The organism is Paenibacillus woosongensis, from assembly GCF_030122845.1.
Taxonomy (GTDB): Bacteria; Bacillota; Bacilli; order Paenibacillales; family Paenibacillaceae; genus Fontibacillus; species Fontibacillus woosongensis_A.
Genome location: NZ_CP126084.1, coordinates 3,975,566 through 4,033,236, shown reverse-complemented (window position 1 = coordinate 4,033,236; position 57,671 = coordinate 3,975,566). Strand labels below are relative to the sequence as shown.

50 protein-coding genes, 11 tRNA genes, 3 rRNA genes and 1 other annotated feature (1 of these 65 cut by a window edge) are annotated in these 57,671 nt (G+C 51.3%); of the genes, 60 read left to right on the top strand and 4 right to left on the bottom strand.

What is annotated here, in order from left to right; translation table 11 throughout:
* The 45 genes from QNH46_RS18475 to yajC form a co-directional block, all read left to right on the top strand.
* Positions 1 to 277, top strand: the 3' end of a protein-coding gene (locus QNH46_RS18475; protein WP_283925542.1) for a Maf family protein. It extends 341 nt beyond the left edge of the window; 277 of the gene's 618 nt are visible here — the last part of the coding sequence; its start codon lies off the left edge, out of view; it ends in the stop codon at positions 275 to 277.
* A gap of 150 nt (positions 278 to 427) precedes the next feature.
* Positions 428 to 1,117, top strand: a complete 690-nt coding sequence (gene radC, locus QNH46_RS18470; RefSeq protein ID WP_283925541.1) for a RadC family protein — start codon at positions 428 to 430, stop codon at positions 1,115 to 1,117.
* Between the two features lie 39 nt (positions 1,118 to 1,156).
* Positions 1,157 to 2,188, top strand: a complete 1,032-nt coding sequence (locus QNH46_RS18465) for a rod shape-determining protein (protein ID WP_155611520.1) — start codon at positions 1,157 to 1,159, stop codon at positions 2,186 to 2,188.
* 125 nt (positions 2,189 to 2,313) lie between these two features.
* On the top strand, positions 2,314 to 3,189 hold the full coding sequence (gene mreC, locus QNH46_RS18460) for a rod shape-determining protein MreC (protein WP_283925540.1): 876 nt from the start codon (positions 2,314 to 2,316) through the stop codon (positions 3,187 to 3,189).
* Positions 3,189 to 3,719, top strand: a complete 531-nt coding sequence (gene mreD / locus QNH46_RS18455; RefSeq protein ID WP_283925539.1) for a rod shape-determining protein MreD — start codon at positions 3,189 to 3,191, stop codon at positions 3,717 to 3,719. Before mreC ends, mreD begins: the two co-directional genes overlap by 1 nt.
* A 75-nt stretch (positions 3,720 to 3,794) precedes the next feature.
* Positions 3,795 to 4,457: a septum site-determining protein MinC gene (locus tag QNH46_RS18450; protein ID WP_283925538.1), complete on the top strand. Its 663-nt coding sequence runs from the start codon at positions 3,795 to 3,797 to the stop codon at positions 4,455 to 4,457.
* A gap of 3 nt (positions 4,458 to 4,460) precedes the next feature.
* Entirely contained in the window at positions 4,461 to 5,255 is a 795-nt protein-coding gene (gene minD / locus QNH46_RS18445; RefSeq protein ID WP_155611524.1) for a septum site-determining protein MinD, read from the top strand.
* Positions 5,256 to 5,261: 6 nt separating this feature from the next.
* Complete coding sequence (locus tag QNH46_RS18440) at positions 5,262 to 6,410, top strand: FtsW/RodA/SpoVE family cell cycle protein (protein ID WP_213594526.1); 1,149 nt, start codon at positions 5,262 to 5,264, stop codon at positions 6,408 to 6,410.
* Positions 6,411 to 6,606: 196 nt separating this feature from the next.
* Positions 6,607 to 7,545, top strand: coding sequence for a M23 family metallopeptidase (locus QNH46_RS18435; protein WP_283925537.1), 939 nt, complete (start codon positions 6,607 to 6,609; stop codon positions 7,543 to 7,545).
* Positions 7,538 to 8,395, top strand: coding sequence for a site-2 protease family protein (locus QNH46_RS18430; RefSeq protein WP_283925536.1), 858 nt, complete (start codon positions 7,538 to 7,540; stop codon positions 8,393 to 8,395). Before QNH46_RS18435 ends, QNH46_RS18430 begins: the two co-directional genes overlap by 8 nt.
* A 63-nt stretch (positions 8,396 to 8,458) precedes the next feature.
* The gene (locus QNH46_RS18425) at positions 8,459 to 9,652 is read left to right on the top strand and encodes an Rne/Rng family ribonuclease (protein WP_283928490.1); all 1,194 of its coding nucleotides are present in this window, start codon (positions 8,459 to 8,461) and stop codon (positions 9,650 to 9,652) included.
* 74 nt (positions 9,653 to 9,726) lie between these two features.
* Positions 9,727 to 9,809 (top strand) — a sequence feature (ribosomal protein L21 leader region).
* Between the two features lie 13 nt (positions 9,810 to 9,822).
* Entirely contained in the window at positions 9,823 to 10,134 is a 312-nt protein-coding gene (gene rplU / locus QNH46_RS18420) for a 50S ribosomal protein L21 (protein WP_055105540.1), read from the top strand.
* A gap of 14 nt (positions 10,135 to 10,148) precedes the next feature.
* Positions 10,149 to 10,481: a ribosomal-processing cysteine protease Prp gene (locus tag QNH46_RS18415; RefSeq protein ID WP_283925535.1), complete on the top strand. Its 333-nt coding sequence runs from the start codon at positions 10,149 to 10,151 to the stop codon at positions 10,479 to 10,481.
* Between the two features lie 18 nt (positions 10,482 to 10,499).
* Positions 10,500 to 10,811 (top strand): 50S ribosomal protein L27, encoded by a 312-nt coding sequence (gene rpmA / locus QNH46_RS18410; protein ID WP_019638294.1) that lies wholly within the window; start codon positions 10,500 to 10,502, stop codon positions 10,809 to 10,811.
* Positions 10,812 to 10,976: 165 nt separating this feature from the next.
* Entirely contained in the window at positions 10,977 to 11,741 is a 765-nt protein-coding gene (locus QNH46_RS18405; protein WP_283925534.1) for a Spo0B domain-containing protein, read from the top strand.
* A complete protein-coding gene (gene obgE, locus QNH46_RS18400) occupies positions 11,732 to 13,042 on the top strand; it encodes a GTPase ObgE (protein WP_283925533.1) in 1,311 nt (436 codons plus the stop codon). Before QNH46_RS18405 ends, obgE begins: the two co-directional genes overlap by 10 nt.
* Before the next feature lie 168 nt (positions 13,043 to 13,210).
* Positions 13,211 to 13,648 carry an ACT domain-containing protein gene (locus tag QNH46_RS18395; protein ID WP_213594539.1) on the top strand — a complete coding sequence of 146 codons (438 nt, stop codon included), beginning with the start codon at positions 13,211 to 13,213 and terminating at the stop codon, positions 13,646 to 13,648.
* 64 nt (positions 13,649 to 13,712) lie between these two features.
* On the top strand, positions 13,713 to 14,999 hold the full coding sequence (locus QNH46_RS18390; RefSeq protein ID WP_283925532.1) for a homoserine dehydrogenase: 1,287 nt from the start codon (positions 13,713 to 13,715) through the stop codon (positions 14,997 to 14,999).
* A 44-nt stretch (positions 15,000 to 15,043) separates the two neighbouring features.
* Positions 15,044 to 16,114, top strand: a complete 1,071-nt coding sequence (gene thrC / locus QNH46_RS18385; protein WP_155611532.1) for a threonine synthase — start codon at positions 15,044 to 15,046, stop codon at positions 16,112 to 16,114.
* Positions 16,111 to 17,079: a homoserine kinase gene (thrB, locus tag QNH46_RS18380; protein ID WP_283925531.1), complete on the top strand. Its 969-nt coding sequence runs from the start codon at positions 16,111 to 16,113 to the stop codon at positions 17,077 to 17,079. The genes thrC and thrB overlap by 4 nt, the downstream gene beginning before the upstream one ends.
* Complete coding sequence (gene pheA, locus QNH46_RS18375) at positions 17,076 to 17,975, top strand: prephenate dehydratase (protein ID WP_283925530.1); 900 nt, start codon at positions 17,076 to 17,078, stop codon at positions 17,973 to 17,975. Before thrB ends, pheA begins: the two co-directional genes overlap by 4 nt.
* Complete coding sequence (ilvE, locus tag QNH46_RS18370; protein WP_155611535.1) at positions 17,975 to 18,853, top strand: branched-chain-amino-acid transaminase; 879 nt, start codon at positions 17,975 to 17,977, stop codon at positions 18,851 to 18,853. The genes pheA and ilvE overlap by 1 nt, the downstream gene beginning before the upstream one ends.
* A 157-nt stretch (positions 18,854 to 19,010) precedes the next feature.
* Positions 19,011 to 20,720, top strand: a complete 1,710-nt coding sequence (locus tag QNH46_RS18365) for a LysM peptidoglycan-binding domain-containing protein (protein WP_283925529.1) — start codon at positions 19,011 to 19,013, stop codon at positions 20,718 to 20,720.
* 367 nt (positions 20,721 to 21,087) lie between these two features.
* Positions 21,088 to 22,643: ribosomal RNA gene (locus QNH46_RS18360) — 16S ribosomal RNA — on the top strand.
* 397 nt (positions 22,644 to 23,040) lie between these two features.
* Positions 23,041 to 25,968: ribosomal RNA gene (locus QNH46_RS18355) — 23S ribosomal RNA — on the top strand.
* A gap of 138 nt (positions 25,969 to 26,106) precedes the next feature.
* A 5S ribosomal RNA gene (gene rrf / locus QNH46_RS18350) occupies positions 26,107 to 26,223 on the top strand.
* Together the 16S, 23S and 5S rRNA genes with 11 tRNA genes alongside form the textbook arrangement of a ribosomal RNA operon.
* Before the next feature lie 6 nt (positions 26,224 to 26,229).
* Positions 26,230 to 26,305: transfer RNA gene (locus QNH46_RS18345), tRNA-Asn, on the top strand.
* 3 nt (positions 26,306 to 26,308) lie between these two features.
* Positions 26,309 to 26,383, top strand: a tRNA-Glu gene (locus QNH46_RS18340).
* A 137-nt stretch (positions 26,384 to 26,520) separates the two neighbouring features.
* Positions 26,521 to 26,596 (top strand) — tRNA-Val (locus tag QNH46_RS18335).
* A gap of 20 nt (positions 26,597 to 26,616) precedes the next feature.
* Positions 26,617 to 26,690: transfer RNA gene (locus QNH46_RS18330), tRNA-Met, on the top strand.
* A gap of 16 nt (positions 26,691 to 26,706) precedes the next feature.
* Positions 26,707 to 26,783, top strand: a tRNA-Asp gene (locus QNH46_RS18325).
* Positions 26,784 to 26,845: 62 nt separating this feature from the next.
* Positions 26,846 to 26,918: transfer RNA gene (locus QNH46_RS18320), tRNA-Lys, on the top strand.
* 14 nt (positions 26,919 to 26,932) lie between these two features.
* Positions 26,933 to 27,017: transfer RNA gene (locus QNH46_RS18315), tRNA-Leu, on the top strand.
* Between the two features lie 7 nt (positions 27,018 to 27,024).
* Positions 27,025 to 27,099: transfer RNA gene (locus QNH46_RS18310), tRNA-Gly, on the top strand.
* Positions 27,100 to 27,109: 10 nt separating this feature from the next.
* A tRNA-Arg gene (locus tag QNH46_RS18305) sits at positions 27,110 to 27,186 on the top strand.
* A gap of 26 nt (positions 27,187 to 27,212) precedes the next feature.
* Positions 27,213 to 27,296: transfer RNA gene (locus QNH46_RS18300), tRNA-Leu, on the top strand.
* A 433-nt stretch (positions 27,297 to 27,729) separates the two neighbouring features.
* A tRNA-Pro gene (locus tag QNH46_RS18295) sits at positions 27,730 to 27,803 on the top strand.
* 112 nt (positions 27,804 to 27,915) lie between these two features.
* On the top strand, positions 27,916 to 28,617 hold the full coding sequence (locus QNH46_RS18290; RefSeq protein WP_283925528.1) for a BofC C-terminal domain-containing protein: 702 nt from the start codon (positions 27,916 to 27,918) through the stop codon (positions 28,615 to 28,617).
* A gap of 212 nt (positions 28,618 to 28,829) precedes the next feature.
* Entirely contained in the window at positions 28,830 to 29,333 is a 504-nt protein-coding gene (ruvC, locus tag QNH46_RS18285; protein WP_283925527.1) for a crossover junction endodeoxyribonuclease RuvC, read from the top strand.
* Entirely contained in the window at positions 29,330 to 29,944 is a 615-nt protein-coding gene (gene ruvA / locus QNH46_RS18280; protein WP_283925526.1) for a Holliday junction branch migration protein RuvA, read from the top strand. Before ruvC ends, ruvA begins: the two co-directional genes overlap by 4 nt.
* Positions 29,945 to 29,976: 32 nt before the next feature.
* Positions 29,977 to 30,981, top strand: a complete 1,005-nt coding sequence (ruvB, locus tag QNH46_RS18275) for a Holliday junction branch migration DNA helicase RuvB (protein WP_155610781.1) — start codon at positions 29,977 to 29,979, stop codon at positions 30,979 to 30,981.
* Between the two features lie 50 nt (positions 30,982 to 31,031).
* On the top strand, positions 31,032 to 33,146 hold the full coding sequence (locus tag QNH46_RS18270; protein WP_347342922.1) for a SpoIID/LytB domain-containing protein: 2,115 nt from the start codon (positions 31,032 to 31,034) through the stop codon (positions 33,144 to 33,146).
* 9 nt (positions 33,147 to 33,155) lie between these two features.
* Positions 33,156 to 34,184: a tRNA preQ1(34) S-adenosylmethionine ribosyltransferase-isomerase QueA gene (gene queA / locus QNH46_RS18265; RefSeq protein ID WP_283925525.1), complete on the top strand. Its 1,029-nt coding sequence runs from the start codon at positions 33,156 to 33,158 to the stop codon at positions 34,182 to 34,184.
* A 23-nt stretch (positions 34,185 to 34,207) separates the two neighbouring features.
* Positions 34,208 to 35,347, top strand: coding sequence for a tRNA guanosine(34) transglycosylase Tgt (gene tgt / locus QNH46_RS18260; RefSeq protein ID WP_213590665.1), 1,140 nt, complete (start codon positions 34,208 to 34,210; stop codon positions 35,345 to 35,347).
* Between the two features lie 33 nt (positions 35,348 to 35,380).
* A complete protein-coding gene (yajC, locus tag QNH46_RS18255; protein ID WP_155610777.1) occupies positions 35,381 to 35,701 on the top strand; it encodes a preprotein translocase subunit YajC in 321 nt (106 codons plus the stop codon).
* A 71-nt stretch (positions 35,702 to 35,772) separates the two neighbouring features.
* Here yajC and QNH46_RS18250 read toward each other — a convergent pair whose 3' ends face one another.
* Positions 35,773 to 36,168, bottom strand: coding sequence for a TIGR04086 family membrane protein (locus tag QNH46_RS18250; RefSeq protein ID WP_283925524.1), 396 nt, complete (start codon positions 36,166 to 36,168; stop codon positions 35,773 to 35,775).
* 220 nt (positions 36,169 to 36,388) lie between these two features.
* Here QNH46_RS18250 and QNH46_RS18245 point away from each other — a divergent pair, with 220 nt between their 5' ends.
* On the top strand, positions 36,389 to 37,114 hold the full coding sequence (locus QNH46_RS18245) for a DUF421 domain-containing protein (protein WP_283925523.1): 726 nt from the start codon (positions 36,389 to 36,391) through the stop codon (positions 37,112 to 37,114).
* Here QNH46_RS18245 and spoVB read toward each other — a convergent pair whose 3' ends face one another.
* Positions 37,115 to 38,722 carry a stage V sporulation protein B gene (gene spoVB / locus QNH46_RS18240; RefSeq protein ID WP_283925522.1) on the bottom strand — a complete coding sequence of 536 codons (1,608 nt, stop codon included), beginning with the start codon at positions 38,720 to 38,722 and terminating at the stop codon, positions 37,115 to 37,117.
* Positions 38,723 to 38,934: 212 nt separating this feature from the next.
* Between spoVB and QNH46_RS18235 the strand changes: the two genes are divergently transcribed.
* The 7 genes from QNH46_RS18235 to QNH46_RS18205 all read left to right on the top strand — a co-directional run bounded on the left by QNH46_RS18235 (position 38,935) and on the right by QNH46_RS18205 (position 48,424).
* Positions 38,935 to 39,189 carry a post-transcriptional regulator gene (locus QNH46_RS18235; RefSeq protein ID WP_283925521.1) on the top strand — a complete coding sequence of 85 codons (255 nt, stop codon included), beginning with the start codon at positions 38,935 to 38,937 and terminating at the stop codon, positions 39,187 to 39,189.
* Positions 39,190 to 39,320: 131 nt separating this feature from the next.
* Complete coding sequence (gene secD / locus QNH46_RS18230; protein ID WP_283925520.1) at positions 39,321 to 40,574, top strand: protein translocase subunit SecD; 1,254 nt, start codon at positions 39,321 to 39,323, stop codon at positions 40,572 to 40,574.
* On the top strand, positions 40,564 to 41,466 hold the full coding sequence (gene secF / locus QNH46_RS18225) for a protein translocase subunit SecF (RefSeq protein WP_283925519.1): 903 nt from the start codon (positions 40,564 to 40,566) through the stop codon (positions 41,464 to 41,466). The genes secD and secF overlap by 11 nt, the downstream gene beginning before the upstream one ends.
* A 100-nt stretch (positions 41,467 to 41,566) precedes the next feature.
* Positions 41,567 to 42,520, top strand: a complete 954-nt coding sequence (locus QNH46_RS18220) for a cation diffusion facilitator family transporter (RefSeq protein WP_283925518.1) — start codon at positions 41,567 to 41,569, stop codon at positions 42,518 to 42,520.
* Between the two features lie 47 nt (positions 42,521 to 42,567).
* Positions 42,568 to 44,991, top strand: coding sequence for a single-stranded-DNA-specific exonuclease RecJ (gene recJ, locus QNH46_RS18215; RefSeq protein ID WP_283925517.1), 2,424 nt, complete (start codon positions 42,568 to 42,570; stop codon positions 44,989 to 44,991).
* Positions 44,992 to 45,054: 63 nt separating this feature from the next.
* A complete protein-coding gene (locus QNH46_RS18210; protein ID WP_283925516.1) occupies positions 45,055 to 45,567 on the top strand; it encodes an adenine phosphoribosyltransferase in 513 nt (170 codons plus the stop codon).
* 274 nt (positions 45,568 to 45,841) lie between these two features.
* Positions 45,842 to 48,424: a glycosyl hydrolase gene (locus QNH46_RS18205; RefSeq protein WP_430691846.1), complete on the top strand. Its 2,583-nt coding sequence runs from the start codon at positions 45,842 to 45,844 to the stop codon at positions 48,422 to 48,424.
* A gap of 112 nt (positions 48,425 to 48,536) precedes the next feature.
* On the opposite strand, the gene uraA is transcribed toward QNH46_RS18205, so the two are convergent.
* Positions 48,537 to 49,823: a uracil permease gene (gene uraA, locus QNH46_RS18200; RefSeq protein WP_283925515.1), complete on the bottom strand. Its 1,287-nt coding sequence runs from the start codon at positions 49,821 to 49,823 to the stop codon at positions 48,537 to 48,539.
* A gap of 210 nt (positions 49,824 to 50,033) precedes the next feature.
* Positions 50,034 to 50,384 (bottom strand): DUF4870 domain-containing protein, encoded by a 351-nt coding sequence (locus QNH46_RS18195; protein ID WP_213589565.1) that lies wholly within the window; start codon positions 50,382 to 50,384, stop codon positions 50,034 to 50,036.
* 823 nt (positions 50,385 to 51,207) lie between these two features.
* Here QNH46_RS18195 and QNH46_RS18190 point away from each other — a divergent pair.
* From QNH46_RS18190 to QNH46_RS18160, 7 genes are all read left to right on the top strand, one after another.
* Entirely contained in the window at positions 51,208 to 53,382 is a 2,175-nt protein-coding gene (locus QNH46_RS18190; RefSeq protein ID WP_283925514.1) for a RelA/SpoT family protein, read from the top strand.
* A gap of 38 nt (positions 53,383 to 53,420) precedes the next feature.
* Positions 53,421 to 53,885 carry a D-aminoacyl-tRNA deacylase gene (gene dtd / locus QNH46_RS18185; protein WP_283925513.1) on the top strand — a complete coding sequence of 155 codons (465 nt, stop codon included), beginning with the start codon at positions 53,421 to 53,423 and terminating at the stop codon, positions 53,883 to 53,885.
* Between the two features lie 108 nt (positions 53,886 to 53,993).
* Positions 53,994 to 54,161: a hypothetical protein gene (locus tag QNH46_RS18180; protein WP_283925512.1), complete on the top strand. Its 168-nt coding sequence runs from the start codon at positions 53,994 to 53,996 to the stop codon at positions 54,159 to 54,161.
* A 92-nt stretch (positions 54,162 to 54,253) separates the two neighbouring features.
* Positions 54,254 to 54,763, top strand: a complete 510-nt coding sequence (locus QNH46_RS18175; RefSeq protein ID WP_283925511.1) for a type 1 glutamine amidotransferase domain-containing protein — start codon at positions 54,254 to 54,256, stop codon at positions 54,761 to 54,763.
* A 56-nt stretch (positions 54,764 to 54,819) separates the two neighbouring features.
* Positions 54,820 to 55,281 (top strand): hypothetical protein, encoded by a 462-nt coding sequence (locus QNH46_RS18170; protein ID WP_283925510.1) that lies wholly within the window; start codon positions 54,820 to 54,822, stop codon positions 55,279 to 55,281.
* Positions 55,282 to 55,916: 635 nt separating this feature from the next.
* A complete protein-coding gene (gene hisS / locus QNH46_RS18165) occupies positions 55,917 to 57,161 on the top strand; it encodes a histidine--tRNA ligase (protein ID WP_283925509.1) in 1,245 nt (414 codons plus the stop codon).
* Positions 57,162 to 57,248: 87 nt separating this feature from the next.
* Positions 57,249 to 57,533 carry a hypothetical protein gene (locus QNH46_RS18160; protein ID WP_283925508.1) on the top strand — a complete coding sequence of 95 codons (285 nt, stop codon included), beginning with the start codon at positions 57,249 to 57,251 and terminating at the stop codon, positions 57,531 to 57,533.
* Positions 57,534 to 57,671 lie beyond the last annotated feature (138 nt).

Here is a 57,671-nt window from a genome sequence, read left to right as displayed (position 1 = left end):
TGTGTATACTGCCGTGGCCTGCATCGATGTGATTACTGGAAGAACGGAAGTCGAATATCGCCGTACGACCGTTACGATGAGAACCGCAGCCGAGGAAGAGATCGCCGCATATGCCAGGACCGGAGAAGGCTTGGACAAAGCGGGCGCTTATGCGATACAAGGACTCGGGTCGATTTTTGTCACGGGAATCGAAGGCTGTTATTTTAACGTGGTTGGACTGCCGCTATCCTTGCTGAGCGAGATGCTGGGCCATTTTGGAATCCATGTGTTGCGGTAATTAAATCCAGTCAAAAATGATGTAACAAATAACTTCATACGTACGTTGTTGTAAGAAAAGGAAGAGATAAAGCATATCCTTCCGCTATGAATTTTGCTGGCGGCCGGTGATCCGGACCCATGCCTAATCATTCGGAAGCGAGGGATATGAATGGATATGCCGCAATATTTGCTGCGGGACATGCCTCTTGAGGAGAGACCCAGAGAACGCATGATGCAATACGGAGCCGGATCACTCAGCAACGCTGAGCTGCTGGCGATATTGTTTCGCACGGGAACCCGGGATGAATCGGCCATACATCTGGCTCAGCGCGTGCTGAGCGGAATTGGCGGACTCCGCCAGCTGGTGGATCTCAGCCTGGATGAGCTGATGAAGCTCAAAGGCATCGGCCCTGCCAAAGCGGTGCAGCTTAAGGCGGGAATCGAACTGGGGCAGAGGCTTGCCAAGACGCGGCTCCCGGAGGCCCAGATCATTCGCAGTCCGCGGGATGCAGCGGATTTATTGATGGAGCAGCTGCGTTATTTGCAGAAGGAACATTTTGTCTGTTTATTTTTGAATACGAAAAATCATATCATTGCTCAGGAGACGCTTTCCATGGGAAGCTTGAATTCCTCGATCGTCCATCCGCGCGAGGTGTTTCGCGCAGCGATTAAATGCAGCAGCGCGTCTGTCGTATGCGCCCATAATCATCCTAGCGGAGATCCGACGCCAAGCCCGGAGGATATCCGGATGACAAGGCGCCTATGCAAAGCCGGGGAAATCGTCGGCATCGATGTGCTGGACCACATCGTGATTGGAGACGGGGAATTCGTAAGTTTGAAGGAGCAAGGCTTGATGTAATATAATAGACCAGATACAGAAGGAAAGGAAGATTACAGCATGTTAGGTGGTTTCACGAAAGATTTAGGAATTGATTTGGGTACGGCGAATACGCTCGTTTATATTCGAGGCAAAGGAATTATAGTGAGAGAACCGTCGGTAGTAGCGATGAATACTGATAATAAGAGCATTGTAGCGGTCGGGGAATCGGCCAAGAAGATGATCGGAAGAACACCGGGCAACATCCGTGCCATCCGTCCGATGAAGGACGGCGTTATCGCCGACTTTGATACCACCGCAACGATGATTAAATATTTTATTCGCCAGGCTCAGAAGCAGCGTTCCTTGTTCCAACGCCATCCGAACGTGATGGTCTGCGTGCCTTCTGGCATTACGGCGGTGGAACAGCGTGCGGTTGAGGATGCCACGAAGCAGGCAGGAGCACGTGAAGCCTACACGATTGAAGAGCCGTTTGCGGCAGCCATTGGTGCAGATCTTCCCGTATGGGAGCCGACCGGGAGCATGGTTGTAGACATCGGCGGCGGAACGACAGAGGTGGCTGTTATTTCGCTCGGCGGCATTGTTACGAGCAAGTCGGCGCGCGTAGCCGGCGATGACATGGACGAGTCTATTATTCAATACATCAAGCGCCAATATAACCTGATGATCGGCGAGAGAACGTCGGAGCAGCTTAAAATGGATGTTGGCTCGGCGCTGCCGCTCGAGCAGGTGGAATCGATGGAAATCCGCGGCCGCGACCTCGTTACGGGGCTGCCAAAGACCATTTCTATCACTTCCGACGAAATTACCGAGGCGCTCGGCGATACAGTGAACGCCATCGTGGAAGCGGTGAAGGTCACCCTGGAGAAATGTCCGCCCGAGCTGGCGGCCGATATTATGGACCGCGGTATTGTGTTGACGGGGGGCGGCGCATTGCTGCGCAACCTTGACAAGCTACTGGCCAAAGAGACGGGCATGCCTGTCATCGTGGCCGAGCATCCGCTCGATTGTGTTGCCATCGGTACGGGGAGAGCTCTCGATAACATCCATTTGTTCAAATCAAGAAGCAGTTCGCCCCTTCGCAAGCGCTAATCTTTAGCGCTGAAGAACGGGAGAATGTGCACTATTTATGATAAAACGGCGCCGTCCTGACATGGACGGCTGTGCCGTTTTTCTATAGGTGGACTCGTGGAGAGGAGAAATTGCAAGGTTGGAGGGTGCTTAAACTGTTTAAGCTGCTTGGCAACAAAAGATTATTTATTTTGCTGATGGGACTTATTCTGTTTATCGCTATAATGGGATTTACGCTCGGTCCCCGGGCGAATTTGTCGTGGCCGGAGAAGTTTGTAAAAGATACGGTGGGCTTCGTGCAGTCGATTTTTTATAAGCCTACCTCGTATATCGCCGGCTTGATTGAGGATGTCTCTAACTTGCGCGCTCTGCAGGAGGAGAACGAGAGCCTGAAGATTGCACTGTCTCATTACACAAGAGATAAAGCCATCTATAATCGGATTGAGCAGGAGAACATCCGGCTTCAGGAATTGCTTAATTTTACAGAAGCCCAGAAGAATCAATACAATTACACCTACCGGATTGCCCAGGTGGTCAGCGTAAATAACGATCCGATCAATCGGACGATTAAAGTGAACCTGGGGAGCAATGACGGCGTCAAGGTGGGGTATGCGGTTATTTCTGCTGAAGGGCTTGTAGGTACGGTTAGCCGAGTCAGCAATTTTACGTCTACCATCAAGCTGCTTACGACCATGGACGCGAAGGATCCGAATTCGAACGGCATCTCCGCTACGGCTCAGGGAAAAGAGAATGAAGTGTTTGGCGTCGTCGAGTCCTACGATCCCGACAAGGACATGTTCCTGATGAATAAAATCGATGATACTTCTTCGCTCGCAGTCGGCGATACCATTGTGTCCTCCGGCGTCGGCGGAGCATTTCCGCGAGGGATGGTCATCGGTACAGTCAAGGATATTCAGGTTGGCGAATACGGGTTGACATATACGGCATTCATCGAGCCCGCAGCCAGCTTCACGGACTGGAAAGAGTTGATTGTGGTATATACACCGGAGGTCTTGGAGTAGTGAGGAATCGTAAATATATAATGATCCTGCTGGTGTTCGTATTGTTTATTATCGAGGGGACGGTCATTCCCTGGATAATCCCTGATGCGTGGCAGACGCGCATTGTTCCTCACCTGGCCTATATCGCCATTCTGTTTATTACCATTTACGACAACCGGCATAGCGGCTTGGTGCTGGGTCTTCTTTTTGGGCTGCTGCAGGATGTCGTATTCTACGGGGCGATCATTGGAGCTTATTCTTTCGCCATGGGGCTGTCCAGCTATTTGCTTGGCCTTGTGTTCCGCTCGCCGAGAGCTCCGCTGCCGCTGATGCTGATCGTCGTAATAATCGGCAGCCTGCTGCTGGACTCGATCCTATTCGGCACTTACTCGCTGTTTGAACTGACACATCAGCCTTATACCTGGGCTTTAATGACTTTTATTATCCCAAACGTATTCGTTCACGTCGTATTTGCTTTGATTATTTACGTCCCTCTCAGACGCCAGCTGGAGCTGATTACGAAGCGTCGTTCTTCCGAGAGCCAAGCCTGATATTTCGTGCTTTTCCATAAGAAGCAGGAACTTGGGTGCTCTTGCACGAAATGAATAGGGGGGAGGGACAGGCTTATGACAGTGAAATCGAAGCACGTTACGATCAAGGGCATCAAAGATGGCCTGGTATTCCTGCTTGACGATGAGTGTGATTTGCAACAGCTTCTGGATGAGCTGCGCTATAAATTGGAGCATAGCCACCAGAATATTCTGACAGGGCCGATTATTCATGTAGATGTCAAATTGGGCAAGCGAATCGTAACAGATGCAGAGAAGGAAATGATCCTTGATATATTGAAGCAAAAAGGCAATTTGCTAGTCCGGTCGGTAGATTCGCCATTAGCGGAAGAAGACCGTCCCAAGGAAGGGCAGCTCACGACGATAATCGGGATTGTGCGCTCCGGGCAGATTCTGCAGCATGACGGCAATCTGCTGTTTCTCGGAGACGTCAATCCGGGAGGGACAATCTCCTGCACCGGTGACGTGTATATTCTGGGGGCTTTGCGGGGAATGGTCCATGCCGGGGCAGAGGGCAAAGAAGATGCCATCATCGCAGCTTCGTTTTTATCACCGACGCAGCTGCGCATTGCCGAAGTCTATAGCCGGCCTCCAGACGAGTGGGATCATCGCGAGAGCAGCATGGAATTCGCTTTTTTGCGTGACGGGATGATGCAGATTGACAAAATTACGAACATAACCCGGGTGCGTCCGGACTTTAAGATGTTCAAAGGGGTGTAAACTATGGGAGAAGCTATCGTTGTCACTTCGGGCAAAGGCGGCGTAGGGAAGACGACTACGTCCGCGAATATCGGTACGGCTCTGGCGCTGCTTGGCAAGAAGGTATGTCTCGTCGATACGGACATCGGCCTGCGGAACCTGGATGTCGTGATGGGCCTGGAGAACCGGATCATCTATGATTTGATCGACGTGGCCGAAGGGCGCTGCCGCCTGAACCAGGCTTTGGTGAAGGATAAACGTTTTGATGAATTGTACATGCTGCCCGCCGCGCAAACGAAAGACAAGAATGCCGTGTCGGAAGAGCAGGTCAAGGATATCGTTCTTGAACTGAAGAAGGAATATGAATACGTTATTATCGATTGCCCTGCTGGAATAGAACAAGGCTTCAAAAATGCGATCGCCGGAGCAGATCAAGCGATTGTCGTCACGACACCGGAAAATGCCGCTGTCCGTGATGCGGATCGGATCATCGGCCTGCTCGAGAGCTCGCATATCGGTTCGCCGAAGCTGGTCGTAAACCGGATTAAGGTCGATATGGTGAAGTCGGGAAGCATGCTGGATATCGAAGGTATTTTGCAGGTGCTCAATATCGATCTCATCGGCATCGTGCCGGATGACGAGCTTGTCATCAAAGCGGCGAACAATGGGGAGCCTACCGTAATGAACCCCGATTCAAAGGCCGCGATTGCCTATCGTAACATTGCCCGGCGCATATTGGGAGACACCGTCCCTCTCATGCTGCTTGACCAGAAGAAAGGCATGTTTACACGCTTTAAGAAGTTTTTCGGAATGGGTTGATCCTTGTTGTTCTTCAAACTCAAAAAAATCGATTGGCTTATGGTGACAATCCTGGTCTTGTTTATGATTATGAGCACGATGCTTGTTCACAGTGCAATAGCTCCATATGCGCCCGATTTCAAGAACTACGATTTAAAGACTTTAATGTTCTATGGCCTCGGCTTTGCCGTGGTATTCGGCATGTCGATCGTCGATTACCGCACGTTGCTACGCTATAGCTGGTATGTATATGGAACGGGCAGCTTGCTGCTCGTTCTTGTCTTCTTGTTTGCGCCGGAAATTAATGGCGCACGGAGCTGGTTTGAGCTTCCGGGAGGCCTATTGTTTCAACCGGCAGAGCTCGTCAAAATCATTTTGATTATGACTACGGCCTATTTGCTCGGGAAGCGGGAAGGCCGGCTGCTCAGCTTCCGGCGCGACGTTGTTCCGATTACGGCGGTAACCTTGCTGCCTTTCCTGCTGGTGCTGATTCAACCGGATTTGGGGAATGCGATCATCTATCTGGTTGTACTCTGCGCCATGCTATGGATCGGCAACACGAAATACAGCCATGTGCTCGTTGGCCTGACGGCATTCGTGGCTTTCCTGATCGTGTTCGTTACATTATTTAATGCTTATAACACGCAAATTCACGATTATCTGGCCGATAAAGGGAAACTGCACTGGTATCAGCGGATCAATACGTTTATCAATCCGGATTTGGCCTCGAATGATGCCAAGCACCAGTCCAGCTATGCCCAAATTGCGATTGGTTCCGGCGGGCTGACGGGTGACGGTTTTTTACAGGGCGAGCTAAAAAATAAACGGTTTGTTCCTTACCCGTATTCGGACTCGATATTCGTCGTCGTAGGCGAGGAATTCGGCTTTGTAGGCTCATCCTTACTGATGCTGCTCTACTTTTTGTTTATTTACAGGATGATTCAAATCGCGCTCCGCTGTATAGATAAGCGGGGAGCTTATATCATCGTGGGCATTGCGGCGATGTTTCTGTTCCAAATTTTCGAGAATGTAGGCATGATGATTGGCCTGATGCCGATTACAGGCATTACGCTGCCGTTTATTAGCTACGGAGGAACGTCGCTGCTGTTGAATATGCTGTGCATTGGGCTGGTATTCAGCATTATGCTTCACCAGGAGAAATATAAGGTAGATTAGAGCTGGGGCCGGCGCTGTAAGCGCCGGTTTTTTGCGTTCAATAAATGCGTAATGGGCTTGCCTTCATCAGAGAAGCTTGTTCATATTCCGTTCAAACCGCTCATAAACTAAATACAACATGTTTGCCGGGTACAGCCTGCCATGTTGCACGTATCGGAAAGAAATCGCCTGATGCTATTCGGAGGGGATATGGACGATGGACGTAAAATCGAATGTGAAGCGGCGGCGGGAAGAACGAATCAAGCAGCTTGTCTCGGGCGGACATCCCTATATGAAAGAAGTTAATTATGGATTGCAGGAGATGACGCGGCCCTCTGCAGACAGATACCCTGTAATACGGGACATGGACCATGCAGGGGACGACCAGCGCCCGCAGGATATCCGCCAGAGTGCGAAAAATGCGTCGGACAAGGAGCAGGATCCGGAATGGATGTGGAAGCATGGACAAGGCCGCTGGAATGATACGGGTTTGTTCGGCCGGGAGGATTCAGTCATGCCGAAGGATGGAAAGGGATCTTCCTTCTGGGGGATGCTGTTCATTCGTCTCTGCATCAGCATGCTGATCTTTGCCGGACTATGGGCCGTTAACCGGTATGAGCCGCCTTGGGCGGGATCCATCCGCCTATTCGTGGCCCATTCTTTAACCTATGAAATGGACTTTGGGGCCGCCGAAGCATGGTATAAGCGCAATTTTGGCGGAGCTCCGACTTTCATACCGATCTTTCGGCAAAACGAAGATAAAGGGGTTAAAGTCAACAATGCGAGCAGCTTCTCTGCTCCGCTCGACGGCAGAATTGCCAGTGCGTTCGCACTCAGTTTAAGGGGAATTAACATCGTGCCCGCTAATGATTCGAGTGCGGGCTTACAGGTTAAAAGCGTAGAAACAGGTAGGGTGCTCAGCGTCGGCAACGATGCCTTCACAGGTGAGACGGTTGTCGTTCAGCATGCCGGAGGTTACGTGTCTATTTACGGCAACCTGCAGCAATCCTTTGTAGAAAAAGGGGACTGGCTAGAGTCCGGGGATTTGGTCGGGAAGCTGGCAGTATCATCCGAACAGAACGTGCCGACCCTTTATTTCGCATTGAAGAAGAATGATCGCTATATTGATCCTGCGGATGTGATTCCATTTGATTAGATGGGGCGGCATTGCGATATCTTTTCACCCGTTGTTTGTCCTCGTCATGCTGGCATCTGTCATTACAGGCCATTTCCTGGAGCTGCTGACTTTGTTTGCGATCGTCTTCATTCACGAGTGGGGGCATGTGGCCGCTGCAAAATGGTTTGGCGTCCATGTTCTTTCTGTGCAGCTGCTGCCGTTTGGCGGCGTTGCCGTAATGGAGGATACGGCTTATTTGAATGCGGGGCGCGAGATGATGATTGCGCTAGCCGGGCCTTTGCAGAACGGGCTGCTGATTGGCTGCGCCTGGCTCCTGCATGCCGCCGGATTGTGGGACGGGCCCTACTATGACTATTTTGTACAGGGAAATGTGCTCATCGCATTGTTCAATTTGCTTCCGGTTCTGCCGCTGGACGGGGGAAAGATATTCCAGTCGCTCTGCAGTATTATTCTGCCGTACCATTTGGCGCTTGTCTGGTCGCTGCGCATCAGCTTGTTGTTCAGCCTTCTGCTTATCGGATATGCGCTGTATCCTCTGTTCTCACAGGGCGGAATGCTTCAGTTGAACCTGCTGTTAATAGGGCTGTTTCTGCTCTATTCCAATTATGTGGATTACCGCAACATTCCCTATCGTTTCATGCGATTTCTGATGAACAGGGAGCGTTCGTTCTCGCGCCATTTGCTTCATGGCAGCCTGGCGCAACCGATTGTAGCGGATAAAGTGCAACCTTTGGACCATATTTTGCGTCTTTTTAAAAGGGAAAAATACCATTTTATCTATGTGATGAACCGCCAGGGAAGGATCATTGCCGTTGTGCCGGAGCAACGGGTTATTTCCTCCTATTTTAAAGGCGGGCCTGCGGCATAGTATCCTGCCGTGGTATAATCACATCATATTCATTGCGTTGCAATGCAGACAGAGGGTGAGATCGTGAAACGGATGATTATTCACTGCAATTCCGGCTCTACCGAAATGGCGCTCCAGGAGGACGGCAGACTGGTGGAGTATGCCGTAGAGCGCTGTCAGGCCAAGGGGCTTGTCGGCAGTTTTTTTAAAGGGCGCGTAGTCAATGTGCTTCCCGGCATGCAGGCTGCCTTCGTGGATATCGGGCAGAAGAAGAATGCTTTTCTATATATCGATGACGTGCTTCATCCACATCTGGAAAGACAACCGAAAGTTAAACCGCCGATTTCCGAGCTGCTTCAGCCTGGCCAGGATATTATCGTGCAGGTTGTAAAGGACGCCATCGGCAACAAAGGACCGAGAGTTACGACGCATTATTCCCTTCCCGGCCGCTGGCTCGTATACATGCCTTCAGCTGCATATGTTGCGGTCTCCAAGAAGATTTTAGACGAAGATAAAAGACATCGGCTTAAAGCGATCGGCGATGAGCTTCGGCAGGAGGAGGAAGGGCTTATTCTCCGTACAGTGGCCGAGCTTGAGGAGCTGGAAGCCATTGCCATGGACCTGTCCCTGCTCCGCAAACAGTGGTCAGGGATATTGGAGAAGAGCAAGACGCATATCGCGCCCGCTCTTCTGCATCAGGAACTTAGCATGGTTCAGCGGCTGATGAGGGATGTGTACAGTCCAGAGACGGATGAGATCATTATGGACTGCCCCAAGCGGGCCGCTGAAGTGGCCGCGTTCCTGGAGATGATGATTCCCGGTCATGAGCAGGCCATCAAAATTTACGATAAGGAAGTTCCTCTATTTGAGTTTTATGGCGTGCAGAGCCAGCTGGATAAGGATTTCCAGCGGAAGCTGTGGCTGCCTGGCGGGGGATACTTGGTGTGGGATCAGACCGAGGCGCTGACCGTTATTGACGTCAACACAGGGAAATACATCGGCGGAAACTCGCTGGAGGAAACGGTGTTCCAGACCAATCTCGAAGCGGCGGCCGAAATGGCCAGGCTGATTCGTCTCAGGGACACTGGGGGCATTATCATCATCGATTTCATCGATATGGATCGCGAGGAGCACAGGGATGCCGTGTTGGACAAGCTTCACAGCTGCATGCAGGGTGATCGGACCCAGCATCATATTCTTGGCTGGACACGGCTTGGATTGCTTGAAATGACGCGAAAGCGAATACGGGAGGAGACAGCTGCTTCGGGCATGGATTAAATTTGCGGAATCGATTGATTTTGACCTTTTCCCGTGATATTATAGTTAAGTATGTGTCATGAGTGTAGCTTGTGCACATGCTGTAACCGCTCCGATCAGGTTAACAAGATCGTCGCATAACGCGGCGCACCTGAATTAGGCGAGTCTGAGACATGAGGAGGTGCAAGCAAATGTACGCAATTATCGAAACTGGCGGTAAACAATACCGTGTTCAAGAGGGCGATGTTCTTTACATCGAGAAATTGAACGCAGAGGACGGCGCAAGCGTGACGTTCGACCGTGTATTGGCTGTATCCAAAGGCGACGGTTTGGTAGCGGGAACTCCTGTAGTAGCCGGTGCTAGTGTAACAGCGAAAGTTGAGAAGCACGGCAAAGGCCGCAAGGTTGTCGTTTATAAATACAAACCGAAGAAGAACTACCACAAGAAACAAGGTCATCGTCAACCATACACGAAAGTGACCATCGAGAAAATCCAAGCGTAAGAAGGTGACGTACCTTGATTAGCGTCTCCATATTGCGTCGCAAGGATAACGAAATACATGGTTTCAAAGTAGAAGGTCATGCCCATTATGCCGAGCCAGGCCAAGACATTGTGTGCGCCGGGGTATCCGCCGTTACCGTTGGAACGGTGAATTCCATCGAGACGCTGACCGGAGTCGTCATGGATTCCAAGATGAAGAACGGGTTCTTGAACGCGAGTCTTCCTCATGTGGAGCAGCCGAAAGCTCTGGAGCAGGCACAGCTTCTCCTTGCTTCTATGGTCGTTATGCTGCAAAGTATCGAAATGTCATACGGTGAGTATATTCAGATACAAGATATCATTACTTAAAGAAGGAGGTAGACTATAATGTTGAAATTGGATCTCCAGTTATTCGCATCCAAGAAGGGTGTAGGTTCCACAAAGAACGGTCGTGACAGTATCGCTAAACGCCTTGGCGTGAAACGTGCTGACGGCCAAACTGTAACAGGCGGAAGCATTCTTGTTCGCCAACGCGGAACGAAGATTCATCCGGGTACCAACGTGGGAATCGGTAAAGACGACACGCTGTTTGCGAAAGTCGATGGCGTTGTTAAATTCGAACGTTGGGGACGCGATCGCAAGAAAGTGAGCGTCTACCCTGTGGAAGTTGCTCCTGTAGCGGCAGCAGTTGAAGCTTAATAGCTTGCTTATAAGCCCTCGGCACTCGTGCCGAGGGCTTTTTTGAGATTACTTGTTTCACTAGACTTTTTTAAGTCCATGCCGGGACAAGGATTGTGATATACTGGGTAAAGATGTTAAAAATAAAAAGGTCATGTACCCAATTGAAGAGGAACGGGGAAATTCATGAAACATCGGTTCACAGTGCCGGTCATTGCCGGAACGCTAACGCTTGCTTTGTTGGTGATATTGTACTTCGTTGAATCGACAGTATGGTATGTTGTGTTGTGCGTAGGTTTGCTGGCGGTGTTGTGGGGTTATAACAAATATGTAAAGGATCGGGCGGCGGATGAAAGGAAGCAGCTGCTGGAATCGGTACAAAGAACCGCGGCTGCCACACTGGGTCACCATCGGCATGATTGGATGAACGACCTGCAAATTTTGTACGGATACATTCAACTGGGCAAGATTGATAAACTGGCCAGCTGTGTGGACAGAATAAAGGAAAGGATGGCCGTAGAGAGCAAAATATCCCGCTTGGGCATCCCTTCGCTGGTTTTTTATTTGCAATCTTTTCGTGAAGTAAACAGCTCGGTTCAACTGGAGGTCAGCATTGAAGACGACCTGGAGCTAGGCAAGCTGCTCACTGCCGAGGATGCGGAGGAGTTGACAGAGGCCATCATTGACACGATCCGGGCCTTCCAATTTGCCGGCCGTTCCTCTTGGGGAGAAATGCTGCAGCTTAAAATGTCGATTGGTCTTGACGATAACGAGTTGTCGGTCAGTTTCGTTCAAAAGGAAAGCTCAGGAAATACGGAAATCCTCTTTCAGCGGTTATCTGAAGTCTTGGACGGAAAACAAATTCGTGCAGAGCACGGAGACTCCGGGCAAGCTTCGGTACGGCTAAGGATGCTGTGCGGAAATTTAAAAGAGGTGAACGCATGTTTATAGATAAAGCGAAAGTGTATGTAAAAGGCGGCGACGGCGGCGACGGTATCGTTGCCTTCCGCCGGGAGAAATATGTTCCGGAAGGCGGTCCTGCGGGCGGCGACGGCGGGAAGGGCGGAGACGTCATATTCCGTGTAGACGAAGGTCTGCGCACGCTTATGGATTTCCGCTATCAGCGGCATTTCAAGGCGGATCGCGGTGTCAAGGGGCGAAACAAAAGCCAGCACGGGGCAAATGCCGAAAATATGATCGTTCGGATTCCGCCGGGAACGGTCATTATCGATGACGACACCCAGGAGGTGCTCGCCGATTTAACCCGGCACGGACAACAAATCGTAGTAGCGAGGGGAGGCCGCGGAGGCCGGGGCAATACCCGCTTTGCGACGCCGAGCAACCCGGCTCCAGAGCTCGCAGAGCATGGAGAGGAAGGCGAGGAGCGCTGGATTGTGCTGGAGCTTAAGGTGATGGCCGACGTGGGGTTGGTCGGATTTCCGAGTGTAGGCAAGTCTACGCTGTTATCCGTTGTATCTGCGGCTCAGCCGAAAATCGGGGCTTATCATTTTACGACCATCACGCCGAATCTCGGGGTGGTGGACGTCGACGAAGGGCGCAGCTTCGTTATGGCCGACCTCCCGGGCCTTATCGAAGGGGCGCATGAGGGCGTGGGTCTAGGTCATGAATTTCTTCGCCATGTGGAGCGGACGCGCGTTATTATTCATGTTGTCGATATGGCCGGATCGGAAGGCCGCGATCCGTTCGACGACTGGTTGAAGATCAACGAAGAGCTTAAGCTGTATAACGCCCAGCTCGAGAACCGTCCGCAGATCGTAGCTGCAAACAAGATGGATATGCCGGATGCGGCGGAACATTTGGAGAAGTTCCGCAAACAGGTAAGCGAGATTCGCCCTGATCTTGAAATCATGCCGATATCCTCCCTGACCCGTCAGGGGATCAAGGAACTGATTTACAGAACGGCCGATTTGCTTGATCAGATTCCGGAGGAGCCAGCGCTGGAGGAAGTTACCGAATTAAGCGAACGGAAAATTTACAAGCTGGAGAAGGAAGAGGAGCAGGACTTCGTGATTCGCCGCGAGAACGAGGACTTTGTCGTCGAGAGCGCGAAGATCGAAAGAATGATGAAGCGAATGCAATTGAATACGCATGACGCCATTCTCAAGCTTGCGCGTACCATGCGGCATATGGGCGTGGACGACGAATTACGGAGACGCGGCGCCAAGGACGGAACGATTGTCCGAATCGGCGATTTTGAATTCGAATTTGTTGAGGGAAGCAGCTACTATTAAAGTCTTTATGGAGAGCACCTGTAAAGGGTGCTCTTTGTTGTATATCGGCAAAAACCGCGCTCAGGGGAAATCCGCGAAAATCTGTGCGGAAAATAGGTTGCCTCCAGACTTTTTTTTCGTTATAATGTCCACTATACGAAAACATTAGTCTTTAAGGGGAGGACGTTTGTGAAGGAGCGTTATTACTTGGTCCGTGAAGATATTTTGCCGGAAGCAGTGATCAAGACGCTTCAGGTGAAGCAGCTGCTTGCTGCCGGGGACGTTAAAACCGTGCATGAAGCGACGCTCCAGGTCGGGCTTAGCCGCAGTGCTTTTTATAAGTATAAGGACGGCATTCATCCGTTGAACCAGATGGAGCGGGAAGAAATCGTCACGATATCGTTCGATCTGGAACATCGCTCCGGCATCTTATCCCAAGTACTTTCCTTGCTTGCCGGATCGGGAGGGAATGTGCTTACGATCAATCAGAGCATTCCTTTACAGGGAAGAGCAAATGTTGTCATCTCCGTGGAAACTTCGCGGCTGACGGAGGAGCTGGATAAGATGCTCAAGGCATTGCAAGAAATCTCCGGCGTGAAGAAAATTCAAATCGTCGGTCAAGGATAGGTATTTCCCGCAGCAATACAATTCGACATAAACAACCCGTATAGGGAACAGGAGGGGACTTATATTGAAACCCGTTAAGGTAGGATTACTGGGGCTTGGCACCGTAGGAACCGGCGTTGTGCGCATCGTCGAAGGACATCAGGAGGATTTGAGCAGTCAAGTCGGATCTCCAATTATCATCGAGAAGGTGGCCGTTAAAAATCTGGAGAAGGCCAGAAGCATTGAAATCGAGCAAAGCAAGCTTACGGAAGATCCTTGGGAGGTGATCCGCGATCCGGAAATCGATGTCATCGTCGAGGTGATGGGAGGTGTGGAGGCTGCCAAGGAATATATCCTCGAAGCGCTGGATCGGGGAAAACATATTGTAACGGCAAACAAGGATCTTATGGCGCTCTATGGCTCGGAGATCATGGCCAAGGCGTTGGAGAAGCAATGTGATGTATTCTATGAAGCGAGTGTGGCCGGGGGGATTCCGATCATCCGGACGCTGATCGAGGGCTTCTCTTCGGATCGAATCGTTAAGATTATGGGGATCGTCAATGGGACGACAAACTATATTCTGAGCAAGATGAGCCAAGAAGATGCATCCTACGAGGATGTCCTCAAGGAAGCGCAGGAGCTTGGCTATGCCGAAGCTGACCCGACTTCAGACGTGGAAGGCCTGGATGCGGCCCGCAAGATGGTCATCTTGGGAACGCTCGGCTTCAGAACGAACGTGGAGTTGAGCGATGTCGATGTCCGGGGGATTTCGAGCGTGTCCAAGGAGGATATCGCTTATGCGAAGAAGCTGGGCTATGAGATGAAGCTGCTCGGCATCGCCGATCGCCAGGACGATGAATTCAGTGTCAGCGTTCAGCCGACAATGGTGAAGAAGAGTCATCCGATCGCTGCCGTCAACGGCGTATTCAACGCTGTTTATGTCCATGGCGAGGCGGTTGGCGAGACGATGTTCTACGGCGCTGGAGCCGGGGAAATGCCGACGGCCACTTCGGTAGTCGCTGATTTGGTTGCGGTAGTGAAGAATCTGAAGCTCGGAGTCAACGGCCTGAAAGCAATGGTTCCTTATAAAACGAAGAAGCTGAAGAGCGACGAGCAAATCGCCTACAAGAACTTCCTGCTGCTTGAAGTCGACGACAAAGCTGGCGTGCTAGCCCAAATTACTCAAGTGTTCGGGGAATATGATGTCAGTCTGGAATCGGTCGTGCAATCGCCAAATGAGCATACGCCGGATGCTGAAATCATTATCGTTACTCATCATGCCTCGAAGGCGAACATGGATAAAGTGCTGAAGCATTTCGAGACACTGAAGGTTATTCGCCGCGTTAAGAGCGTGTACCGCGTAGAAGGTTAAAGATCTTCTCGTTTATTCCTAATAATAAAAGGGGTTTTTATTTCATGAGATATCTTGGATTGCTTCATACCTACAAAGAGTATTTGCCTATTAACGACAACACGCCGCTGCTAACGCTGCATGAAGGCAATACGCCGCTCGTTCGTGCTGATAATTTGTCCGAGGAGCTGGGGCTCGATCTGTATTTTAAATACGAGGGTCTGAACCCAACGGGTTCATTTAAAGACCGCGGAATGGTCATGGCCGTGGCTAAGGCGATTGAGGAAGGCAGCAACACGATTATGTGCGCCTCTACGGGGAACACGTCCGCTGCCGCTGCGGCGTATGCAGCGCGTGCAGGGCTGAACTGCATCGTGCTGATCCCGAACAATAACATCGCTCTCGGCAAACTGGCCCAAGCGATGATTTACGGAGCCAAAGTTATTGCCATCGAAGGGAACTTTGACCGTGCGCTTGAAATCGTCCGCGATATTACGGCGAAGCATCCGATTACGCTGGTGAACTCGGTGAACCCGTACCGCATTGAAGGACAGAAGACGGCAGCGTTTGAAGTTTGCGACCAATTGGGTAAAGCGCCGGACGTCCTGGCGATTCCAGTCGGCAATGCGGGGAATATTTCTGCATACTGGAAGGGCTTTAAGGAGTATCAGCAGCATGGCAAGAGCAACTCACTTCCGCGCATGGTCGGCTTTGAAGCCGAAGGAGCGATGGCTATCGTTAAAGGTGAGCCGATCCTGGAGCCCGAAACTGTTGCGACCGCAATCCGCATCGGCAACCCGGCAAGCTGGAAGACGGCAGTAGCCGCCGCAGAGGAGTCTGGTGGACAGATCAATTACGTAACCGATGAAGAAATTTTGACAGCGTATAAGACGATCGCGGCGCGTGAAGGCATTTTTGCGGAACCGGCTTCTGCGGCATCTGTTGCCGGTGTGTATAAGCTCCATCGCGAAGGTTACTTTAAAGGTGGAGAAACCGTTGTTTGCGTCTTGACCGGCCATGGCTTGAAGGATCCTAATATTGCGATCAAGAGCATTGGCAGCGAGCCAATTGTCGTGAAGGATACGGAAGAAGCAGTTATGGCGGCCATCGCGAAGCTGCAAGGAGAGCAGCAATGATGTCTGAAGCGGGCGTACGCGTCAAAGTACCTGCGAGTACGGCAAATCTGGGTCCAGGCTTCGATACGCTCGGTATGGCCCTGTCGCTTTACGCCTGGATTGAGATGAAACCAGCGGAAGCGACGAATATTCATTTATACGGCGATCAGATGAAGGGGATTCCAACCAATAAAAGCAATCTTATTTACGAGGTAGCTCAATCCGTTTTTCGCGAAGCAGGGGTATCTCTTCCCGAGCTGGAAATTTCCATGTATTCGGATATTCCGCTTACCAGAGGTCTTGGCAGCAGTGCATCGGCGATCGTCGGTGCACTGGTCGCGGCAAATGAGTTGATCGGTTCCCCGCTGGATCAAGCCAAGCTGTTTGATATGGCTACGGCGCTTGAGAAGCATCCGGATAATGTCGGCGCTTCCCTATTTGGGGGATTGATTACGGCTGTATGGGACGGGGCCCATGCTGAGTATTTGCGGATCGAGCCGCCGGCCGATCTGGAGGTTTTGGTGGCGATTCCCGACTTCCAGCTCTCAACATCGAAAGCGCGTCAGGTACTTCCCGAACAGGTCAGCTTGGGCGATGCCGTATTTAATATTAGCCGGACCTCTCTGTTTACAGCAGCGATGGCTTCCGGCAGGCTTGACCTGATTCGTGCGTCGATGCAGGATCGGCTGCATCAGCCGTTCCGTGCTTCCTTGGTGCCGGGAATGGAGCGCATATTGAAAGAGGCGACGGAGCACGGCGCCCTCGGCGCTGCGCTTAGTGGAGCGGGTCCGACGCTGCTGGCGCTGATGGACCGCCGCGAGAAAAGAAGCGCAGAATTAGAGCGCTTTTTGCTTGAGGTGCTTGGCGAGCAGGGAATCCGGGCTCAGACGATTTGGCTGCAACCTTGCACACAAGGCGCTAAGACGCTTACTATAAATATAGGTGAGCAGTTCATTGATTCCATAAAAGGGGAAGTCAGAGCATGAAAGTGATTGCGTTGCTGCCGGAAGGCTCGGTATCTCATGAGGCCGTTCTTCATTTATTTGGCGAAGAGCAGGTACAGCTGCTTCATTGCAAGCAGATTTCCGACGTGTTTCTGGCGACGGCAAATGGAGCAAGCCAGTACAGCGTCATCCCGATTGAAAATACGATTGAAGGCTCCGTTAGTTTGCATATGGATTGGCTCGTTCATGAAGTCGATATCCCGATGCAAGTAGAGTGGGTGTACCCTTCCATTCAAAATTTAATCGGCGACAGGAAAGAATTCGTATCGGATTCCGATGCGAGTCAGATTGATTATGCAAAAGTGACCAAGGTGCTGTCACATCCGGTGGCTATGGCGCAGTGCATGCAGTTCCTGAAGGCCAACATGCCTCAAGCGGAACTGGAGCATGTCGCAAGTACGTCGGAAGCCGTAAAGCTGGTTAAGCAGCGCCCTGGCGAAGGCTGGACGGCAATCGGTACTGCGCTTGGCGCCAAGACGCATGGGCTGGATATTTTGGCCGACCGGGTCACGGATCATGACAACAACTATACCCGGTTTGTCCTGATCGGTCAGGAGCCGCTTCAATTGAAACGGAGTGAGGTTGCCCAGGATAAAACGAGCATTCTGGTCACGCTTCCCGAGGATTTTCCGGGCGCTCTGCATCAAGTGCTGTCGGCGTTTGCCTGGCGAAAGCTGAACCTGTCTCGCATCGAATCGAGACCTACCAAGAAGCGGCTTGGAAGTTACTATTTTTATATGGATGTCCTCTCCTCCCTGGACACTGTCCTGCTGCAATCAGCCATTGGAGAGATTGAGGCGTTAGGCTGCCAAGTGCGTATACTTGGTTCCTACCCAAGTTATTCTGTGAAGAATCAAAAGCTGGAGGTGCGAAAATAATGGCAGAACAATGGATTTATTTAGATGGACAATTCGTAACAAAGGAAAATGCAAAGATCTCCGTATACGATCACGGTTTCTTATACGGTGATGGGATATTCGAAGGAATTCGCATCTATAACGGGAATATTTTCAAATGCAAAGAGCACTTGGACCGCTTGTATGATTCCGCGAAATCGATCATGCTGAACATTCCTCTCACGTATCAGGAGATGGAGGACGCTTTGGTCGAAACACTGCGTCGTAACGAGCTCCGCGACGGGTACATCCGTCTGGTTGTGTCCCGCGGTGCAGGCAACCTGGGGCTGGATCCGAACCGCTGTCCTAAGGCCTCTGTCATTATCATCGCTGAGCAGCTCGCGATTTATTCAGAGGAGGCATACAAAACCGGCTTGAAGACGGTGTCCGTATCGACGAAACGCAATATTCCGGATGCGCTGAACCCGAAGATCAAATCGCTGAACTATTTGAACAACATCCTGGTTAAAATCCAATCCAACCTGTCGGGTGCGGGCGAAGCGATTATGCTGAACTCGCAAGGCTATGTGACCGAAGGCTCGGGAGATAATATTTTTATCGTGAAGAACGGGGTCATTACGACACCGCCATGCTATTTAGGCGCATTAGAGGGGATTACCCGCCAAGCCATCATTGATATTTGCCATGAGAAGGGCTATAAGCTGAAGGAAGAGCCGTTTACGCTTCATGATGTTTATGTAGCTGATGAAGTATTCCTGACAGGAACGGCTGCTGAGGTTATTGCGGTCCGTGAAGTCGATGGGCGGATTATTGGTGAGGGACATGCCGGCCCGATCACGCTCAAGCTGTTGGAGGAATTCCGCAGCATTGTGGATAAAGACGGCTTAAAAGTTTGGTAAGACTCTAATTTAAGGAACCTATCCTTTTTTTCTATAAAGAAGGATAGGTTTTTTTCGTTACATGGATGTCAAAAGCCGGGCTCCTGCATAGGATGTATTAAATGGGCCCCGGGCGAAGATCACGGTCCGGAGAAGAAACCTAGGAGGTCTTTAGCACGTGAAAATCCATATCGTAAAACAAGGAGATACTTTGTTTGAGTTATCAAAAAAATATGATGTCCCTCTGCAGAAAATAATCGAGGCAAATCCGCAAATCAGCAATCCAGATGAGCTTAGCATAGGAATGAAGGTTAAGATTCCTACTTCGGCCGTTCCCGTGGAAGAAGGGATTATCTACAAGCATACTGTGAAGCAAGGGGATTCTCTCTGGAAGTTGTCCAAAGCCTGGGGACTGCCATTGCAGGCTCTGGTAAATGCCAACCCGCAGTTGAGTGATCCTAATGTACTTAACGTTGGGGATGTGATCAACATTCCCGGTGCCGCCAATCCAGGGGCGAACAATCCTTCCAATAATGCCGCGCCTAATCCAAACCTGGTTAGTCCGATCCAGAAGAAAAATACGGCCCCGATTGAAAATGTGAAACCCGAGAACATCAAGCCTGAGAACATTCAACCGGAAAATATCAAGCCAGAAAATGTGATGCCGGAGAATACCAAACCGATTGCAGAGAATCCTAAGCCGGAGAATATTAAGCCGATTGCGGAGAATCCGAAGCCGGCTCCTATCGTGAAGCCTGAAAGCATTAAACTGGAGAGCGTCAAAGTTGAGAATATTAAAATTATTGAAAATGTCATGCCCGTCGTTCCCCAGCAGGTACCTCAAATGGAGGTGAAGCCGATTAAATATGAGGAGCCTCCTTGCCCGCCCACACCGCATTGTCCTGAACTAGTGTCACCATTTCAATTCAAAGTCGAGCAGCCGCCGATGCCAGTAGCTGGGCAGCACCCGCCTTATTCGCCGTGCGGATGTTCCGGTCATGGCACACATCATCATGAGAATTTGTACTCTCCCTATCATTTCGAGAATGAAAATGTATCTTCTTATTATGATTTTCCGCCAGCTTGGCCGAATGAGGCTGCCATGGGAGAATATCCGGGTCTGTCGAATGCGCCTTACCAGTCGCCACAATATATGAATCCATGTGCACCTGTACATCCGTATGCCCATGAAAACCTGCCATATCATCATTCTCACCATACTCATCATACTCACTCCCATCACTCTCATCATCACCCGCATGGTTATCCTGAAGTGGGAAATGTCATGCCAGAAAGCTATACGCCAAATGCGCCGTTCCCGGGAAGTGACAATTTACCGTGGGGGCAGGCCCAGCTCTCATCGAATGTTGCTCCCTTATACGGGGCTAATGCTAATGTATCGCCAAATGCATCTGTATCACCTGGATCGATCTTACCCTATTCATCAGTCTCGCCTAATGTAGCTTATCCTTACTCAGCTCCTTACTATGAGCCGCATCACACCTATTCACCCTGTGGCTGCTCTGGACATTCGGCAGTCCAGCCGTACACGAACGCGCCTTTTGCGGTTCAGCCGTACCAAGCGGCAATGCCTAATGTGCCTGTGTCTCCGTTAGGGGGATTCGGTGCTCCTGAGCAAATGCACCACGAAGATTGGTATAAAGGCGGAAATAGGGAGGATACAGCGAATATCCAGGCAGCAGAACAAGCCGAAGAAAGAACATACAGTACGGGTCAAAATACGGATACACCGCAGCAAGCCCAGAAAGATGCGAATATTTCTGAAGTTAGGAAAGGTAAACCAGAGCGGAGTTCGGAAGCGAAAAACAAGAAGCCGACCACAAGAAAGAAACGCAGCCGCAAACGCAATCCTTGGATTAATAATTAGACAATAACGACAGAGAGGCGCCTCCGCGCCTCTTCCTTTTTTTACTATGAATAATGATTGCAAAACTGCTTGCTGAAAGATTGGTTTATATGATATATTAAATGTCCCGATAAAAAGATGATAAATCATTCTTTGAGGGCGGAAGGCGAAAACTTAATTGATTTTATTTTTATCAAAAAAAGTGCTTGCCAGCCGAGAAAGAATGTGTTATATTATTTAAGTCGCCGCTGAAACGCTGCGGCACACGAAACAAGGTTGATCTTTGAAAACTGAACAACGAGTGAGCGGGTTTCACGGAAGTGAAATCTAAATAATAGAGTCAGATGTAAATCTGATCTCGTCAGATTCAAAATGAGCAAGTCAAACTTTATTGGAGAGTTTGATCCTGGCTCAGGACGAACGCTGGCGGCGTGCCTAATACATGCAAGTCGAGCGGAGTTGTTTTGGAAGCTTGCTTCCGAAATAACTTAGCGGCGGACGGGTGAGTAATACGTAGGCAACCTGCCTGTAAGACTGGGATAACTGCCGGAAACGGTAGCTAATACCGGATAAATCATTTCGCCGCATGGCGGGATGCTGAAAGACGGAGCAATCTGTCACTTACAGATGGGCCTACGGCGCATTAGCTAGTTGGTGGGGTAAAGGCCTACCAAGGCGACGATGCGTAGCCGGCCTGAGAGGGTGAACGGCCACACTGGGACTGAGACACGGCCCAGACTCCTACGGGAGGCAGCAGTAGGGAATCTTCCGCAATGGACGAAAGTCTGACGGAGCAACGCCGCGTGAGTGATGAAGGTTTTCGGATCGTAAAGCTCTGTTGCCAGGGAAGAATGTCTTGGAGAGTAACTGCTCTGAGAGTGACGGTACCTGAGAAGAAAGCCCCGGCTAACTACGTGCCAGCAGCCGCGGTAATACGTAGGGGGCAAGCGTTGTCCGGAATTATTGGGCGTAAAGCGCGCGCAGGCGGTCATTTAAGTCTGGTGTATAAACTCGGGGCTCAACTCCGAGTCGCACTGGAAACTGGGTGACTTGAGTGCAGAAGAGGAGAGTGGAATTCCACGTGTAGCGGTGAAATGCGTAGAGATGTGGAGGAACACCAGTGGCGAAGGCGACTCTCTGGGCTGTAACTGACGCTGAGGCGCGAAAGCGTGGGTAGCAAACAGGATTAGATACCCTGGTAGTCCACGCCGTAAACGATGAATGCTAGGTGTTAGGGGTTTCGATACCCTTGGTGCCGAAGTTAACACATTAAGCATTCCGCCTGGGGAGTACGGTCGCAAGACTGAAACTCAAAGGAATTGACGGGGACCCGCACAAGCAGTGGAGTATGTGGTTTAATTCGAAGCAACGCGAAGAACCTTACCAGGTCTTGACATCCCTCTGACCGGTCTAGAGATAGGCCTTTCCTTCGGGACAGAGGAGACAGGTGGTGCATGGTTGTCGTCAGCTCGTGTCGTGAGATGTTGGGTTAAGTCCCGCAACGAGCGCAACCCTTAGGTTTAGTTGCCAGCACATAAAGGTGGGCACTCTAGATCGACTGCCGGTGACAAACCGGAGGAAGGTGGGGATGACGTCAAATCATCATGCCCCTTATGACCTGGGCTACACACGTACTACAATGGCCAGTACAACGGGAAGCGAAACCGCGAGGTGGAGCGAATCCTATCAAAGCTGGTCTCAGTTCGGATTGCAGGCTGCAACTCGCCTGCATGAAGTCGGAATTGCTAGTAATCGCGGATCAGCATGCCGCGGTGAATACGTTCCCGGGTCTTGTACACACCGCCCGTCACACCACGAGAGTTTACAACACCCGAAGTCGGTGAGGTAACCGCAAGGGGCCAGCCGCCGAAGGTGGGGTAGATGATTGGGGTGAAGTCGTAACAAGGTAGCCGTATCGGAAGGTGCGGCTGGATCACCTCCTTTCTATGGAGAATCGTCTTCTGTAACGAAGACATTCAAATATTACGGACGACGAAAGTCGCCGGATGCTCACTCGTTGGTCAGTTTTGAGAGTTCAACTCTCAAGCTTATCTTCCAACACTTACCGTTGAAACGGAAAGCTGAAAGATGATAAGATATTCTTCCGCCAGTCAAATGGCGAAAGAAACTTGATCCTTGAAAACTGGATAACGAAACGAAATTTGCGTTTTAGAAAATTCCTTTTAGCTGAAACTTGTGTCTAACAAGTTTTGAATTAAAAGTGGCTAGCGTAGGTTTTGGGAATGGAGATTCTTTGTGAGACGATTTCTACCTTGTATGAATTTACTTGATCAAGAAATCGGCGAACAACAGAGCACCAGGCGCAAAACCGAAGCATTATGGTTAAGCTACTAAGAGCACACGGAGGATGCCTAGGCGCTAGGAGCCGAAGAAGGACGTGGCGAACAACGAAACTGCCTCGGGGAGCTGTAAGCAAGCTTTGATCCGGGGGTGTCCGAATGGGGAAACCCGGCTGTGTTCATACGCAGTCACTCACATCTGAATACATAGGGTGTGAAGAGGCATACCAGGGGAACTGAAACATCTAAGTACCCTGAGGAAGAGAAAACAAAAGTGATTCCGTCAGTAGCGGCGAGCGAACGCGGATTAGCCTAAACCAGAGAGCTTGCTCTCTGGGGTTGTGGGACGTCTCACATGGAGTTACAAAGGAACCGATTAGACGAACAGGTCTGGAAAGGCCGGCCATAGAAGGTAAAAGCCCTGTAATCGAAAGTCTGTTCCCTCCGAGACGGATCCCGAGTAGTGCGGGGCACGTGAAACCCCGTATGAATCTGCCAGGACCATCTGGTAAGGCTAAATACTCCCTAGCGACCGATAGTGAAGCAGTACCGTGAGGGAAAGGTGAAAAGCACCCCGGGAGGGGAGTGAAAAAGAACCTGAAACCGTGTGCTTACAAGAAGTCAGAGCCCTATTTATGGGTGATGGCGTGCCTTTTGTAGAATGAACCGGCGAGTTACGTTCCCGTGCAAGGTTAAGGTGAAGAGCCGAAGCCGCAGCGAAAGCGAGTCTGAATAGGGCGACTTAGTACGTGGACGTAGACCCGAAACCGGGTGATCTACCCCTGTCCAGGGTGAAGGTGCGGTAACACGCACTGGAGGCCCGAACCCACGTATGTTGAAAAATGCGGGGATGAGGTGGGGGTAGCGGAGAAATTCCAATCGAACTCGGAGATAGCTGGTTCTCCCCGAAATAGCTTTAGGGCTAGCCTCGGTGAATAGAGTCGTGGAGGTAGAGCACTGATTGGGTGCGGGGCCCGCCAAGGGTTACCAAGCTCAGTCAAACTCCGAATGCCATAGACTTATAACCGGGAGTCAGACAGTGAGTGCTAAGATCCATTGTCAAGAGGGAAACAGCCCAGACCATCAGCTAAGGTCCCCAAGTGTGTGTTAAGTGGGAAAGGATGTGGAGTTGCACAGACAACCAGGATGTTGGCTTAGAAGCAGCCACCATTTAAAGAGTGCGTAATAGCTCACTGGTCGAGTGACTCTGCGCCGAAAATGTAACGGGGCTAAACACACCACCGAAGCTATGGCTTGATGCTTTGCATCAGGGGTAGGGGAGCGTTGTATGCGGATTGAAGTTGGACCGGAAGGACTGGTGGACTGCATACAAGTGAGAATGCCGGTATGAGTAACGAAAAGATCAGTGAGAATCTGATCCGCCGAAAGCCCAAGGTTTCCTGAGGAAGGTTCGTCCGCTCAGGGTAAGTCGGGACCTAAGGCGAGGCCGAAAGGCGTAGTCGAAGGACAACAGGTTGAAATTCCTGTACCACCGTAATCCGTTATGAGCGATGGGGTGACGCAGTAGGGTAGTGACGCGAGCTGATGGATGCTCGTCCAAGCAGTGAGGCTGATGTGTAGGCAAATCCGCACATCGTAAGGCTGGGCTGTGATGGGGAGGGAAAATTTACAGTACCGAAGGTCATGATCTCACACTGCCAAGAAAAGCCTCTAGCCAGGAGAAGGTGCCCGTACCGCAAACCGACACAGGTAGGCGAGAAGAGAATTCTAAGGCGCGCGGAAGAACTCTCGTTAAGGAACTCGGCAAAATGACCCCGTAACTTTGGGAGAAGGGGTGCCCCGGTAGTGTGAATAGCACGAGGGGGCCGCAGTGAAAAGGCCCAAGCGACTGTTTAGCAAAAACACAGGTCTGTGCGAAGCCGTAAGGCGAAGTATACGGGCTGACGCCTGCCCGGTGCTGGAAGGTTAAGGGGAGCGGTTAGGGGTAACCCGAAGCTGTGAACCGAAGCCCCAGTAAACGGCGGCCGTAACTATAACGGTCCTAAGGTAGCGAAATTCCTTGTCAGGTAAATTCTGACCCGCACGAATGGCGTAACGACTTGGGCGCTGTCTCAACGAGAGATCCGGTGAAATTTTAATACCTGTGAAGATGCAGGTTACCCGCGACAAGACGGAAAGACCCCATGGAGCTTTACTACAGCTTGATATTGAACTTTGATGCGATTTGTACAGGATAGGTGGGAGCCTAGGAATCCGGAGCGCCAGCTTCGGTGGAGGCGCCGTTGGGATACCACCCTGATCGTATCGAAGTTCTAACCTGGGACCGTGATCCGGTTCGGGGACAGTGTCAGGTGGGTAGTTTGACTGGGGCGGTCGCCTCCTAAAGAGTAACGGAGGCGCCCCAAGGTTCCCTCAGAATGGTTGGAAATCATTCGCAGAGTGCAAAGGCAAAAGGGAGCTTGACTGCGAGACTGACAAGTCGAGCAGGGACGAAAGTCGGGCTTAGTGATCCGGTGGTACCGCATGGAAGGGCCATCGCTCAACGGATAAAAGCTACCCTGGGGATAACAGGCTTATCTCCCCCAAGAGTCCACATCGACGGGGAGGTTTGGCACCTCGATGTCGGCTCATCGCATCCTGGGGCTGAAGTAGGTCCCAAGGGTTGGGCTGTTCGCCCATTAAAGCGGTACGCGAGCTGGGTTCAGAACGTCGTGAGACAGTTCGGTCCCTATCTGTCGTGGGCGTAGGAAATTTGAGAGGAGCTGTCCTTAGTACGAGAGGACCGGGATGGACGCACCGCTGGTGCACCAGTTGTTCCGCCAGGAGCATAGCTGGGTAGCTACGTGCGGATGGGATAAACGCTGAAAGCATCTAAGCGTGAAGCCCTCCTCAAGATGAGATTTCCCAATTAGTAAGACCCCTTGAAGACGACGAGGTTGATAGGCCTGAGGTGGAAGTGCAGCAATGTATGGAGCTGACAGGTACTAATCGGTCGAGGGCTTATCCAAATAACACCCCAAAAAGTGAAGCGGAGGCTTCGAAGAGTATATCGAATACTTTTCGGGGGCCCCGGTGAACCAAGTAAGGGCTAACACGCAAATGAAGTTTCGTATCCAGTTTTCAGGTGATCAAGTCATCTGAACACGTTTGGTGGCAATGGCGGAGGGGTTCCACACGTACCCATCTCGAACACGACCGTTAAGCCCTCCAGCGCCGATGGTACTTGGACCGCAGGGTCCTGGGAGAGTAGGACGTCGCCAAGCGGATGTTCCCTGATAGCTCAGTCGGTAGAGCACTCGACTGTTAATCGAGTTGTCACAGGTTCGAGTCCTGTTCGGGGAGCCATGTGGCCCGTTGGTCAAGGGGTTAAGACACCTCCCTTTCACGGAGGTAACAGGGGTTCGAATCCCCTACGGGTCACCATTATTTAACTAGATTTAATTGGGGATGAGAATCCCTTGGGGGTTCGTCGGGGCTTAAGCCTCGTTAGCAATAACATCGCAGTCTCGAACGAAGTGAGAGTATCCCATACGGGTCACCATTTTTATCAAAAATATTATGGAGGCTTAGCTCAGCTGGGAGAGCATCTGCCTTACAAGCAGAGGGTCAGCGGTTCGATCCCGTTAGCCTCCACCATTTATAAAATTTATTACTGACGCGGGGTGGAGCAGCTCGGTAGCTCGTCGGGCTCATAACCCGAAGGTCGCAGGTTCAAATCCTGTCCCCGCAATTGCATTACCTAGTGTGGAGCCGTGGTGTAGAGGCCTAACATGCCTGCCTGTCACGCAGGAGACCGCGGGTTCGAATCCCGTCGGCTCCGCCATTACATCTCTGAACAAGGGATGAGAATCCATTAAGGGATTGTTGAAGCATAAGTATTATTTTGAGCCATTAGCTCAGTTGGTAGAGCACCTGACTTTTAATCAGGGTGTCGAAGGTTCGAGTCCTTCATGGCTCACTTTTCTTAAAAATGCGCGTGTGGCGGAATTGGCAGACGCACTAGACTTAGGATCTAGCGTCTTCGGATGTGGGGGTTCAAGTCCCTCCACGCGCACCACAGTAATGCGGACGTGGCTCAGCGGTAGAGCATCGCCTTGCCAAGGCGAGGGTCGCGGGTTCGATTCCCGTCGTCCGCTCCAGATTTAATTTGCGCCCTTAGCTCAGCTGGATAGAGCGTTTGACTACGAATCAAAAGGTCGGGAGTTCGAATCTCTCAGGGCGTGCCACTTTTTAATTAGTTAATTAGTAATATGCCGGTGTGGCGGAATGGCAGACGCGTTCGACTCAAAATCGAATGGGGAGACCCGTGGAGGTTCGAGTCCTCTCACCGGTACCAATACCACAAATAAGACCTTAGGGATAATTCTAAGGTTTGTTTTTTTACGTCTATTTCGAAATAAAAAACTATGATGACTAGATTTGCTTGGCTCAACACGGATTTCATGTCTGCCGGCCGATAGTTTTTTTCATATTCGTTGTCCGATATCCGCTATGAGATAGAGGGGATAGGACATCGCATCCATGAAATAAGAGAACATAACGAATAAAACATGTCTTCGCAGTCTAGAATCTGCTGTTCTATGGGGAGGCCGTCTGCTTGAAGCAGCAACTTCCTTGACTTGACTATAGCTTGAATGTCGCACTTGTATGGAATATCCCACGCGATGTATAGAAACAAAAAAACAAAGTGTTGACACATTTGGTTCCAAGTGATATTATCTTAGAAGTGACCCAAAAAGGAATCACTACAAGAAATCATTTATTGACATCGGGACGTAGCTCAGCTTGGTAGAGCACCTGGTTTGGGACCAGGGGGTCGCATGTTCGAATCGTGTCGTCCCGATATGACAAAGAAGCAGCCATTCTTTAGAGTGGCTGCTTCTTTATATTCTGTATATTTCAATCCCCGTTCGGTCACAATAACAGTAAATATCGACCGATAGAAGGGGATACCAGTGAATATCTTCCGTATCAAAAAGCAGCTAAGGCGCCGGTGGAGAAGATGGAGACGCGCTATTTGGACGATTGGCGGCTGCGGGCTGGTCACCATGATGACTTGGCTCGGACTAATGTTGTCCAATCAAATGGAGCAATTGATGGCCAAGGAGCCGATTGCTCTGGAAACGCTGGGAATCATCAGGGAAGCGGCTATAGGCGCAGGCAAGGAGACTGATTTGGAACCAGCCTGGATCGAACAATTGAGCCGAAGCAGGCAGCGGCGAACCGTTCATTTAAACAAAATATATGCATGCGGAGAAGAGAGTTCCGTCCTGGGAATCTTAAGTCCCAATGAAGTCATTGAAATATACCGCGCTAATCCAGGCTGGCAGGGAAGCCTGGATGCCCAAGGAGACGTCTGGTTTGAGCAGCAGATCAATGAGCTGTCGGAGACGTGCAGAAGCAACGGATACTTCGGGATCGACCAGCAAGGGAATCTCAGTCTGTTCGAGGGACCTCCGGATAAAGAGAAGGTGCTTAAAACCTTTTTCCAATTAGACGTAGAGACGATGGAAAGCTCTCTGCCCCCTGACGTACTGCTGCACCTGCATCAGGGCATCCGCATACAGGATTTGGACGAGTACAACAGCGTACTGTCAACATTCAGCGAATTTGCAGCCATGCCGGCCAGGAAGGTTATGCAACAAAAGGATGAATAAAGCGTATATACTATCATGCCAAGAGGCGTTGTCCAAACGTCTCTTTTTTGTTGCCGCTGACAAAGTTCTACAAAGATTTTCCTCAACACTCCTCATTCTTTTGCTATAATAAGTGAATACATATGTTCGGTTATCTGGACATAGGCTTCGCTTCCGCAAGGGAGCTCCTTCAGGAATATGGAGCTGTAAACAAACATGGGGAGAGATAGAGGTTGCGAATATTAGGGATTGACCCGGGCATCGCCATCGTCGGTTTCGGCTTTATTGATAAACAAGGCAGCAAATGCGTTCCTGTACAATACGGCTGCATTCAGACAGAGGCGCATACGCCAGAGGAAGAAAGGCTGCTTCATGTCTATGAAGGCATGGTTCAGCTTATCGACAAATACCAACCTGACGCCGTAGCGCTGGAGAAGCTGTTCTTCAACCGGAACGTGACTACTGCCATGTCGGTCAGCCAGGCGCGGGGCGTACTCGTACTGGCTGCGGCACAGCGTAATTTGCCGATTTCGGAGTATACGCCAATGCAGATCAAACAAGCGATGGTAGGATACGGCAAAGCGGAGAAGAGGCAGGTGCAGGAAATGACAAGAATGTTCCTGAAGCTGCAAGCGATCCCGAAGCCAGACGATGTGGCGGATGCGCTGGCCGTAGCGATTTGTCATGCCCATTCTTATACATTAAATTCGAAATTGAACGAGGTATTGAGGACATGATTGATTTTGTTAGGGGCCAGGTGGCTCATTTGGAAAACGACTATGTCGTGTTGGACGTTCAGGGAATAGGGTACCGCATTTATTGCCCGAACCCCTATGTGTTTGCTGCCAAAAACGAGCAGACAACGGTGTTCACCCATCATCACGTACGGGAGGATGCTATCCTGCTATACGGCTTTCCGACGCGGGAGGAGCAGAGGCTGTTCCGCAAGCTGATCGAAGTATCCGGGATCGGGCCGCGGGTGGCGCTCGGCATTTTAAGCGGGGGACAGCCGGAGCATGTCGTAGCTGCGATCCAGCAGGAGAACATTACGTTTCTGACCAAGCTGCCGGGAATCGGGAAGAAGACGGCGCAGCGAATGATCCTTGATCTGAAGGACAAGCTGGACGGCCTAGGCGGGCCTTCGCTGTTTGATGAGGCGCCGGCTGAATTGGACGGGCTGGATGGACTAAATCCGGGCTGGCCGGAGGCCAGGGAAGGATTGAAGGCGCTCGGTTATACCGACGCCGAGCTTGACCGTGTATGGCACCAGCTGAAGGATTCGATCAAGCCTGCCGAAGAGGTGGATTCGGTGATGAAAAAAGCGCTCAAGCTGCTGTATGCAGGCTGATCTTGGGCTAGAGGGGAAGGAGCAAGTTAGCGATGGAAGACCGGATTATATCCGCGAATTTGATGATGGAAGAGCAGGCCGTGGAGCTTAGTCTTCGTCCCCGTTATTTAGCGGAATATATCGGACAAAGCCAAATCAAGGACAACTTGAAAATATATATCGAAGCCGCAAAAATGCGCAACGAAGCACTGGATCACGTCCTGTTGTACGGACCGCCGGGACTTGGAAAGACGACGCTGGCCAATATTATCGCCAATGAGCTTGGCGTCAACCTGCGGACGACGTCAGGTCCGGCGATCGAGCGGCCAGGGGATTTGGCCGCTCTGCTGACGAACTTGCAGGAAGGGGACGTTCTCTTCATCGATGAAATCCATCGGCTGCATCGGACGGTGGAAGAGGTGCTATATCCGGCGATGGAGGATTTCGCCCTGGATATTATGATCGGCAAGGGGCCGAGTGCAAGGTCCGTGAGGCTCGATTTGCCGCCGTTTACGCTGATCGGCGCCACGACGAGAGCGGGACTGCTGTCAGCGCCGCTGCGCGACCGTTTTGGCGTGGTGAATCGTCTAGAGTTCTATACGGTGGAGGAGCTTAGCTATATCGTAAGCCGCGGCGCTGATATTTTTGGCATCGATATTATCGGGGACGCAGCCGACGAGATCGCGCTACGCTCGCGGGGAACGCCGCGGATTGCCAACCGGCTCCTCAAGCGGGTGCGGGATTTCGCTCAGGTGCGCGCTGACGGCCATATTACTACCGATATTGCCAAGGAAGCTTTGCAGCGGCTGCAAGTTGATCCTATGGGTCTTGATTTGATCGACCATAAGATGCTTCGGGCGATGATTACGAATTTTCGGGGCGGGCCTGTCGGACTGGATACGATCGCCGCGACGATCGGGGAAGAAAGCCAGACGATCGAGGACGTATACGAGCCATACCTGCTCCAAATCGGTTATTTGCAGCGTACACCGCGCGGCAGGGTGGCAACTCCGGCGGCTTATCAGCATCTGGGGCTGCCCATGCCTGCAGATTCTTGAGAAGAGAAACCAACTGACGGCATTACACGTTGATGAGGAGGATACAGAGCGTGATTATTCCTAGACCGAGACGAGGACAAAAAAACAGGGGCTCGAAGTGGGCAACGGCTCTATTGAGCGCAGCATTGCTGGGCGGCTTATTCCAGACGCCAGCCGGCGCGGATGCGATGCCGGACACACGAGTTCGCGTCGCCATGTTCCTGGACTTAGGCAGCACGTATAAATCGATAGTGCCGGCGGTGAGCCTGACTGCGGAATCGGCGTGGCAGGCAGGTCCGCAAAAAGACGGCGGCTTTGAGAGCTGGCTGGATTTTACCCCGGGCCAGACGGTACGCTTCAGCGTGGACGGGATTAAAGTCAAAGCGCTGGAAAGCGCAGACTGGCAAATGGTCTCGGCAGCCGTCAAGAAGCTGCAGAGCGGAACGGACAAGCCGGTGGCGGTTGTCACCGAGCAAGCGGGTGGAACGGTATATCAAGTGTATACCGGGCCTTATGCCAGCGCAGAAGAGGCATCTGGGGCGGTAACCCGCGTGACCCAGGCGCTGGCCGGACAGTTGGGAGGAGCACAGCCGACCATCCATGGGGGATACTATTACTCCGCAGGCTTATTTAGAAGCAAAGCGGAAGCGGAGGCTTACCGCCAATCGTTAAGCCTGCCAGGGATAGAAGTCAAGGTCGCTGTTGTGGGTGCCAGCCAATATGCGGTATGGGTCGGCGGAGCCGTTAACGATTCGGCATTGGCTGCCCTGAAGGGACAGATTCTTCAACTGCAGCCGCAATTGAATTTATCACCGGTGGATGTTCAGGCCCCTGCGCTGATTGCGTATCGCGATGTTACCGGGGAAGCGGCTTCCCCAATGGCGGTTGACCATTATGCGGTCAGCGGCGCAAATACGAAGCTGCTCGTGCGGGATAGCGAGGATTCCGTTATTCAGGTGGCCGAGAGATCAGCCCGTAAATTTCGCGGGGATTTCGAAATCAGCAGCGTAAACGGCCAGCTTGCCCTCGTAAACGACGTTCCGCTGGAGCAATATTTGTATTCGGTCGTCGCTGCAGAGGTGCCTAGCTCCTGGCCGCAGGAATCCTTGAAGGCGCAGGCGGTTGCAGCCCGGAGCTATGCGCTTTACCATGCAGCCGGCAATAAGTTCAACGTTGCGGGGCTGGTGGATACAACCTTAAGCCAGGTATACAATGGAGTTGATAAGGAAGTCGACAGCATCAAACAAGCCGTGGACAGCACAGCCGGCGAGGTTATAAAATCGAATGGCCGGATTGTGGAAGCCATTTTCTCCTCCAATAGCGGGGGCATGACGGCCGATTCGACCGAAGTATGGAGCAACCCGAACGCGACGTTTGGCAGCATGCCGAGCGATGGGGACAAGGCGGCGCAGGCAGGGTTGAAATCATGGTATCATGTGCTGCTGCCTTCGGGTAAAACGGGATACGTAAGGGAAGATAACGTAAAGCTTACGGGAGGAAAGACAGCCGCGGGCCTGGACCAAATGACGGTAACGGCAAACGCAACAAATGTCCGTCCGATTCCGCTGATCCAAGCGGATGTCAGCCCGGTAGCGCAAATGAATCCAGGCGATCAGGCGGTTGTCCTTGGCCTCGTTGAGGAATCCAGCTCATACGCGTGGATACGCGGCCCCTATAGCTCGGATGAACTGTTAAAGTCGCTGAAAGGCAGAACGGCGACCGAAGCCCCATCCCCGATCCTCAATTTGGAGATCACGCAGCGCGGGCCTTCCGGACGCGCAACGCAGATCAAAGCTAATGGGCAGATCCTCGATGTGCGTTATCCGGATTTATTCCGTTCTGCTTTTGGCGGGCTCCCAAGCACACTGTTTGATATTGCGGCTACCGGTAGGTATACTGTACAAAGCGCAGGCGGAGCAATGTCCACCGGGACAGCGTCCTCCGGCACGCCGGTGCTGTCTTCATCGGGCGTTAGCAACTGGAGCGGGGGCAGCATGGTCGTCATGGGAGCGGACGGTGCGGCCCGGGCCGTTGATCAGACGAACCGTTTCCTCTTCGTGGGACGCGGCAATGGGCATGGACTTGGCTTATCCCAATGGGGGGCCAAGGGAATGGCTGATGCAGGGTATGATTATATATCCATTTTGCAACACTATTATCAGAACGTAACTATCGTTAAGGAATGATTGTATCCTATGAATGTTGACTTATATGATTTTGAACTGCCGGAAGAATTAATCGCCCAGACACCGCTCGCCGATCGTACCGCATCCCGGCTGCTTTCTTTGAATAAGGCCACCGGTGAGGTGCGGCACCATATGTTTCCAGAGATATTGGACTACTTGCAGCCTGGAGATACGCTGGTATTGAATGATACGCGGGTAATTCCGGCCAGACTCTTTGGCGTCAAGCGGGACACAGGCGCCAAGGCCGAGGTTCTCCTGCTCAAGAACTTAGAGGACGACCGGTGGGAAGCGCTGGTCAAGCCCGGCAAAAAACTGAAGACCGGCGCTGTAATCACTTTCGGAGACGAACTGACAGCTACGATTGAGAGCGAAGGGGATATGGGGGAGCGCGTGCTTTCTTTTTCCTATGAGGGCATCTTTAACGAAATCCTGGATCGGCTAGGCCAGATGCCGCTTCCTCCGTACATTAAGGAGAAGCTCGACGACCGCGAGCGTTATCAGACCGTATATTCGAAGCATGAAGGGTCAGCCGCCGCACCGACTGCCGGTCTGCATTTCACGAATGAGCTGCTGGAGCAGGTGCAGGCTAAAGGTGTGGACATCGCTTTTATAACGCTGCATGTAGGCCTTGGAACCTTTCGGCCCATGTCGGTCGAGCGGGTAGAGGATCATGTCATGCATGAGGAATATTACATTCTGTCCGAAGAGACGGCAGAGCTGCTGAATGCGACCAGACAGCGCGGCGGGCGAATTATTGCCGTCGGCACGACTTCCGCCCGCACGCTGGAGACGGTGGCGGGTAAATGCCAGGAAGGTCCGATTACCGCGATGAGCGGCTGGACAGGCATATTTATTTATCCCGGCTATGAATTCAAACTGGTAGATGCGCTGCTTACTAATTTTCACTTGCCCAAGTCGACATTGGTCATGCTGGTCAGCGCTCTGGCCGGACGAGAGCGCCTGCTGAACGCATACCGTGAAGCCGTCGAGCACAAATACCGCTTCTTCAGCTTCGGGGATGCCATGTTTATTTATTAAGGTTAAGAGGATGGTTGATGATATTGGCAGCAGCAATAACTTACGAACACATTAAGACGTGCAAGCAGTCGGGCGCAAGGCTCGGTCGGGTGCATACCCCGCACGGCGTGATTGAGACGCCGATTTTTATGCCGGTCGGAACGCTAGCCACAGTTAAGACGATGAGCCCGGAAGAACTTAAGGAAATGAATGCGCAAATTATATTGAGCAACACGTATCATTTGTTTCTGAGGCCCGGGCATGACATTATTCGTGAAGCAGGCGGACTGCATAAATTCATGAATTGGGATCGTCCGATCTTGACCGACAGCGGCGGATTCCAGGTGTTCTCACTCAGTGAAATGCGGAAGATTACGGAGGAGGGCGTGCACTTCCGCTCGCACCTGAACGGCGACAAGCTGTTCCTGTCTCCCGAAGTCGCGATGGAAATCCAAAACGCGTTGGGCTCGGATATTATGATGGCCTTTGACGAATGTGCGCCTTACCCGGCTGAGCATGATTATGTTAAAAAATCGCTTGAACGCACGACCCGCTGGGCCGAGCGCTGTCTGAAAAGCCATGCCCGCCCGCATGATCAAGGCTTATTCGGGATCGTCCAAGGCGGCATGTTCGAAGACTTGCGCAAACAGAGCGCGAAGGATTTGACTTCCCTGGATTTTCCGGGGTATGCTATTGGTGGACTGAGTGTTGGTGAGCCTAAGCATTTGATGTATGAGGTGCTCGATTATACGGTGCCTTTACTCCCGGCAGACAAGCCCCGTTATTTGATGGGGGTAGGATCGCCCGATGCGTTGATTGAAGGCTCCATCCGGGGAATCGATATGTTTGACTGCGTGCTGCCGACCAGGATTGCCCGCAACGGCACAACGATGACGAGCCAAGGCAGACTGGTGGTGCGCAACGCTCAATATGCAAGAGATTTCGGGCCGCTCGATCCGGAGTGCGATTGCTACACTTGCCGTAATTACTCCCGGGCTTACTTGCGGCACTTGATCAAAAGTGATGAGACATTCGGTCTTCGGCTGACTACATATCACAACCTGTATTTCTTAATTAACCTGATGCGTCAAGTTCGTCAGGCAATTATGGAAGACAGGCTGCTCGATTTCCGGGATGAGTTCTTCGAGCGGTATGGTCTGTTTGGCAATGATAAGGGATTCTAAGAAAAGCAATTATTCAGCGAAAGGGGGATATCCATGTTCCAGTATGCAGCAGCGGCAGGATCAGGTGCGGCGAATCCAATCATTTCCCTGGTTGTTCCGTTCGCGATCATGTTTATCGTGTTCTATTTTCTGTTGATTCGTCCTCAGAAGAAGAAGCAGCAATCACGCAATGAAATGCTGAGAGCGCTCAAGAAAGGGGACAAGATTGTCACCATCGGCGGTCTGCACGGTACAATCGTTTCGTTGACGGATGATAACGTGGTACTTCTCGTGAATGATGCGACGAAGCTGACGTTTGAGCGCAACGCGATCAGCCATAGCGTAAGCACAGAGAAGGCTTCCGAATCCAAGTAACGGACGAAGCGCCCATCTGAATGAGAAAAGAGCCTGTTGCAGGCTCTTTTTTTGTTGCTTGAAGCAGTACCTTATCTTTTTTTATGCAAATTGACTCCGAACATCCCTCCTAGAGCCCCGATCAATAAGGCAGGAAGAAGTAAAGTGAAATCGTTTAGACCCGGCGAATTGTCCAAGGCCAGAAAGCTGATGCACAATACCAGAAGGCCGTACAATATTCCGGTAAGCGCCCCCTGATACCAGCCCTTCTGCCCAGCCCGCTTCCCTGAGGTAAGTCCCCCAAATAACAGAGCAGCGGCATGCACGATGTAAATCGGCCAGGTAAGATTGTGCTCCTCCAGCGAACCGGATTGCAGCAGCAGAGATAAAATCAGCGCCCCGATCATCATCCACAGGAAAGCGTACCATATGCCAGACAAGGTGGGATGGGAAAGTCGAATTGATCCCAATCGTCGGAAGAAATCCATAACTCGTTCCTCCTATTCATTTATTATCATCATTGTATGGTCAAGCTTGCAGGTTTAGTACAGGTTTGCTTGCTGCGAACGCGTGCCGGACATAGCAAAAAATGCATGTCCCGCCGCAAATTAAGCGCTTTGACGTTCGCATGGGTCAGCGGGAAGAAGGTCACAATATTTGTACTAATCGTTCTGACCGTATCTGATTAAATGTGATGGAGGGAACCTGATGACCGTACATCTCGCTTCGCTTATACTTCGGACCGTGCTCATGTATATTACCGCGTTTGTTGTCATGCGCATTATGGGAAAAAGAGAGATCGGGGAGCTGTCCATCTTTGACTTGGTCATTTCAGTCATGATTGCCGAAATCGCGGTATTCGCGATCGAGGATATGAAACGCCCCCTGTATGAAGGCATTGTTCCCATGATTACTTTGCTGCTAATACAAATGGCGATTGCCAAAGTGTCTTTGCACAGCCGGGGGGTGAGATCTCTGTTTGACGGCAAGCCCAGCGTAATTATTCAGGACGGCCGGATCAACCGGGAGGAGATGAGAAGGCAGCGTTATAATCTTGACGACCTGCTCATGCAGCTGCGAGCCAATAATATAGATAATGTGGCGGATGTTGAATTTGCTGTACTCGAGACTAGCGGCCAATTGAGCGTTATGCCCAAAAAAGAGGCGGCCCGGAGCGGACGCTACGAACAAGGCAGCGCTGCAGCCGAGCGAGCCAGCAAACCGGTGGTTCCTAGAATAAGATATGAAGAAATTCCTTTGTCCCTCATTATGGATGGCAAGGTTCAGGATCGCAATTTGGAGCAGATCGGCAAAACGCGATTTTGGCTGAAAAATCAAATTCAAGCCAGGGGCGTCAAGGAATTCAAGGAAATATTTTTTTGTTCCATCGATCATCAAGGGAAGCTGTATATCAATTTGATGCAGGACCCGTAGCTAGCGGAACCATCTTCGCAGCAGCGGCAGCCGGCGGAGATCCTGAAGATCGATCAGTCCCATGGCTCCCGCCAGCACGAGATACAGCAGCCCCGAAATAGACGCGGCTAAGACAAGCTGAACTTCCGGAAGCGGGCTGATCGGCAGTTCGTGATAAATATAAGTGGCCGCAGCGGCCATGATGATCATTCCGCAAATCACTTTGATAACATCGAGATAGGGAATACGATAGCGCAGTTCTCGCGATACGCTGTAGCCATGCAGCAGCGTCACGACAGCAAAGTTGGCGATGATGGCGATGATCGCTCCGTAAATGCCTAAGCTTGGATTGGATGCCAGATAGAGGATGAGCGATATTTTGATAATTGCTCCGATTAAGGTGTTCAGCAGAGCGCGTCCCGGCTTGTCGAGCGCTTGCAGGGCAGCCTGCAGGGGCGATTGGGCGTATAGGAACAGGGCGAACGGGGCCATGATTTTGAGCATTCCGGCGATATCTGCATTGTTATATATAAGCAGGCATAAAGGCTCGGCTAAGACATACATCAACGCCGCGAAGGGTCCCCCCGTAACGAGAGCCAGCCGCAGAGATTGATGGAGCCGCAGATGGATCGTGCGCATATCCCCACGTGCCTGGGCCTCAGCCAGAGAAGGAACGAGGGAAACGGCGAGCGACGATGTGAGCGCTCCTGGCAGCAGCAGCAAAGGGATTACCATACCTTGCAGCGACCCATATTGGGCTGTGGCAATCGCCGTAGTAATGCCGGCTATGGCCAGGCTTTGAGCGGTGGTGATCGATTCCAGCAAATAAGACAGCGAGCCGACGAGGCGGCCTCCTGTAACCGGTACTGCTATCCGGAGAATGCGCTTCAAGGTAGAGAAAGACCAGCGTCCTGGATCCGGGTTCAGGCTTGATCCCTTACCCGGATCCATAGCCGGGGCTGCGGCTGCTCCCGCCGGCGGCGCCTTTATCTCTTTACGGCGGGCGCGCCAATAGTGCCATAGAATGACCGCCATGCCGACCACTTCTCCGGCGGCTACGCCGAGCATCGCCCCGGCGGCTCCATATGCAACGCCCATAGGCAGCATCAGATAAGAGAACCACAGCACGCATATGATCCGTCCTATGGTTTCCATAATTGATGAGCTCGCGGAAGGAATCATGTTTTGCTTGCCTTGGAAATAGCCGCGAAATACGGAGGACACGGCGACAATCACGATCATCGGGCTCATGGCGAGAAAGGTATGGTATACCCGGGAATCCGGCAGGACATAGCGGCTGATCCACGGCGCGCCCACCAGGCTGACGATGGTAAAGATCAACCCCGCCCCTGCTGTAAAAACCAGGCTCGTCCGCAGTATTGCCGCCGATCGGCCTAGCTGGCCGGACGACTCCGCTTCCGCGATCAGCTTAGCGACGGCTAGAGGTATGCCCCCGGTAATGATGGTGACCAGAACGAGGAAGAACGGGTACCCTAACTGATAGAGGCCCACGCCTTCGGCGCCGATGATTCGGGGAAGAAGGATGCGGGGAATGAAGCCGAGAATGCGATTGACGATACCCGCGACAAGCAGGATCATGGTCCCTTGGATAAAGGTCTGTTTATTCAAAATGATTCCCTCTTTCCCGGAATAAGCATTTTACTATGACGTCTTGTCTGATATATTTATGAATATGCAGAACCTGTCCGGATTCATGACAGCTCTTTTTTGCCAAGCGTCTGGAGAACCGTCAATCAACCGGAACAAGGAAGCAGGAATCACGGAAGAAGGATAGAATTAGTTTAATGACAGCTCACCTCGCAGGAAAGGGGCATCATGAAATGGATCATCAGGAATTCGCCGATAAGCAGTTAAATGAAACGATCGAAGCTCTATGCCGCAGCAAAGTGGAGGAATTCCGGCTTATCGGTTATGAGCATGTAACCGTATCGGACATTTGGAACTGCGTCAGTCATAAATATGAGAAAGAAGGATACCCCGAACTTCATCAATTGGTCAACGATATCCTTTCGCTCAAATCTACCCAGTTCATGAACTATATGACGTTATCTGCATTTCGTGGGTCCCGTTTCTAGGAAATCGGGATTTCTTTTTTTATTCTCTAGGGAAGAGTTAATAAAACCGACAATATTTGATAAATTGACGCTCTTTTCCTGCATCGCTATAATAGGAATATTGAGAATTCGAAAGGGGAACGAGGTACGGGATGAAAAGACTCATCGCATTCATAACCGTCGTGGTCGTCTCAACGGCAATCATGGCTTGGACAAGCCCTGGTCTGCTTCGAGATGTACATCTTGGCCTGGATTTGAAGGGCGGATTCGAGATTTTGTATGAAGCCGAGCCATTTGAAGCCGGAGCAAAAGTTACGAAGGAGTCACTGCTCAAAACGGCCCAAAGCTTAGAGAAGCGCGCTAATCAGCTTGGTACAAGCGAGCCGGAGGTCACAACGGAAGGAACGAACCGGATTCGTCTGAAACTGGCTGGTGTTACCGACGAGAATGAAGTCCGAAAGCTAATGAAGAAGCCATCGACTCTGACGTTCCGCAGCAAGGATGGAACGGAGACGAGTCCCGAGCAATTTAACAAAATTGAATTGGTCGGCACTGACTTTGTCGAAGGAGGAGCATCCGTACAGTTCAATCAGCTGAACCAGCCGGAAATCGCCATCAAACTGAAGGATAAGGAGAAATTCGCCAAGGTTACCGAGCGGCTGCTGGGTAAGGAACTGGCTATTTTTCTCGATGATGAATTGTTGTCCGCCCCTGTTGTTCAGGCTGTGTTAAGAGACGGAAATGCTTCGATCAGCGGGAACTATACTCGCGAAGAAGCGAATGATTTGAAAGATGAGATTAACCGTGGGGCCCTGCCGCTTAAATTAACGGAGAAATACTCGCAGAGCGTCGGTGCAACGCTAGGGAAGCAATCTCTCTATCAGACGATTCAGGCGGGTTTGGTTGCCTCTTTGTTCATATTGGTCTTCATGATTTGGTTGTATCGCGTCCCGGGTCTTCTGGCCAGCTTTGGCTTGATTCTGCACACTTGGCTGCTTATCGTGGTCTTTAATTTTGCTGACTTTACGCTAACCCTTCCGGGGATTGCGGCCATCGTCCTTGGGGTCGGCATGGCAGTCGATGCCAACATTATTACCAATGAGCGGATCAAGGAGGAAATGCGTCAAGGCAAGAGCATCCTGTCTGCCGTGAAGGCAGGGGGCAAACACTCGTTCCGGACGATCATGGACTCGAACATTACAACGATCATTGTAGCGATCGTAATGTATATTTTCGGGACCGGAGCGGTCAGAGGTTTCGCCCTTGTCCTGATCGTTGAGATCGTGCTCAGCATTGCCACCAATATTTATTTTATCCGTTTCCTGCTGAACCTGCTGCTTAAAGCGGGCAAGCTGCGGAAGCCGAAATATTTCGGTGTAAAGGAGAGTGAAATTGGTGAGCTTTAAAAATAAATTATTGAATTTGAATTTTGTGCACATTAGCAAGCGCTGCTACACATTTTCCATCATATTAACGATTATTGGCTTCATCTCATTGGCTGTGTTTGGCCTCAATTATAGCGTCGATTTCAAAGCCGGTTCCAATGTCGACATTTCGTTCACGAAGAACGTGACTTCAGAACAAATCGAGCCCATCCTGGAGAATATCGGGGTTCTGGAAGGATCGAAAATCACTCCGGGCGTAGACCGGATGTCGATCCGCTTCGATGAGGTGTTAAACGAAGATCAGGATCACCAATTGAAGGGCGAGATACTGAAGCTCGACAGCGGTGCATCTATGGAAATCAATACCGTTGATCCGGAAATGGCGAAGGAGCTGGCGGCAAATGCGATATGGGCCGTACTGCTCTCAAGCCTCGGGATTATCGTCTATGTCGGCATCAGGTTTGAATGGCGCTTTGCGATCGCTGCCATTATCGCCTTGCTGCATGATGCCTTTATGGTGGTGACGATTTTCTCCATCTTCCGCTTAGAGGTAGATTTGACCTTTATTATTGCGGTGCTCACCATCATTGGTTATTCGATTAATGATACGATTGTTATCTTTGACCGGATTCGGGAAAACCTGCGGTTTGCCAAACAGAAGACACGCCAGGATTTGATCGATCTCGTAAACAAGAGCGTATCCCAAACCATTATGCGGTCACTGTATACCGCTTTGACCGTATTTATTGCCGCTTTATTCCTGCTCCTGCTGGGAGGAGCGTCGATCAGGATGTTCTCGCTGGCCATGGTTATCGGGCTGCTGTTCGGGGCGTATTCCTCGATCTTTATTGCCAGCCCGCTGTGGTTTGTGCTTAAGAGCAAGCAAAAAAACAAACCGGCCAAAGCGTCCTAAACGACGGTTTGCCGTTTGCATGGCAGGAGCGAAGCCGCGTCTCGATGAAGGACGCGGCTTCGCCGTCTTCATGGTAATAACGTGTTTCAGGAGGGTTAATATGATTCGCGAACGAGCTGTACCATCTGATTCTGCCGCCTGGCTTGGCACTGCAAACAACGTCATCCTGGCCGTGTTCAAAGGAGTGGTCGGCTTGCTCTTTGACAGCCGAGCTTTGCTTGCGGACGCGTTATATTCCGCGGCGGATGCGGCAGCGGGCATCGCGGAGAAGGTTCAGCTTCCGCAAAGCGCCAGACAGCGGCTGAGACTTGGGCATGGGGCAGGCGGCCGCATGAAGGCGGAACCGCTGGCAGCGATTTTTTTCGCTGTATTCCTGTTTATGGGCGCTTTGCAAATGGGAGGCGCTTCAGTATCTACTATGGTTACCGGGAAGGCTGTTGCGCCTGGATTCATGGCTGGGGTGGCCATAGTCGTCTCGATTGCTTTAAGAGAGATCGTATTTCAGCTTCAGTATCGCCAAAATCTCAAAAAACCGGGTAATGCCTCGAAATCCTTTATCGAAATGCACAGGCATTCCCTATACACTTCCATTATTGTTCTTCTCGGAATTTTTGGGGCGATGACTGGGGAAGCGTGGGATATACCGTTGTTGTTGTATGCCGACCCGGCTGCCTCTATCGTTGTTGCTTGCCTTGTCCTATGGAAAGGGTATCGGCTGATCGTAGGAGCCGTGTACGGCCAAGAGGAGGCGAAGGCAGAGGACAAGTCTGCATTCATTGAAACCGTTCAAAGGGTGCATGGGGTCATCACTGTAGACGAACTGAAATTGCATGGCAGCGGCCATTATATATCCGTCGCAGTCATTATTAGCGTGAATCCGCGGATTTCCGTATTGGAAGCCAATCATATTGCGAATCGCGCCAAAATACTGCTGATGAATCGCTTTTCCCAGGTGAGCGACGTAAGTATACAAGTTATGCCTTATGATCCGGGCTATCCTTACAAGAGTAACTACGAAGGATCGAATAATGATCTGCCTACGCTGCTGCAATAAAGAAAAATGCGCGCAAGTAGGAGAGAAGGAAAGAAGGTGCTGTCAGGTTGCTTCATCCGAAGTACCGTTGGGTTGGTCTACATAGCGACGCGGAAGCCGCTTCGCTGCTGGCTGAGCAGGCCGGCATACCGAAGATTGTGGCTTCCCTGCTGTTAAGCCGTGGAATTCAAGACGCTCAGGAAGCACGTCATTTTCTGCAGGGAACCATGGAGGATCTGCATGATCCTTATTTGCTGAGCGGCATGCAAGAGGCAGTTGCACGAATCAGGCGGGCTGTAGAGCAGGACGAACAAATTCTGATTTATGGTGACTATGATGCGGACGGCGTATCTTCCACGGCTCTTATGGTCTGCTTGATGCGCCATTTGAATGCCCGGTTTGAGTATTATATTCCTCACCGCTCCAAAGAGGGGTATGGGCTTCATATCTCAGCTTTGGAGCCATTCGTAGAACGGGGCTTCACGCTGGTGATCACCGTCGACACAGGAATTAGTGCGGTAGAGCAAATCGCGTACGCCAATGCGGCAGGGATGGATGTTATCGTTACCGATCATCATGAGCCTCCAGAAGTCCTTCCCGAGGCTTACGCGCTCGTCAATCCCAAATTGCCTTATTGTAAATATCCGTTTAAGGGCCTTGCCGGCGTCGGGGTAGCCTATAAGCTGGCGACTGCCTTACTTGCCGATGAGACCCCTGCTGCCTGGACGGAGCTGGTTACACTGGGAACGATAGCAGACTTGATGCCGCTTACAGATGAGAATCGTATACTAGTAACGAACGGATTAAAGGCGATGGCTTATTCCAGTTTTCCAGGGATCACGGCTTTAATGGGGGCGGCGGGTTACGCAAAAAGCGAACCGCTGACCATGGTATCCTCGACGAACGTAGCGTTTGGACTTGCACCCCGCATCAATGCAAGCGGGAGAATGAGCCATGCGAATCAGGCTGTTGCCCTGTTAACGACGCAAAGTATTGAAGAGGCTGAGAAGATTGCTGAGGATTTGGACATCCTGAATAAGGAACGCCAGCTGCTGGTGGACAGCATCGTTCAGGAAGCGATTGCCCAGTTGGCCGGCAAAGAGGCTGAGGGGGCCTTACCGGGTGTTATCGTGTTGGCTGGCGAGGGCTGGAACCCGGGAGTCATCGGAATCGTGGCCTCTAAAATACTGGACCGCTATTATCGGCCAACCATCGTTCTTGGCATAGACCCGGAGACCGGAACATGCAAGGGCTCCGCTCGTTCCATCCCCGGACTGGACATTTATGAGGCTCTAACTCACTGCAAAGGCCTGTTGGATCACTATGGAGGGCATCCCTCGGCAGCAGGAATGACCTTGCACCGCAGCCAGCTTGCAAAGTTGGAAGAGCAGCTGAATGAGTTCGCTGCCGGCGTGCTTTGCGAGGAGCATTTCATCCCGGTGATGTATACGGATTTGGAGTGCCGCTTATCGGATATTTCCTTGCCGGTCATTGAGCAGTTGGAGAATCTTGCTCCGTTCGGCATGGGGAATACCTGTCCAAGATTGCTCATTCGCGGCGCCAAGCTAGTGGAAAGGCGTTCGCTAGGCAAGGAAGGCAAGCATATGAAGCTTGTCCTCAGCCAGGATGGAACAATCATGGAGGCGGTGGCATTCGGGAAGGGAGAGCTGTTATCCCAGTTAACCGAAGAGGCCCGGATCGATGTCGTGGCTGAAGCCAGCATCAATGAATGGAACGGTTCCCGCAAGCCTCAGCTAATGATTCAGGATCTCGCTGTACCGCATATCCAGGTGTTTGATTACCGGGGGGCAAGCCATCCTGTAGTGAAGATGAATGAAATCCGCAGACAGCTGATTGAGCAGCAATCGCTTGAGCAGCGAATGATCGCCGTCGTCGCGGTCAAAGACTCGGAATTGACGAAAAATTATGAATTGAACGATACCCCTTGTTGGATATATGATAAGGACGTTGGCGTAATTCCTGGCAATACGGCCGCTCAGCTGAACGGGCAAAACAGGATGGATATAAAAATATTGTTTGTTCTTGAACTGCCCGAGTCCTTCGGCATATGGCATAAGATGATGGGGGCATTCGCCTCGCTAGAGAGAGTGTACCTCTTCCACCCGGCAAGGGATCGGCAAGAGGCGATTCTTCCGCCGTCCCGGGAGCAATTCAAACAGATCTATGCTCTGCTCAAGCAGCAGGTTACGGCTGCGGTGCCAGAGGAAGAGCTGATTCCTAGCCTTATGCGGCGCACCCGCCTGTCACGGCGGATGCTTGTGATGACGCTGGAGGTTTTCGAGGAATTGGGCTTCATCCATCGTGATATGGGTAAGTTAACGGTGATCCAGGCTCCCGCCAAGCGGGCTCTGGACACGTCTCGCCGCTACCTGGAGCTTGGAGAGCTGGCTGAAATGGAGCAGATCCTCCATCATGCCGGAATACCGCAAATTACGCAGTGGCTAATGACAAATCAGCAAAACGTATCTTAGCTATTCCTTTTTAATTTCATAGATATGCTGTTGTTATGCGCTAACTACTAGGAGGAGATTGCATTGGATTTCAAAGAGTACATTCGCGTCATACCCGATTTTCCCCAGCCGGGAATCAGCTTCAAGGATATTACGACCTTGCTGAATAACGGAGAGAAATACCGCGAAGCGATTAACGAGCTTAAGAAAATGGTGTCAGATTTAAAGATTGACCTGATCGCCGGGCCGGAAGCGCGCGGCTTCGTGGTGGGCGCTCCTTTGGCTTATGCCCTTGGCGTAGGGTTCATTCCGATCCGCAAGAGCGGAAAGCTGCCGTATAAGACGATCGAAGTCGGTTATGACCTGGAATACGGTTCGGACCGCTTGGCCATGCACAGCGATGCGGTCAAGCCGGGACAGAACGTATTGATCGCCGATGATTTACTTGCTACGGGCGGGACGATCTCCACTTCGGTGCAGCTCGTTCGCGAGCTTGGAGGCAATGTGGTAGGAACCGCGTTCTTAATTGAGCTTAGCGAGTTGAACGGCCGCGAGAAATTGCCGGGCATCGACGTGTTCTCGCTATTACAGTATTAAGATTGGCAGGCCATAGCATAAAGACATTAAAGACATCCTTGCGCGGGATGTCTTTTTATATGCTCCATTTGCACGGTGGAAAATAAAGTAATTTTTACGAAAATGAATGAAGTCGTTTCGTACCATATTTTAGGGCGATTTCTAGTAGTTTCGACTTATTTAGTTAAAAATTAACAGTATTTTCTTGACCTGGATGTTGCCAAGGATTAACAATAGGGGTGTATAAGTCATGCATACAGACGATTAACCATCATTTTAACAGAGGAGGATATCATTGAAAAAGTTACTTTCGTATGTACTCGTATTGGCCGTTGGCATGTCAATGTGGGTGACAAATTTGAATGCGTTCTCAGGGGAGGTTCCCGTAGGTAGGGGCTCTTATTCGACTGTACTGCCTCCGGGAGCGACGGACGCACCGTCCAGTATATACAAAACTTCCAGCGTGGCCGGAAAAATGCCTACGAATGATTGGTGGAGCAGTTTGGCTTGGAGCACTCATTCTGAAGCTCAGTATCCGCATCCGTTGGCAATGAAGCATCAGGAGGATGGCATCCGCATTTATTATCCGGGAGCTAGAGTTCACGCATTGCCAGGATTCGTCGCGGGCTGGATGAATGATATCCATGATTTCACGGTCAGCCATTCTGCAGTCGGCGCCTTTCCGGATGCTAAGGTAGATGGCTTCAGTGACTGGTTTGTGAAGGCGCTGTATCAGCAAGGGAACAATTCGATGAGCGTATCCTACGGACATGGTTCGCCTTACGTGTATTTCACCTTTGCGGGAGGGGATCCAAAGCTTAAATTTTATACCCCGCCAACGGTCTGGTCGGGAGATAGCAGCAGCGCCGTTCTCGGGATTACGATTGAAGGCGCGCATTACGGCTTATTCGGAGCAGCGGGCAGTACTTGGAGCGGCATTGGGAGCAACACGCTGACGAATCAATTGAACGGCAAAAACTATTTCTCGATCGCAGTGCTTCCGGACAATTCTGTGCAAACCTTGAATAAATTCAAGCAATACGCCTATTCCCATATTACCGATACTAAAGTGAACTATACCTATAATGAAGCGACCAGTGAAGTCACGACGACCTTCACGGCAAGCACGGCAGCCAAAGAAGGCAATCAATCGGGAACCATATTCGCGCTGTATCCGCATCAATGGAAAAATTCATCTGCGGCTACACTGGCATATTCGTACCCTTCTGTTCGCGGCCAAATGAAGACGGTGGAAGGAACGAGCTTTCAGACGAAGATGAAGTTTAACGGCGTTCTGCCGTCGCTCCCGGATCTCGGGTATTATGACAAAAATGTTCTCAACCAGTATATAAATGAGGCTGCCGCTGAGCAGTTTTCCGGCACTGCGGATACGTACTGGACAGGCAAACGTTTAGGGAAGCTGGCCGTACTCGCGCCGATCGCCGATCAGGTCGGCAACACGGCTGCCGCAAGCCAGTTCCGCTCGGAAATCAAGAGCCGTTTGGAGGACTGGCTGAAAGCAAGTAATGCATCCGGCAACTTGAAAGCCTCCAATGTATTTTATTACAACAATAACTGGGGAACCGTCATCGGTTATCCCGACAGCTATGGGACGGCTAACGAGCTGAATGACCATCATTTCCACTACGGTTATTTCATTAAGGCGGCGGCTGAGATTGCCAGAACGGATAAAGATTGGGCCAGCGACGCCAATTGGGGCGGAATGATCAAGCTCCTTATTCGCGACATCGCGAATGTTGACCGTTCGGATTCGATGTTCCCGTATCTGCGCAACTTCGATCCTTATGCCGGCCATTCCTGGGCTTCCGGACATGCCAACTTCGGGGACGGCAACAACAACGAGTCATCGTCAGAGGCGATGAATGCCTGGGCAGGGCTCATTCTGTGGGGCGAGGCTACTGGGAACAAGACGATTCGCGACGCGGGAATTTATCAATATGTAACCGAAATGAATGCCATTAACGAATACTGGTTCGATGTGCATGACACCAACTTCCCTGCCGGCTTTACCAAGGAGACGGCAAGCATGATTTGGGGAGGCAAGACGGTGGGCGACGCCACCTGGTGGACAGGTAACCCGACTGAGGTTCATGGCATTAACTGGCTTCCCATCACGTCCGCATCGCTCTATTTGACGCAATATCCGCAATATGCGGCAAGAAATTACAATGCGCTGTTATCGGAAAGCGGCGGCAATTTCAGCCCGTGGGAAGATCTTGTATACATGTACCGGGCCATTTCTGATCCTGCGGATGCCAAAGCTAAATTTAATGCTCGCGTATCGCAGTTGATTCCGGAGGCCGGCAACTCCAAAGCGAATGCGTACCATTGGATTTATAGCTTGGATGCGTTAGGGCATGCTGACCCGTCGGTAACCGCGAACTATCCAATTTATGCCGTATTCAATAAGAACGGAATCAAGACCTATGTCGTCTATAATATGACGAATAGCGTAAAAACGGTTCAGTTCTCTGACGGCCATCAGGTGACGGTGCAGCCGAACAGCTTTAATATCGGCAATGGCGGCGGCAACAACGGAGGTAACAATGGAGGGGGCAGCGGAGACGGAGACGGTAATAACGGGGACATCGTCACGGATGATTATACCGTTAGAGTAAACCGCGCCTCGGGATCGGAAGTTAAGATTGTCTTCGTTCCGAAAACGCCTGCGCTCTACGTGGATATTCATTACACGGTGTCTGGCGGGCAGCAGCTGAATTACCGGATGACGAACAATAACGGCAGCTGGGAGCAGGTCATTGGAGGACTGCAGGGCGGAAACGTCATCGATTACTGGTTTACTTATGAGAAGTCGGGGCCGCAATATGATTCGCCGCATTACACATTTACCAACTAAGAATCAATGAAAAGGACGCCATACAAATCTGCTTACGGCAAAAGAAAGGCCGAGCCAGGGATCGCCTCCCTGCTCGGCCTTTCTTAGTACCCAATATTGCATTGTTCTTGGATTAATGCGCTTCTTCCTTATCATTGGATAGGCCGAGCACTTCGATAAGCTTGAAAAACAGACTCATCACAATGCCTACGATGGTAGCTAAGGCCATCCCCTTCAGCTCGACATCGCCCATTTTCAGCGTTGCTCCGCTTAGACCGATGACGAGGACAATGGTGGCTAACAGCATGTTCGTCGGCCGGGAGAAATCGACTTTCTGCTCTACGAAAATCCGCAGACCGGAAGCGGCAATGACCCCGAACAGCAGAAGCGATATTCCGCCCATAACCGGTTTTGGAATATACGCGATGATAGCGGAAAATTTACCGGAGAACGAGAGCAGGATCGCGAAGATGGCCGCACCGCCGATCACGAAGATCGAGTAGACTCTCGTCAGCGCCATGACGCCGATATTTTCTCCATAGGTTGTATTTGGTGTTGAACCTACGAATCCGGACAATACGGTAGAGATTCCGTTACCGAGCAAGGAGCGGTGCAGGCCCGGATCTTTGGACAAATCTTTGCCCACGATGTTGCTTGTTACCAGCAAGTGTCCGATATGCTCGACGATAACGACCAGCGCTACCGGAATGATCGTAATGATGGCGGACACACTCCATTTTGGCGTCGTTACGGTCGGCATGGAGAACCAAGGTGCAGCTGCAATGGCCTCCTTGTCTACCACACCCAAGATATAAGCCAGACCATATCCAACGACGATACCGATGAGGATGTGAATGATTTTAGGGAATCCGCGGAACATGACGGCTCCCAGCATAGTGACCCCGAGTGTAACGAGGGACAGCATAATTTCTGTCGGATTCGGCGTCCAGGCCTTGGTCGGGTCTGAATTAATCAGCCCAGCCATGCCGGCGGCAACCGGGATCAGTTCAAGCCCGATGAGCGCGACGATCGCCCCCATGGCAGCCGGAGGGAATACAATATCGATCCAGCCGGTACCAGCTAGTCGAATGAGCAGCGAGACCGCGATGAAAATTAAGCCTGTCACGATAAAAGCGCCAAGGGCGTAAGAATAGCCTGTACCCGGATGAGCAGCCAGAACTGCGAGTACCGGGGAGATGAAGGCAAAGCTTGATCCGAGATAAGCGGGGATTTTCGCTTTACAGATCAAGATATACAGCAGCGTACCGATCCCGTTCATAAGCAGGATCATCGCCGGGTCGACGCCGAAAATATTCGGTACAAGCACCGTGCTGCCGAACATGGCAAAAAGGTGTTGCATACTCAGCAGAACACCAGGCCCGAAGGGAACTTTCTCATTAACTTGAATTTCACGTTGCAAACAGGGTCACTCCTCTAAACGTTCATATTTAGTTATCCTTACTAGGATAATGACTATGTTCGCAATTTTCAACAGAAAATATTATATTTTTCAAATAATTTAATGAAAAAGACCCAAAGTTCGCCACGCAGCGAGCTTTGAGTCTTGCCAAAGGCGCGGATAATCGCGGATTAATCGATTATTCGAAGGATTCGCACATAAGCGGCCAGCCTACTTGAAATTGTTCGCCTGCTGCTCAGCGAAATCGCCGATAAAAGGCAGTTTGAACCATCTTCCCTGCAGCGCCATTAGCATCAGCACGATCCACAGCACAAAAGAAAGCAGGCCGACGATAAGGGAGCCGATCCAGCCGATGAACGGGATCCAGGAAAAAAAGATGTTGGCAACGGTCAGCAAGCCGAATACGAGGACTGATTGCATGGCGTGGAATTTGACGAAGCTGCTCTTCTTCTCCAGGACTAGAAAGATGATTCCCGTAATGAAGCTTAGCGCATAGCATAGAAGACCGGCAACCTTGGGATCGAGATTAGTCGATGAAGCGTCGATGTGGGGCTCGTTCATTAACAGCAAAACCTCCTTGAAAATATGAATATGTATGCAACTAAAAGTAAGATATTCGATGCCTTAGAAACTAATTCCTGTTTAATCTACAATTTTTTTATTTCAATATATAAGCTGAATCATGAAATAAATGCGGGGCTAGTACGATATAGGTTCATAAGAGGCAGAAATCTGGTCACAAGTGCGACTACAAGCTTATACTTCCGAAGCAGCTTTCTGTATCATTGCTTTCCGTCTCCTCGGAATCGGTTTTCCTTCGCCTGCATTCATTTTTTTAGCTCATCTTTATATAAATTGCGTAAACTAAGCTGAGTTGTTCATCTGTGTCCAACACTAAGATGCCGTGTACTAAGCGTGCTGAACACTAAGATGCCATGAAATAAGCTAAGCTGTGTCATGCATTAAATGGAATTCATGTATCTAAATGTGCCCAAAACGAAGGTATCAGGGTATTAGTTGGATTGTCTGCACCTAATTTCAAGAATCCAGCCCCTAGTCGCCATTTCCCTACATCAAAATACATGAAATACATTTAAATTTAACTTCCCTTCCTTGCCAAGGAAACTAAATGCTAATAATCCATTTATATAAGCCGAACTATAAAAAGAAATGCGGGGCTAGTACGATATAGGTTCATAAGAGGCAGAAGCATTCCATTTTTTAGTTTATCTTATATAGTTTTATGCATGTTCATCCAGGCCAATGGTTGACGTAAGAGGGCGCAGCAGTCATAATTATAGGAAATCAAAATCGGGCGAAAAGTGCCCTTTTATACGTTGCTATACAGTCTTATTTTATATAGAAAGGAAACGAATCGGATTCAATGGGCATAGAGCGATTACTCGAAAAGGCGTCTATCTACATTAAAGAACCGGATCTCAAGCGCATTCGGGAAGCATACGACTTCGCGGAACAAGCCCATCATGGCCAGCTGAGGAAATCCGGTGAACCTTATATTCTGCATCCGCTGGCGGTTGCAGAAATTGTCGTGGGCATGCAAATGGATGCTCTTTCTATTATTGCAGCCCTGCTTCATGATGTCGTTGAAGATACGACCGTTTCCTTGCAGGAAATCCATGATCACTTCGGCAGCGATTGCGCCATGCTTGTAGATGGGCTAACGAAGCTGGAGCGCATCAAATTTCAATCCAAGGAAGAACAGCAGAACGAGAACTATCGAAAAATGTTTATTGCCATGGCCCAGGACATCCGGGTCATCGTTATTAAGCTTGCGGATCGTCTCCATAACATGCGGACCTTGAAGTTCCAGTCCGAGGAGAGCCAGCGCCGCATTGCTTATGAAACGCTGGAGATTTTTTGTCCCATCGCCCATCGGCTGGGGATTTCGGCGATCAAGTGGGAGATGGAGGATATCTCCCTGCGCTATTTGAATCCGCAGCAATATTATCGGATTGCCAATCTGATGCACAAGAAGCGGGCGGAGCGGGAGGAATTCATCAAAAATGTCATCGCCCGAATCCAGGAGAAGCTGGATGAAATGGGCGTTGAGGCCGAGCTGTCCGGCCGGCCGAAGCATATATACAGCGTATATAAGAAGATGACGACGAAGAACAAGCAGTTCAATGAAATCTACGACCTGCTCGCCATTCGGATCATCGTGAACAACATCAAGGATTGTTATGCAACCCTGGGGATCATTCATACCCTTTGGAAGCCGATGCCGGGGCGGTTCAAGGACTATATTGCTATGCCGAAGGCAAATATGTACCAATCCCTGCATACGACCGTTGTTGGGCCTACAGGAGAGCCTACAGAGGTGCAAATCCGCACCAAAGAAATGCACCGGACCGCAGAATTTGGGATTGCCGCCCACTGGGCTTATAAGGAAGGGACGGAGGCTGGCACGCCGGAGAACAAAATGACGTTCTTCCGCGAGATACTGGAGCTGCAGCATGAAGCCAAAGACGCATCGGAGTTCGTCGAGTCGCTGAAGATGGACTTCTTCTCTGATCTTGTCTTCGTCTTTACCCCTTCGGGTGAAGTCATCGAGCTGCCATCGGGGTCGGTGCCGCTCGATTTTGCCTACCGTATCCATACCGAAGTGGGCAACCGGACGATCGGCGCGAAGGTGAACGGACGGATCGTGCCGCTAGATCACAAGCTTAAAACCGGCGATATCGTCGAAATTCTGACCTCAAAGCATTCCTACGGACCAAGCCAGGATTGGCTCAAAATCGCTCAGTCCTCCCATGCCCGCAGCAAAATCAAGCAGTGGTTCAAGAAAGAGAAGCGGGAAGAGAATGTGGACAAGGGACGCGACGCGATCGAGCGCGAACTGAAACGCGCGGGTCTTGACCCGGCACAGTGGATGACAGAGGATAAGCTGCTGGAAGCAGCGAAGAAATACGCCTTCAACGATGTGGAGGATATGCTGTCGGCCATCGGATTCGGCGGCATTACCGCATCCCAGATTGTGACGAAGTTGACAGAGAAGCTGCGCAAAGAGCAAGAAGAGGCGGAGCAGATCGAGCTGACTTCCGAAGTCAAGGAAGTAAAGGCGCCGGAGGAACGGAAATCCCGCCCAACGAACGGCGTCGTCGTCAAAGGCATCGACAATTTGCTCGTGCGCTTTGCCAGATGCTGCAACCCGGTGCCGGGGGACGATATTATCGGCTACATTACCCGGGGGCGCGGCGTCTCCGTTCACCGCAGCGACTGCCCGAATATTCCGACGGCAAGCGATGGGGAAGAGGCGGCGCGCGTCATCGAAGTGGAATGGGAAAACGCGGTGGAAGCGAACTACAGCGTTGACATCGAAATTACCGGACATGACCGCCGCAACTTCTTAAATGAGGTGCTTCAAGCGGTCTCGGAGAGCAAGACGAATATTTCCGCGGTCTCCGGACGCGCGGACAAGAATAAGATGGCGTTAATTCATATGACGATCCTGATTCGCAATACCGACCATCTCCATTCTGTTGTGGAGAAGATCAAACGGGTTCAGGATGTGTATACCGTGCACCGCATTATGCAGTAATCTCGGAGCAGGAACGGAACTAAAGGAGACATGAATCGATGAGAGTTGTTGTGCAGCGCTGCAAGGAAGCGAAGGTTACGGTTGACGGTACCGTGATTGGTTCGATTGGCCAAGGCCTTATGCTGCTGGTCGGCATTACGCATGAGGACACGGAGAAGGAGGCGGCGTACCTGGCGGACAAAATCGCCGGACTGCGGATTTTTGAAGATGACGAGGGCAAGATGAATCGGAGCGTAACCGATATTGGCGGAGCTATTTTATCGGTCTCCCAGTTTACGCTATACGGGGATTGCCGCAAAGGCAAACGCCCGAGCTTCATTGCCGCGGCCAGGCCGGAAACGGCGGAGCCGCTGTATGAACGGTTCAACGCTTTGCTTCGGGATAAAGGGCTGGTGGTCGAGACGGGGGAGTTCGGGGCTGACATGGACGTTCAGCTGACGAACTGGGGCCCTGTAACATTAATGCTTGAGAGCCAGCAGCCGTCCAAGACAGAAACGCCGTAGCGCGCGATTTGGAATACGATTTCTCCTTTCAGGGCAATCTGAAAGGGAGATCGTATTTTTTGTTTTCCAAAATAAAAAAGCACAACCGCTATAAAGGGAGTTTACTTCATGCGACAGTCGCTGAAAGCTTCACAATGGCGCCAGCCTCCGCTGATTCCTGCAGGGGACCGGAGCGAAGCCTCCATGCTGTCCCGGGCAGCCAGCGCCGAGGAGCACGAGTGGATACATTTGGAGTTCAAACCGGGAAGGGCGTTAATCCCTCGGCCGGGTAGCTAGAGCCAATCGGCTCTATTTTGCTTTGTTATAAAAAATCGCGTTGTGGGTAATAACTTCCCAAGAGAGAAATTTTTTGGAAGGAGAGGACAGCCATGAGCAAAGTAGCCTTTTGGCTGGCTAACGGCTTTGAAGATTCGGAGATGCAGGTTCCATACGACGAGGTGAAGAAGGCGGGCCATGAAGCGGACATTATTGGCCTCAAAGCAGGGGAGACACTGAAGGGAAAGCAAGGCAAAGCTGAATATCAGGTGGAGAAAGCTATTGCTGACGTCAAAGTGGCAGATTATGACGCCGTAGTCATCCCCGGCGGGTCGTCTCCGGAAAATCTTCGCTTGAACGAAGGGATACTGCAATTTGTCAAAGAGGCCAATGAGGCCAAAAAACCGATTGCTGCGATTTGCCACGGCCCGCAAATCCTGATCAGCGCGAATTTGCTGAAGGGCCGGACGATAACGTGCTATCCGCCGCTCAAGGACGATATGATCAATGCGGGAGCCGAGTTTAAAGATCAGGAAGTCGTGGTCGACGGCAACTATATTACTTCACGTACGCCTGAAGATGAACCGGCATTTGTGCGCGAAATACTGCAGGCGCTGAAGTAAGCGGGAAACCAGTCTTATCCGGTTCAGTGACTCCATGTGACGAAGGAGAGATCGATATGGCCAAACATATTCAAGCTTATTTTAAAAGTGAGGATCAGGCGGAGGGAGCCAGGACGAGCTTGCTTTCGTTCGAGACGGAGCAGGTTGAAGTCGGACGCCTGGAGCAGTCGATTGGAAGGGACGCGAACTTCCTTGTTCCCTTCGTCCCGGTAAGCAACAGTGCAGCAGGAGGAACTTACGGTGCCGTAGGCTATCCGGGCGCTGCCGGCGGGCAAGGCTTCGTGCCGGTCGTCATGACAAACAGCACTATCGCTGATGGCGGCGGTGATCATGAGGAAGCGATGGCGCGAAAAGAGAGGGATGAAGCGGATCCGGTGATGGATCTGAATGATTTCGGCGATGAGGATTACGACAGCCTGCAATATGTGCTGAGCCTGAAAGTCCGGGATCAGGATTACGACGCTGTCGTTCATAAATTGCGCTCCCAAGGTGCTTTTGTAGCTAAGCTTGATGAATGATAACGCTGAAATAAATCGCTTTCGTTTATGTAATATAACTGTAATATTACTTTCATGTTCTTTTAACATAGCCTGTTTATAATAACAGCATGACCCCCTTTTAAAATATATACTTTTGGACCTGCACCCCGTTGGTAGCAGGTCTTTTTCTTGATTAAAGCTTGACTTTGTGCTTAGCGTTACTTAAAATCTAAAAATATACGCAAAATTCTTTAATACATTTATTCGATGACGGGAGAAAGTAATTCAGCCCCACATCCACAGAGAGGAATCCCGGCGTGAGGGATGCATGCTGTTTCAAGCCAATGCTTGGAGCCTTGTTTCCGCCCATGGCTGGCTGGAAGGATTCCGGTGATGATTGAACGAAAGACTTCCCTGAGAACCGGCGGCGAAATGTAACAGAGTAGCCGAGCGGCGCAGGCGGGCGTTAACCGCATAAAGCGAAGGGCCATAGGCATAGCGCAAGAAGGGACGGGTTTACTCCTGTTACCGGGCTATAGTCAAGGCAGTCGGAATGTGGGTGGCACCACGGGTGATTCGGTAAGCGATCTCTCGTCCCTGTTTGGATTCATGAACAGGACGGGAGTTTTTTTATTTTCACAGCATCAGTAAGATAGTTGGATGGAGGGATAGACATGGCTTTTCAAAAGCCGACAGGTACACAGGACATACTGCCTGGCGCTGTCGAGAAGTGGCAATTCATTGAAGAGAAGGCCAGAGATTTGTGCCGTCGCTTCAATTACAAGGAAATTCGCACGCCGATCTTCGAACAAACGTCATTGTTCGAGCGTGGCGTCGGGGAAACGACGGATATTGTCGAGAAAGAAATGTACACGTTCATTGACAAGGGCGACCGCAGCATGACGCTTCGGCCTGAAGGAACGGCGGGAGTCGTCCGCTCTTATGTAGAGAACAAGCTGTATGGAGAGCCGGACGTAACGAAGCTGTATTACATCGGTCCGATGTTCCGTTATGAGCGTCCGCAGGCGGGACGCCAGCGGCAGTTCCACCAATTCGGGGTGGAAGTATTCGGCGCTGTCGATCCGGCGATTGACGCCGAGGTTGTGGCGCTTGGATATCAGTACTGCCGTGAGCTTGGCCTGCAGGAGGTCAAGGTAGAGCTGAACTCGGTCGGCAATCCGGCGAGCCGGGCGGCCTATCGCGACAAATTGCTCGGTTTCCTCATGCCGATGAAGGACAATCTGTGCAAGGATTGTCAATCCCGGATCGAGCGCAATCCGATGCGCGTGCTCGATTGCAAGGTGGATCAGGAGAAATTTGCCGATGCCCCTTCGATTCTGGACAGCCTGGATGAGGAATGCACGACGCATTTCGCCAAAGTGCAGGAGCTGCTGACGGCGATGGGCATTGAGTATACGATCAACCACCGTCTGGTTCGCGGACTGGACTATTACACGCATACCGCGTTTGAATATAAAGCCCAAGGCATCGGAGCGATCGATACCATTGGGGGAGGAGGGCGTTATAACGGCCTTGTCTCCGAAATCGGCGGTCCCGACCAGCCGGGTATCGGCTTTGGCATCGGTCTTGAGCGGATCGCGCTCATTCTCGAGAAGCAAGGTGTCAACTTCTCTGCGGAGAAGCCACTCGATGTTTACCTGGTCGCTCTAGGCGAAGCCGCCGACAAGGAAATTTCGACACAGCTCTTCAAGCTGCGTCAAGCCGGCTTCTCGGCCGAGCGCGACTACCTGGGCCGCAAAATGAAGGCGCAGATGAAATCCGCCGACCGGATGAAAGCCCGCTACACCGCCATCCTCGGTGACGACGAACTGGAGCGCGGCGAAATTGCTCTTAAGTCGATGGAGACCGGCGAGCAGCGCACCGTCAAGCTCGCTGAGCTTGCGAACGAGCTGAAGTAAGCAGCAGTTAGCTTCGCACTAGTGTGAGCGAATCCCCGCAGGGGACAGCGTCCACTAAGCACGGAGCAGAAGTGAGGGCCGCAAGCCATGCTGCAAGCAGAAGTAGCCCTGCATCTTAGCAAGCGTATCTCCGCAGGAGAGAGCGCAGCCCACAAGAAGTACTGCTCTGCACCACAGCGAGCGAATCCCCGTGAGGGGAGAGCGCCCACCAAGCACGCAGTACCGCCAAAACGCACTCCCGCAGCAGTTATCGCCCAATCGCAGGAGCACCGGCGTAAAGCAGGCCCGTCAGGGCGGCAAGCGGCTGATAGCACCATACCATGCCCGGGTGAGCCGAAAGCAGAAGCACTATGCAGCGTGTTTGCCAGGTAACCCAGGAGCGCCAAAAGTAAGACGTACCCGAAGGGGGAAAAGCGTTCCCCGCACCGACCTCAGCGCATTCCCGAAGGGAACAGCGACTGCAGGAGCACCTCTTCACCTCCTACGTTACTCCAGTTTGCGGGAGTCCCG

What these genes read in the sequence shown, in the direction of transcription:
- radC (WP_283925541.1), top strand. Translation starts at nt 428, where the DNA reads ATGGATATGCCGCAATATTTGCTGCGGGACATGCCTCTTGAGGAGAGA.
- QNH46_RS18465 (WP_155611520.1), top strand. Translation starts at nt 1,157, where the DNA reads ATGTTAGGTGGTTTCACGAAAGATTTAGGAATTGATTTGGGTACGGCG.
- QNH46_RS18450 (WP_283925538.1), top strand. Translation starts at nt 3,795, where the DNA reads ATGACAGTGAAATCGAAGCACGTTACGATCAAGGGCATCAAAGATGGC.
- minD (WP_155611524.1), top strand. Translation starts at nt 4,461, where the DNA reads ATGGGAGAAGCTATCGTTGTCACTTCGGGCAAAGGCGGCGTAGGGAAG.
- QNH46_RS18435 (WP_283925537.1), top strand. Translation starts at nt 6,607, where the DNA reads ATGGACGTAAAATCGAATGTGAAGCGGCGGCGGGAAGAACGAATCAAG.
- rplU (WP_055105540.1), top strand. Translation starts at nt 9,823, where the DNA reads ATGTACGCAATTATCGAAACTGGCGGTAAACAATACCGTGTTCAAGAG.
- rpmA (WP_019638294.1), top strand. Translation starts at nt 10,500, where the DNA reads ATGTTGAAATTGGATCTCCAGTTATTCGCATCCAAGAAGGGTGTAGGT.
- QNH46_RS18405 (WP_283925534.1), top strand. Translation starts at nt 10,977, where the DNA reads ATGAAACATCGGTTCACAGTGCCGGTCATTGCCGGAACGCTAACGCTT.
- obgE (WP_283925533.1), top strand. Translation starts at nt 11,732, where the DNA reads ATGTTTATAGATAAAGCGAAAGTGTATGTAAAAGGCGGCGACGGCGGC.
- thrC (WP_155611532.1), top strand. Translation starts at nt 15,044, where the DNA reads ATGAGATATCTTGGATTGCTTCATACCTACAAAGAGTATTTGCCTATT.
- thrB (WP_283925531.1), top strand. Translation starts at nt 16,111, where the DNA reads ATGATGTCTGAAGCGGGCGTACGCGTCAAAGTACCTGCGAGTACGGCA.
- pheA (WP_283925530.1), top strand. Translation starts at nt 17,076, where the DNA reads ATGAAAGTGATTGCGTTGCTGCCGGAAGGCTCGGTATCTCATGAGGCC.
- ilvE (WP_155611535.1), top strand. Translation starts at nt 17,975, where the DNA reads ATGGCAGAACAATGGATTTATTTAGATGGACAATTCGTAACAAAGGAA.
- ruvA (WP_283925526.1), top strand. Translation starts at nt 29,330, where the DNA reads ATGATTGATTTTGTTAGGGGCCAGGTGGCTCATTTGGAAAACGACTAT.
- ruvB (WP_155610781.1), top strand. Translation starts at nt 29,977, where the DNA reads ATGGAAGACCGGATTATATCCGCGAATTTGATGATGGAAGAGCAGGCC.
- queA (WP_283925525.1), top strand. Translation starts at nt 33,156, where the DNA reads ATGAATGTTGACTTATATGATTTTGAACTGCCGGAAGAATTAATCGCC.
- yajC (WP_155610777.1), top strand. Translation starts at nt 35,381, where the DNA reads ATGTTCCAGTATGCAGCAGCGGCAGGATCAGGTGCGGCGAATCCAATC.
- QNH46_RS18250 (WP_283925524.1), bottom strand. Translation starts at nt 36,168, where the DNA reads ATGGATTTCTTCCGACGATTGGGATCAATTCGACTTTCCCATCCCACC.
- QNH46_RS18245 (WP_283925523.1), top strand. Translation starts at nt 36,389, where the DNA reads ATGACCGTACATCTCGCTTCGCTTATACTTCGGACCGTGCTCATGTAT.
- QNH46_RS18235 (WP_283925521.1), top strand. Translation starts at nt 38,935, where the DNA reads ATGGATCATCAGGAATTCGCCGATAAGCAGTTAAATGAAACGATCGAA.
- secD (WP_283925520.1), top strand. Translation starts at nt 39,321, where the DNA reads ATGAAAAGACTCATCGCATTCATAACCGTCGTGGTCGTCTCAACGGCA.
- QNH46_RS18220 (WP_283925518.1), top strand. Translation starts at nt 41,567, where the DNA reads ATGATTCGCGAACGAGCTGTACCATCTGATTCTGCCGCCTGGCTTGGC.
- QNH46_RS18195 (WP_213589565.1), bottom strand. Translation starts at nt 50,384, where the DNA reads ATGAACGAGCCCCACATCGACGCTTCATCGACTAATCTCGATCCCAAG.
- QNH46_RS18190 (WP_283925514.1), top strand. Translation starts at nt 51,208, where the DNA reads ATGGGCATAGAGCGATTACTCGAAAAGGCGTCTATCTACATTAAAGAA.
- dtd (WP_283925513.1), top strand. Translation starts at nt 53,421, where the DNA reads ATGAGAGTTGTTGTGCAGCGCTGCAAGGAAGCGAAGGTTACGGTTGAC.
- QNH46_RS18180 (WP_283925512.1), top strand. Translation starts at nt 53,994, where the DNA reads ATGCGACAGTCGCTGAAAGCTTCACAATGGCGCCAGCCTCCGCTGATT.
- QNH46_RS18175 (WP_283925511.1), top strand. Translation starts at nt 54,254, where the DNA reads ATGAGCAAAGTAGCCTTTTGGCTGGCTAACGGCTTTGAAGATTCGGAG.
- QNH46_RS18170 (WP_283925510.1), top strand. Translation starts at nt 54,820, where the DNA reads ATGGCCAAACATATTCAAGCTTATTTTAAAAGTGAGGATCAGGCGGAG.
- hisS (WP_283925509.1), top strand. Translation starts at nt 55,917, where the DNA reads ATGGCTTTTCAAAAGCCGACAGGTACACAGGACATACTGCCTGGCGCT.
- QNH46_RS18160 (WP_283925508.1), top strand. Translation starts at nt 57,249, where the DNA reads ATGCTGCAAGCAGAAGTAGCCCTGCATCTTAGCAAGCGTATCTCCGCA.